At 72.7% G+C, this 56424-nt stretch carries 55 protein-coding genes (1 of these 55 only partly in view); 15 read left to right on the plus strand and 40 right to left on the minus strand.

All coding sequences use genetic code 11. The features are described from left to right. Positions 1–179: 179 nt before the first annotated feature. From AB0I32_RS19860 to AB0I32_RS19880, 5 genes are all read right to left on the minus strand, one after another. Positions 180–980, minus strand: coding sequence for an isoprenyl transferase (locus AB0I32_RS19860; RefSeq protein WP_357509110.1), 801 nt, complete (start codon positions 978–980; stop codon positions 180–182). Beyond that, complete coding sequence (gene recO / locus AB0I32_RS19865) at positions 980–1726, minus strand: DNA repair protein RecO (RefSeq protein ID WP_357509112.1); 747 nt, start codon at positions 1724–1726, stop codon at positions 980–982. The genes AB0I32_RS19860 and recO overlap by 1 nt, the downstream gene beginning before the upstream one ends. Before the next feature lie 69 nt (positions 1727–1795). Next, positions 1796–2425: a hypothetical protein gene (locus tag AB0I32_RS19870; protein ID WP_357509114.1), complete on the minus strand. Its 630-nt coding sequence runs from the start codon at positions 2423–2425 to the stop codon at positions 1796–1798. An 83-nt stretch (positions 2426–2508) separates the two neighbouring features. After that, entirely contained in the window at positions 2509–3264 is a 756-nt protein-coding gene (locus AB0I32_RS19875) for a cytochrome d ubiquinol oxidase subunit II (RefSeq protein ID WP_357509116.1), read from the minus strand. A gap of 106 nt (positions 3265–3370) precedes the next feature. Then, entirely contained in the window at positions 3371–4081 is a 711-nt protein-coding gene (locus tag AB0I32_RS19880) for a nucleotidyltransferase family protein (protein WP_357509118.1), read from the minus strand. A gap of 101 nt (positions 4082–4182) precedes the next feature. Between AB0I32_RS19880 and AB0I32_RS19885 the strand changes: the two genes are divergently transcribed. Then, positions 4183–5175 carry a type IV toxin-antitoxin system AbiEi family antitoxin domain-containing protein gene (locus tag AB0I32_RS19885; RefSeq protein ID WP_357509120.1) on the plus strand — a complete coding sequence of 331 codons (993 nt, stop codon included), beginning with the start codon at positions 4183–4185 and terminating at the stop codon, positions 5173–5175. A gap of 77 nt (positions 5176–5252) precedes the next feature. Here AB0I32_RS19885 and AB0I32_RS19890 read toward each other — a convergent pair whose 3' ends face one another. The 5 genes from AB0I32_RS19890 to AB0I32_RS19910 all read right to left on the minus strand — a co-directional run bounded on the left by AB0I32_RS19890 (position 5253) and on the right by AB0I32_RS19910 (position 9382). Next, entirely contained in the window at positions 5253–6053 is an 801-nt protein-coding gene (locus tag AB0I32_RS19890; RefSeq protein WP_357509122.1) for an ABC transporter permease subunit, read from the minus strand. Then, a complete protein-coding gene (locus AB0I32_RS19895; RefSeq protein ID WP_357509124.1) occupies positions 6050–6832 on the minus strand; it encodes an ABC transporter permease subunit in 783 nt (260 codons plus the stop codon). The genes AB0I32_RS19890 and AB0I32_RS19895 overlap by 4 nt, the downstream gene beginning before the upstream one ends. Beyond that, a complete protein-coding gene (locus AB0I32_RS19900; protein WP_357509260.1) occupies positions 6825–7586 on the minus strand; it encodes an ABC transporter ATP-binding protein in 762 nt (253 codons plus the stop codon). Before AB0I32_RS19900 ends, AB0I32_RS19895 begins: the two co-directional genes overlap by 8 nt. 86 nt (positions 7587–7672) lie before the next feature. Then, entirely contained in the window at positions 7673–8719 is a 1047-nt protein-coding gene (locus AB0I32_RS19905; protein ID WP_357509126.1) for an ABC transporter substrate-binding protein, read from the minus strand. Between the two features lie 150 nt (positions 8720–8869). Further along, positions 8870–9382, minus strand: coding sequence for a nucleoside deaminase (locus AB0I32_RS19910; protein ID WP_357509262.1), 513 nt, complete (start codon positions 9380–9382; stop codon positions 8870–8872). A gap of 170 nt (positions 9383–9552) precedes the next feature. Here AB0I32_RS19910 and AB0I32_RS19915 point away from each other — a divergent pair, with 170 nt between their 5' ends. Next, positions 9553–10533 carry a DUF2332 domain-containing protein gene (locus AB0I32_RS19915; protein WP_357509128.1) on the plus strand — a complete coding sequence of 327 codons (981 nt, stop codon included), beginning with the start codon at positions 9553–9555 and terminating at the stop codon, positions 10531–10533. On the opposite strand, the gene AB0I32_RS19920 is transcribed toward AB0I32_RS19915, so the two are convergent. From AB0I32_RS19920 to AB0I32_RS19995, 16 genes are all read right to left on the minus strand, one after another. Beyond that, the gene (locus AB0I32_RS19920; RefSeq protein WP_357509130.1) at positions 10487–13186 is read right to left on the minus strand and encodes a molybdopterin cofactor-binding domain-containing protein; all 2700 of its coding nucleotides are present in this window, start codon (positions 13184–13186) and stop codon (positions 10487–10489) included. The two genes, AB0I32_RS19915 and AB0I32_RS19920, sit on opposite strands and share 47 nt — an antisense overlap. A gap of 163 nt (positions 13187–13349) precedes the next feature. Continuing rightward, complete coding sequence (locus tag AB0I32_RS19925; RefSeq protein ID WP_357509132.1) at positions 13350–14195, minus strand: FAD binding domain-containing protein; 846 nt, start codon at positions 14193–14195, stop codon at positions 13350–13352. A gap of 11 nt (positions 14196–14206) precedes the next feature. Beyond that, positions 14207–15040: a MurR/RpiR family transcriptional regulator gene (locus tag AB0I32_RS19930; RefSeq protein ID WP_357509134.1), complete on the minus strand. Its 834-nt coding sequence runs from the start codon at positions 15038–15040 to the stop codon at positions 14207–14209. Further along, positions 15037–16308 carry an allantoate amidohydrolase gene (locus AB0I32_RS19935; protein WP_357509136.1) on the minus strand — a complete coding sequence of 424 codons (1272 nt, stop codon included), beginning with the start codon at positions 16306–16308 and terminating at the stop codon, positions 15037–15039. The genes AB0I32_RS19930 and AB0I32_RS19935 overlap by 4 nt, the downstream gene beginning before the upstream one ends. Then, on the minus strand, positions 16305–17600 hold the full coding sequence (locus tag AB0I32_RS19940; protein WP_357509138.1) for an alanine--glyoxylate aminotransferase family protein: 1296 nt from the start codon (positions 17598–17600) through the stop codon (positions 16305–16307). The genes AB0I32_RS19935 and AB0I32_RS19940 overlap by 4 nt, the downstream gene beginning before the upstream one ends. Continuing rightward, positions 17597–19015: an allantoinase AllB gene (gene allB, locus AB0I32_RS19945; RefSeq protein ID WP_357509140.1), complete on the minus strand. Its 1419-nt coding sequence runs from the start codon at positions 19013–19015 to the stop codon at positions 17597–17599. Before allB ends, AB0I32_RS19940 begins: the two co-directional genes overlap by 4 nt. Further along, complete coding sequence (pucL, locus tag AB0I32_RS19950; protein WP_357509142.1) at positions 19012–19962, minus strand: factor-independent urate hydroxylase; 951 nt, start codon at positions 19960–19962, stop codon at positions 19012–19014. The genes allB and pucL overlap by 4 nt, the downstream gene beginning before the upstream one ends. Next, positions 19963–20256, minus strand: coding sequence for a hydroxyisourate hydrolase (locus tag AB0I32_RS19955; RefSeq protein ID WP_357509144.1), 294 nt, complete (start codon positions 20254–20256; stop codon positions 19963–19965). After that, entirely contained in the window at positions 20253–20771 is a 519-nt protein-coding gene (gene uraD / locus AB0I32_RS19960; protein ID WP_357509146.1) for a 2-oxo-4-hydroxy-4-carboxy-5-ureidoimidazoline decarboxylase, read from the minus strand. The genes AB0I32_RS19955 and uraD overlap by 4 nt, the downstream gene beginning before the upstream one ends. A 77-nt stretch (positions 20772–20848) precedes the next feature. Then, positions 20849–21616: a metallophosphoesterase family protein gene (locus AB0I32_RS19965; RefSeq protein ID WP_357509148.1), complete on the minus strand. Its 768-nt coding sequence runs from the start codon at positions 21614–21616 to the stop codon at positions 20849–20851. Positions 21617–21686: 70 nt separating this feature from the next. After that, the gene (locus tag AB0I32_RS19970; RefSeq protein WP_357509150.1) at positions 21687–22151 is read right to left on the minus strand and encodes a DUF4383 domain-containing protein; all 465 of its coding nucleotides are present in this window, start codon (positions 22149–22151) and stop codon (positions 21687–21689) included. 19 nt (positions 22152–22170) lie between these two features. Then, on the minus strand, positions 22171–23358 hold the full coding sequence (locus AB0I32_RS19975; RefSeq protein WP_357509152.1) for an amidase family protein: 1188 nt from the start codon (positions 23356–23358) through the stop codon (positions 22171–22173). Between the two features lie 150 nt (positions 23359–23508). After that, complete coding sequence (locus AB0I32_RS19980; protein WP_357509154.1) at positions 23509–24633, minus strand: acetamidase/formamidase family protein; 1125 nt, start codon at positions 24631–24633, stop codon at positions 23509–23511. A gap of 20 nt (positions 24634–24653) precedes the next feature. Then, positions 24654–25277, minus strand: coding sequence for a TetR/AcrR family transcriptional regulator (locus AB0I32_RS19985; protein ID WP_357509156.1), 624 nt, complete (start codon positions 25275–25277; stop codon positions 24654–24656). Continuing rightward, positions 25274–26884, minus strand: coding sequence for an FAD-dependent monooxygenase (locus AB0I32_RS19990; protein ID WP_357509158.1), 1611 nt, complete (start codon positions 26882–26884; stop codon positions 25274–25276). Before AB0I32_RS19990 ends, AB0I32_RS19985 begins: the two co-directional genes overlap by 4 nt. A gap of 85 nt (positions 26885–26969) precedes the next feature. Beyond that, a complete protein-coding gene (locus tag AB0I32_RS19995; RefSeq protein WP_357509160.1) occupies positions 26970–27560 on the minus strand; it encodes a helix-turn-helix domain-containing protein in 591 nt (196 codons plus the stop codon). Between the two features lie 72 nt (positions 27561–27632). Between AB0I32_RS19995 and AB0I32_RS20000 the strand changes: the two genes are divergently transcribed. Genes AB0I32_RS20000 through AB0I32_RS20010 form a run of 3 tightly spaced genes read left to right on the plus strand, consistent with a single transcriptional unit; the run spans position 27633 to position 29500 of the window. Further along, positions 27633–28547 carry a DMT family transporter gene (locus AB0I32_RS20000; protein WP_357509162.1) on the plus strand — a complete coding sequence of 305 codons (915 nt, stop codon included), beginning with the start codon at positions 27633–27635 and terminating at the stop codon, positions 28545–28547. A gap of 27 nt (positions 28548–28574) precedes the next feature. Further along, positions 28575–28988 (plus strand): metalloregulator ArsR/SmtB family transcription factor, encoded by a 414-nt coding sequence (locus tag AB0I32_RS20005; RefSeq protein ID WP_357509165.1) that lies wholly within the window; start codon positions 28575–28577, stop codon positions 28986–28988. Continuing rightward, on the plus strand, positions 28985–29500 hold the full coding sequence (locus AB0I32_RS20010) for an SRPBCC family protein (RefSeq protein WP_357509167.1): 516 nt from the start codon (positions 28985–28987) through the stop codon (positions 29498–29500). The genes AB0I32_RS20005 and AB0I32_RS20010 overlap by 4 nt, the downstream gene beginning before the upstream one ends. On the opposite strand, the gene AB0I32_RS20015 is transcribed toward AB0I32_RS20010, so the two are convergent. Beyond that, a complete protein-coding gene (locus tag AB0I32_RS20015) occupies positions 29485–30279 on the minus strand; it encodes a DUF3626 domain-containing protein (RefSeq protein ID WP_357509169.1) in 795 nt (264 codons plus the stop codon). The genes AB0I32_RS20010 and AB0I32_RS20015 overlap by 16 nt on opposite strands. A 117-nt stretch (positions 30280–30396) precedes the next feature. On the opposite strand from AB0I32_RS20015, the gene AB0I32_RS20020 reads away from it, so the two are divergent. Next, entirely contained in the window at positions 30397–31050 is a 654-nt protein-coding gene (locus AB0I32_RS20020; protein WP_357509171.1) for a hypothetical protein, read from the plus strand. A gap of 63 nt (positions 31051–31113) precedes the next feature. Here the strand turns inward: AB0I32_RS20020 and leuA are convergent, their stop codons facing one another. Both leuA and AB0I32_RS20030 read right to left on the minus strand, forming a co-directional pair. Further along, entirely contained in the window at positions 31114–32832 is a 1719-nt protein-coding gene (gene leuA / locus AB0I32_RS20025) for a 2-isopropylmalate synthase (RefSeq protein ID WP_357509264.1), read from the minus strand. Between the two features lie 383 nt (positions 32833–33215). Further along, positions 33216–35384 (minus strand): hypothetical protein, encoded by a 2169-nt coding sequence (locus AB0I32_RS20030; RefSeq protein ID WP_357509173.1) that lies wholly within the window; start codon positions 35382–35384, stop codon positions 33216–33218. Positions 35385–35603: 219 nt separating this feature from the next. Between AB0I32_RS20030 and AB0I32_RS20035 the strand changes: the two genes are divergently transcribed. Beyond that, positions 35604–36383: a 4'-phosphopantetheinyl transferase superfamily protein gene (locus tag AB0I32_RS20035; RefSeq protein WP_357509175.1), complete on the plus strand. Its 780-nt coding sequence runs from the start codon at positions 35604–35606 to the stop codon at positions 36381–36383. Between the two features lie 16 nt (positions 36384–36399). Here the strand turns inward: AB0I32_RS20035 and AB0I32_RS20040 are convergent, their stop codons facing one another. Next, positions 36400–37959 (minus strand): alpha/beta hydrolase, encoded by a 1560-nt coding sequence (locus AB0I32_RS20040; RefSeq protein WP_357509176.1) that lies wholly within the window; start codon positions 37957–37959, stop codon positions 36400–36402. A gap of 53 nt (positions 37960–38012) precedes the next feature. Beyond that, the gene (locus AB0I32_RS20045) at positions 38013–38618 is read right to left on the minus strand and encodes a PadR family transcriptional regulator (RefSeq protein ID WP_357509178.1); all 606 of its coding nucleotides are present in this window, start codon (positions 38616–38618) and stop codon (positions 38013–38015) included. A gap of 81 nt (positions 38619–38699) precedes the next feature. On the opposite strand from AB0I32_RS20045, the gene AB0I32_RS20050 reads away from it, so the two are divergent. Continuing rightward, on the plus strand, positions 38700–39908 hold the full coding sequence (locus AB0I32_RS20050) for an FAD-dependent monooxygenase (protein WP_357509181.1): 1209 nt from the start codon (positions 38700–38702) through the stop codon (positions 39906–39908). Positions 39909–39915: 7 nt separating this feature from the next. Here the strand turns inward: AB0I32_RS20050 and AB0I32_RS20055 are convergent, their stop codons facing one another. Beyond that, entirely contained in the window at positions 39916–40257 is a 342-nt protein-coding gene (locus tag AB0I32_RS20055; protein ID WP_357509183.1) for a helix-turn-helix domain-containing protein, read from the minus strand. A 79-nt stretch (positions 40258–40336) separates the two neighbouring features. Here AB0I32_RS20055 and AB0I32_RS20060 point away from each other — a divergent pair, with 79 nt between their 5' ends. Further along, positions 40337–40984: an NAD(P)H-dependent oxidoreductase gene (locus AB0I32_RS20060; RefSeq protein WP_357509184.1), complete on the plus strand. Its 648-nt coding sequence runs from the start codon at positions 40337–40339 to the stop codon at positions 40982–40984. A 180-nt stretch (positions 40985–41164) separates the two neighbouring features. Here the strand turns inward: AB0I32_RS20060 and era are convergent, their stop codons facing one another. The 5 genes from era to AB0I32_RS20085 all read right to left on the minus strand — a co-directional run bounded on the left by era (position 41165) and on the right by AB0I32_RS20085 (position 45501). Continuing rightward, positions 41165–42133 carry a GTPase Era gene (gene era / locus AB0I32_RS20065; protein WP_357509186.1) on the minus strand — a complete coding sequence of 323 codons (969 nt, stop codon included), beginning with the start codon at positions 42131–42133 and terminating at the stop codon, positions 41165–41167. Further along, entirely contained in the window at positions 42130–43527 is a 1398-nt protein-coding gene (locus AB0I32_RS20070) for a hemolysin family protein (protein ID WP_357509188.1), read from the minus strand. The genes era and AB0I32_RS20070 overlap by 4 nt, the downstream gene beginning before the upstream one ends. Positions 43528–43532: 5 nt before the next feature. After that, positions 43533–43985, minus strand: coding sequence for an rRNA maturation RNase YbeY (gene ybeY, locus AB0I32_RS20075; protein ID WP_357509190.1), 453 nt, complete (start codon positions 43983–43985; stop codon positions 43533–43535). Further along, positions 43982–45046 carry a PhoH family protein gene (locus AB0I32_RS20080; RefSeq protein ID WP_357509192.1) on the minus strand — a complete coding sequence of 355 codons (1065 nt, stop codon included), beginning with the start codon at positions 45044–45046 and terminating at the stop codon, positions 43982–43984. The genes ybeY and AB0I32_RS20080 overlap by 4 nt, the downstream gene beginning before the upstream one ends. A gap of 104 nt (positions 45047–45150) precedes the next feature. Further along, positions 45151–45501, minus strand: coding sequence for a histidine triad nucleotide-binding protein (locus AB0I32_RS20085; RefSeq protein WP_357445759.1), 351 nt, complete (start codon positions 45499–45501; stop codon positions 45151–45153). A 250-nt stretch (positions 45502–45751) separates the two neighbouring features. Between AB0I32_RS20085 and AB0I32_RS20090 the strand changes: the two genes are divergently transcribed. Beyond that, entirely contained in the window at positions 45752–47512 is a 1761-nt protein-coding gene (locus AB0I32_RS20090; protein ID WP_357509195.1) for a helix-hairpin-helix domain-containing protein, read from the plus strand. Next, the gene (locus AB0I32_RS20095) at positions 47509–48357 is read left to right on the plus strand and encodes an OmpA family protein (protein ID WP_357509197.1); all 849 of its coding nucleotides are present in this window, start codon (positions 47509–47511) and stop codon (positions 48355–48357) included. The genes AB0I32_RS20090 and AB0I32_RS20095 overlap by 4 nt, the downstream gene beginning before the upstream one ends. A 55-nt stretch (positions 48358–48412) precedes the next feature. Here the strand turns inward: AB0I32_RS20095 and AB0I32_RS20100 are convergent, their stop codons facing one another. The 3 genes from AB0I32_RS20100 to hrcA are packed head-to-tail and all read right to left on the minus strand — an operon-like array spanning position 48413 to position 51383. Beyond that, a complete protein-coding gene (locus tag AB0I32_RS20100; RefSeq protein WP_357509199.1) occupies positions 48413–49180 on the minus strand; it encodes a 16S rRNA (uracil(1498)-N(3))-methyltransferase in 768 nt (255 codons plus the stop codon). Positions 49181–49190: 10 nt separating this feature from the next. Continuing rightward, positions 49191–50312, minus strand: a complete 1122-nt coding sequence (dnaJ, locus tag AB0I32_RS20105) for a molecular chaperone DnaJ (protein ID WP_357509201.1) — start codon at positions 50310–50312, stop codon at positions 49191–49193. Positions 50313–50363: 51 nt separating this feature from the next. Continuing rightward, on the minus strand, positions 50364–51383 hold the full coding sequence (gene hrcA, locus AB0I32_RS20110; RefSeq protein WP_357509203.1) for a heat-inducible transcriptional repressor HrcA: 1020 nt from the start codon (positions 51381–51383) through the stop codon (positions 50364–50366). 362 nt (positions 51384–51745) lie between these two features. Here hrcA and AB0I32_RS20115 point away from each other — a divergent pair, with 362 nt between their 5' ends. From AB0I32_RS20115 to AB0I32_RS20130, 4 genes are all read left to right on the plus strand, one after another. Further along, positions 51746–51955, plus strand: coding sequence for a hypothetical protein (locus tag AB0I32_RS20115; protein WP_357509205.1), 210 nt, complete (start codon positions 51746–51748; stop codon positions 51953–51955). An 87-nt stretch (positions 51956–52042) separates the two neighbouring features. Next, on the plus strand, positions 52043–54958 hold the full coding sequence (locus AB0I32_RS20120) for an AAA family ATPase (RefSeq protein WP_357509207.1): 2916 nt from the start codon (positions 52043–52045) through the stop codon (positions 54956–54958). Positions 54959–55052: 94 nt separating this feature from the next. Continuing rightward, on the plus strand, positions 55053–55919 hold the full coding sequence (locus AB0I32_RS20125) for a DUF3097 domain-containing protein (protein WP_357509209.1): 867 nt from the start codon (positions 55053–55055) through the stop codon (positions 55917–55919). A 36-nt stretch (positions 55920–55955) separates the two neighbouring features. Continuing rightward, on the plus strand, positions 55956–56424 hold the 5' portion of the coding sequence (locus AB0I32_RS20130) for a DUF4870 domain-containing protein (protein WP_357509211.1). It continues 86 nt past the right edge of the window; 469 of the gene's 555 nt are visible here — the first part of the coding sequence; the start codon lies at positions 55956–55958; its stop codon lies beyond the right edge, outside the window.

The raw sequence follows: 56424 nt of genomic DNA on the forward strand, positions 1-56424 counted from the left end.
CTCAAGAAGATCGGTGACGGCGACGAGACCCTGCTCAAGGGCGAGTCGGCCGATGCGATGCGCGGGCGGGCCGAGGAGAGCTCTGAGTAGACGATGTCTACTCAGAGCAACCGACCCCGAATTCGTACTGTCCTCCCGAGAGGGTCCCGCCCCCACTGGCCGAGCCTGTCGAGACCGCCCTACCGACCAGCCTGCGGGGTGTCGAGGGCGCCGCCGTAGCGCCGGTCGCGCCTCGCGTACTCCTCGACGGCGCGCCAGAGGTGCCGGCGATCGACGTCCGGCCACGGCTCGTCGAGGAACACCATCTCGGCGTACGCGGCCTGCCACAGCATGAAGTTGGACGTGCGCTGCTCGCCGGACGACCGCAGGAACAGGTCCACGTCGGGCAGGTCGGCCAGGTACAGGTACTTCTGCACCGTCTTCTCGCTGATCCGGTTCGGGTTCAGCCGGCCGGAGGCGACGTCGCGCGCCATGGCCGCCGCGGCGTCGGCCAGCTCGGCCCGGCCGCCGTAGTTGACGCACATCGTCAGGGTGCAGAGGTCGTTGTCCTTGGTGCGCTCCTCGGCCTCCTGGAGCACGTTGATCACCGACTTCCACAGCTTCGGACGGCGTCCGGCCCAGCGGATCCGCACGCCCCACGACGCCATGACGTCGCACTGCCGCCGCATCACGTCCTGCGTGAAGTTCATCAGGAAGCTCACCTCCTCGGGCGAGCGCTTCCAGTTCTCGGTGCTGAACGCATACGCCGAGACGTACTCGACGCCGACGTCGACGGCCCCGGCGACGACGTCGAGCAGCGACATCTCACCCGCTCGGTGGCCCTCGATGCGGGGCAGGCCACGGGCGTTCGCCCAGCGTCCGTTGCCGTCCATGACGATGGCGACATGGCGCGGCACGAACTCCTTCGGGATCCGCGGCGCCTGCGCGCCGGACGGGTGCGGGAAGGGCGCGACCAGCTCGCGGCTCGCGGTCCGGGCCATCAGCGCTCCACCATCTTCAACGATCGCAACGTTCTCTCCAGGTAGTACTGGCCATAGGCGGCGACGAGGCCGCTCGCCTCCTTGCGGTGCCGCGCGTCGGACGCGTCGGCGGTCTCCCAGTCGCCCGCGAGCAGCGAGGACAGCAGGGCGAAGGTCTCGGGCGCCGGCGCGGTGGAACCCGGCGGCCGGCAGCGCGGGCAGACGGCGCCGCCCTGCGCCACGTTGAACGAGTGGTGCGGCCCCGGCTCACCACAGCGCGCACAGTCCTCGAACGACGGCGCCCAGCCGGCCACCGCGAGCGCGCGCAGCAGGTACGAGTCGAGCACCAGGCCGGCGTCGTGGTGCCGCTCCGACAGCGCGCGCAGCCCTCCGGCGAGCAGCCAGTACTGCTGCACGGACGGCTCGTGCTCCTGCGCGACCAGCCGGTCGGCGGCCTCGAGCATCACGGTGCCCGTCGTGTACAGGTTGTAGTCCTGGCTGATGGCCCGGGCGTACGCCCCGATGGTCTCGACCTGCGTCACGGTGTCGAGCCCCATACCGGGACGCGGGCTGCGGCCGGTATGGAACTGCACGTCGACCGCCATGAACGGCTCGAGCCGCGCGCCGAACTTGGACGACGTCCGCCGCACGCCCTTGCCCACTCCGCGCACCTTGCCGTGCTCGCGCGTCAGGAACGTGACGATGCGGTCCGCCTCACCCAGCTTGTGGGTGCGCAGGACAATCGCGTCGTCTCGGTACAGGGGCACGAGAACATCATCCCAGGTGCGTCTGACACTCAGCGCAGCCCCCGCTGCGCTCTGCGTCAGCGCTCCGCGTCAGCGCTCGACGAACCGGGTGCCGTCCGTCGTCAGCTCCGGCTCCCACACGAACCGGTGGATCACGTGCTTCTCGAGCACGCCGCGGACGATGAGCGCTACCGTGCCCCAGATCGCGAAGAGCAGGACCGTCTGCAGGAAGTTGTTGCTGATCTTGTCGAACCCGGTGAGGGCCAGCGTGGGGATCAGGAACATCAGGCCGAGGAATGCGGGCAGCAGGTGCACGCCGATCCACTGCACCACCGAGAGCAGCTCGACGCGGCGCTCGGCGAGGACGCCGTGGAAGTCCATCACGGTGACCACGTGGTCCGCGCGCCACTTGGCGACGTGCCGGGCGACCGTCCACTGCGCGTCCCTGGCGTCAAGGGAGGAGCTTCCGGTCGGGAGCCAGATCCCGAGGATCTGGTGGATCTCGGCGGGCGTCAGGTAGCCCTTGTCGAGGATCGTCAGGCTGTGCACCGGCGGCTGGCGCGTGTTCGTCGGCAGCACGAGCGCGGCGAGGAACAGCAGGACACCACCGGACCCGAGGAGCGCCACCAGCGCGTCCGGGAGCCACGGCAGGAGCAGGGTCGCGGTGGCGAAAGCCAGCGCGCCGAGGAGCGCGCAGACTATGCGGTTCTTCATGGTCATGGTGAGCAGGACTTTACCGGCATCTCGCCCTGACCTGTAGCAAAGGTCCGGCAGCGATCAGAAGAACGGATCGGGACGACCCGTCAGAAGAACAGGGTGTCCCGCCTGCCCAGCGGGCGCGCGATGAGCCACCACGCGAGGACCTGGAGCGCGAGGATCACCGGCAGCACCGCGATCGCCACGAACCCGAGCGACGCCATGGCCTCCGGGGAGATCCCGCCCTCGATCAGACGTGGCCACGCGGCGACGGCGGTCCCGACGACGGGCGCCGCGATCATCACCGAGGTGACGATCACCGCCAGCGGTCCCGTACGGCGCAGGCGCCACGCGACGACGGCGTCGCCGTGCAGCCGCGTCACCACCACCGCCACGATGCCGAGGGCCAGGGCCGCGAGGCCGTTCCCCCACGCCACGCCCAGCAGCGCGCCCCAGCTCCCGGCGAGCGCGGTGCTTGCCGCCACGAGCACGACGTCCCACGCGTCCCGCCAGATCTTGCCGGGCCGCCTGCTGCGCAGCCAGATCCCGGCATCGCGCAGCACCCATGACCCGATCAGCACGATCGCCACCGGAGACGCTGCGTCCAGCAGGTCCGACGTGGCGCCCGGGAACACGCCGATCAGCACCCCGAGCGCGGCGACCAGCCATACCTCCCCGGGCACCAGCAGCGGCCCGACGGCGCCCAGCACCACGCGCCGCTCCGCCGGTTCGCGCCGCCGGTTCCCGCCGTCGTGGCCGCGCTCCTGCAGCAGGGTCGCGCCGGCGCCCTGGACGGCTCCGTCGAGCAGCACCCACCCCGCCACCAGGACGGCCAGGAGGACTGCCCAGGCCGCTGCGTTCATCGGACCACCTCCGGCTCAGGCCTCACGTCCGGTATTCCGGCACGCTCCAGAGACTACGTAGCCGGACCGGTCACTGCGACAGGATTCGGGTGGAACCGGGGAAAGCTCAGGGATCACCCCGATGACGTGGTCGGGCCGGCCCTACCCCTGGTCGGGAGACGTCGCGGGGACCTGCCCGGTCGACGTCGTCCCCGCCACCGAGGTCGGTGCAGTCGACGGCGACGGCGGCATGGGCGCGCAGGTACGGGCCGGCGCCCGTGTCGCCCCGCACCGCGTCGGCCAGCGCCCGCCAGTGCGCGCGGCCGACCAGCACGGGGTGGCCGGGCTCGCCGCCGTAGACCGCGCGGGCCAGCGCGTGGCGCGCGGCGTCCGGCTCGTCCGTCACGGCGGCGAGCACCCGCCGGACGGCGTCGGCCCGCAGGCCGGGCAGGTCCACGAGGGAGACGACGGCGACGTCGGCTCCGCTCGCCCCGTCGGCCGGCCGTCCGGACGCCGTCGCCCCGCCTGCTGGCACGTTCTCGGACGCCGCGAGGCCCGCCCGGAGCGACGCCGCTATCCCGGACGCCCAGTCGGCGGCGACCACTGCCGTTGCGGTGGCGGGCACCAGCTCCCGCGCCTCGTCGGCCCCCGCCCCGAGCACCACGACGACGTCCTGGCAGCCGCCGTCGAGCAGCGCACGACACGCGAGCGCGAGCCAGGGGGTGCCGTCGTCGGCCCGGGCGAGCGCCTTGGGCATCCCGAACCGGCTCCCGGCCCCGCCGGCCAGGACTATCCCGACGGCCGCGACGAGAACGGGCTTGTGTTCATTCGGACGCACCACAGGAACATAACCCCGTTCTCGACTGGCTTGTTGTCCACAGGAGGTGGTGGGCATGGGGGACACCATTGGTTATCTTCTGGTGTCATGTGATGGTGTCTGTGGCCAAACCGATCTCCGACGCCCTTCTCGACCTTGCACGTCAGCAAGCAGGGCTCGTCTCGTCCGTGCAGTGCGACGCCCACGGCGTGGGGAACGCTCAGCGTCGGCGGCTGGTCGCGGCAGGGCGTTGGCAGCGGCCGACGCGCGGGGTGTTCGACACCGGCGAGCCGGACGCCGGCCTCCATCCGAACGACCTGAGCCGGCTTCGCTCGGCCTGGCTGGCGCTGCTCGCCTATCCGGGCTCGGCCGCGGTCGGAGCCTGCGCGCTCGCGCTCCTCGGCGTTGCCGGACTACCCAAGGACATCACGCCCGAGGCCGCGTTCCCCGACGGGTCCGGTCGGGAGCCGCGCGACGGGATCGTGCTCCGGCAGTACCGGCGGTTCCCGCGCGTCGCGGCGGGTGGCCGGTTCGCCGCCGACGCCCCCCATGCGCTCGCTCAGGCACTACCGCGGTTGGACCGCGAGCACGCCGTGGCCGTCATGGACTCGCTCCTGAACAAGCGGATCCTCACTCCGTCCGGCTTGCGCAAGGCAGAGCGGCTCACCAAGAACCGGCGGGACTGCGTCAGGACCCACAGCTGGTGGGGTGAGGCAGACGGAAGGTCAGAGTCCCCGGTCGAGTCCTCCGCGCGGCTGCGCTGTGTCGACGCCGGAATCAGGCCCGATGATCTCCAACGGGACGTGGTCGACGCTACGGGCAAGTTCCTCGGCCGCGCGGATCTTGCCTGGTACCTCGGCGACGGGCGCTGGCTGCTCGTCGAGGTGGACAGCGACGAGTTCCACACCTCGGCGGATCAGGTGCGTCGGGACGCCGTTCGACAGAACAGACTGCTCAGGGAGGGCAAGCACGTGCTGCTTCGGTTCTTCACCAGGAACGTCCACGCAGGCGCCACGATGACCGACGCCATCCGCTCGGTCCTGACCCGCGAGGGCTGGCTCCCGAACCGCCCGATTCCTCCGGCGTCGCCGATCCCGTCCCGTCGCCGACGCTGACGGCCAGCCGGACGACAACGGGGTTATGTCCTCCCGGGGCGGGATTCAGGACACAACCCCGTTCTCGACGGGCTTGCCTACCAGCGGCCGTAGCGGGCCAGGACGAACGACTCCGCGATCTGCGCCAGGAGGTAGAGCGCCAGGGAGGCCAGCGTCACCACCAGGACGCACGCCCAGACCAGGTTGTTCTCGGACCGGCCGACGGCGTTGACCACCATGCTGCCGATCCCCCGGCCGGTGATCAGCCACTCGGCGAGCAGCGCGCCGGTGATCGCGCCAGGCACCGAGATCCGGACCGACGCGAACAGCGCGGGCAGCGCGGACGGGAACGCGACCTTGACCAGCAGGGCGAACGGTCCGCCGCCGTACACGTGCACGACGTCGGACATCTGCGTCGACACCGAGCGCAGCCCCTGGACGATGTTCACCAGGGCGGGGAACAGCACGACGATCCCGGACACCACCGCCACACGGACCAGCCCGTCCGAGAAGAGCAGCCGGATGATCGGCGTCAGCGCGATGAGCGGCACCGCGCGCAGGATCAGGGCGACCGGCATGACGGCGGTCTCGACCGGCCGGAACAGCACGATCAGGGCCGCCGCGATCGTCGCCGCGAGCATGCCCGCCACGAAGCCGATGGCGGCGTCGCCCAGCGTGACGCCGAGCGCCGTGGCGATCTCCGCGCGGGTCCGGGCGGCGTCGTCGTCGGCGAAGAGGAACTCGTAGACCTCGGCGGGGCCCTTGGCGACGAAGGTGTTGTCCACCAGCGCCACCGACACGACCCACACCACGGTGAGGATCGCGAGCATGAGCAGCGCCGTCCCGAGCGCCTTGCCGACGCCGGTCGCGAGGGCGCGCCCTGTGCTTCCCTTGTTCATCCTCGTCCCCCTCCGGTCGACCACGGCACCGCTACCCGGCCCAGCACGCCGAACACCGCGTACCCGAGCCCCGCGACGAGCGCGCAGGCGAACATGATTCCCCAGGCACGCTCGACCAGGAGGCCCTGCCCTGCGGCGATGAGCGCCGGTCCGACGCCGCGGTCCACACCGCCGATGTACTCCCCGAGGATCGCGCCGAGGAACGCGGCGGGCGCCGCGATCTTCAGCGCGCTGATGATCTCCGGCAGCGCGGACACGAGCTGCACCGTGACGAGCTGCTTCCAGCGGCCGCCGCCGTAGACCCGCACGACGTCGAGCGCCGCCCGGTCCGCGGACCGGAACCCGAGCACCGCCCCGACGACCGTGGTGAAGAAGACCGACAGCGCCGCCAGCACGACCGCCGTCGGCGAGGGTTCACCCGCGTCCGGCGGGCCGAGCACGATGTACAGGATCGGCAGGACCGCGATGGTCGGCACGCAGTAGCTGATGACCGCGATCTGCGAGATCACCGGCTCCAGCCGCGGCGTGAGCAGCACGAGGGCCGCCAGCACGAGTGCCAGGCCGTTGCCCCACGCGAACCCGATCAGGGCCTCGACGACGGTCCCGCCGAAGTTGTTCGCGTAGAAGGCCCAGCCGTCGACACCGTACTGCCGCAGCACGCCGGGCGGCGTCGGCATCGACGAGCCGTCGAAGACCGTGACCGCGAGCAGCCACCACAGCGCGACGAGGCCGGCCAGCCCGGCCCCGCCGCCCAGCCAGGCGCGGGCGCGGTCAGGCATCGGTGTCGTCCGCCGCGAACAGGAGCTCCGAAGCCCGGTCGTGCAGGGCGTGGAACTCCGGGCTGCGCATCATCTCGGGCAGGCGCGGGCGCGGCAGGTCCACCTCGATGATCTCCTTGATCCGGCCGGGACGCGGGCTCATGACCGCCACCTGGTCGGACAGGAAGATGGCCTCCGAGATGCCGTGCGTGACCATGAGCGTGGTGGCCGGCTTCTCGGTCCAGATCCGCAGCAGCTCCAGGTTGAGGCGCTGGCGGGTCATGTCGTCGAGCGCCCCGAAGGGCTCGTCGAGCAGCAGCACCGACGGCTTGACCACCAGGGCGCGCGCGATGGACACGCGCTGCCGCATGCCGCCCGAGAGCTGGCCCGGCTTGGCCTTCTCGAAGCCGGTCAGGCCCACGAGCCGGATGAGCTCGGCGATCAGCTCGCGGTCGACGGGCTCGCCCGAGACCTCGAACGGCAGCCGCAGGTTGGACTCGACGGAACGCCAGGGCAGCAGAGCGGCGTCCTGGAACGCGATCCCGAGCTCGTGGCCCGCGCGCAGCTGCTGCGCGTCCTTGCCGTCCACCTTGGCGGTGCCCGACGTCGGCGCCTCCAGCCCCGCGAGGATCCGCAGGATCGTGGACTTGCCGCAGCCGCTCGGGCCCAGCAGGGACAGGAAGCTGCCCTGGTCGGTGTGCAGGGTGACGTCGTCGAGCGCGGTCACCGTCTTGCGGCCCGAACCGAACGTCTTCGACAGGTTGGCGATGTGCAGGCCGGTGCCGGCCCCACCCTCGAGGGCGGGGCCGACGCCGGGCGCGACAGCTGTACCGGACTGAGTGACGGACTGGTCGGTCACGATCAGCCCTTGAGCTCTGGCTTCTCTGCCAGCAGCTCCTGAAGGAGCGACAGGTCGAAGACGTCCTCCTGCGCGGCGTCGATCCCGGCAGCCTCGAACGTCGCCATGTTCTGGGCCAGGAGCTCGTCGCTGATCGTGAAGAGGCCGTTCTCCGCGGTCTCGTCGGAGCTGATCAGCTCCTCGCACTGGACGGTGTTCTGCTCGATCTCCTTGTCCAGGTCGAGGTCCAGATCGGTGCCGTACTCGTCGACGGCAAGCTTCGCGCTGCCCTCCAGGTCGGCACAGGCGTCGGTCCAGCCCTTGATCTCTGCCTCGAGGAACGCCTTGACGACCTCGGGGCGCTCGGCGATGGTCTCGTCGGTCGCGATGACGGACTCGGCGACGAACGGCAGCCCGTTGTCGGCGAACAGGAGGTTGGTGACCTCCTCGCCCTGCGCCTCGACGGTGATCGCCTCGTTGGTCACGTACGCGAGGAAGCCGTCGACCTCACCGTTGACCAGCGGCTGCGGGTCGTACTGCACGGGCACGATCTCGACGTCGTCCTCGGTGAGGCCGTTGGCCGCGAGGAGGGCCGAGAACAGCAGGCCGTTGCCGCCGTCCTGCACGCCGATCTTCTTGCCCTTGAGGTCCTCGATCGTCGCGATGTCCGCGCCGTCCTTGAGGGACAGGATCGTGAACGGGTTCTTCTGGAACGTGGTGCCGACGATCTTGATGGGCGCGTCCTCGTTGGCCACGACCTGGCCCACCGTGACGGCGTTCGTGAGGCCGAAGTCGGCCTTGCCGGAGGCCACCAGGTTCTCGGTGGCGCCGGGGCCGGCGTTGAACGTGACCTCGCCGAAGCCGGCGTCCGCGTAGTAGCCCTTGCTGTCGGCCATGAACTCGCCGGCGAACTCCGCGTTCTTGATCCAGGAGAGCTGGACCGTGAGGTCGCCGAGGCCCTCCCCCTCAGCAGGGGCGTCGTCGCCGGAGGCGCACGCCGCGAGGGCGAGCGAGGCAGCGGCCGCGACGGCCGTCAGGCGCGCAGCGCGCCCAGGACGGGAAAGCATCATGAGTGGTTCTCCTGTTGTGCTGTGGGGGGGTGAGCCGAAACCCGTGTTTCCATCTCGCCGGACGCTATGGACCCGTGGTTTCGCGCCCGGCGTCCACGGGTTACGCCGCCGTAAAACGTGGGGCGCGCGACCGGATCGTTATCCGGGCGGTCAGTACGGGGTGCGTGCGGTGTACGCACGCCAGGCCTCGAAGGGCTCTCCCGCGCGCGTGATCCGGTGCTCGACGACCGGGTTGGGCCACGTCGACCGGTCCCGCGCGAGGAGCTCGTAGAACTCGCGGTCGTCGAAGCCGGCCCGCTCCGCGTCGTGCCGGTCCGCGGCGAAGACGACGCGGTCCACGCGGGCCCACAGCGCGGCGGACAGGCACAGCGGGCAGGGCTCGCACGAGGCGTAGAGCGTCGCCCCGGCCAGCGAGAACGTCTTGAGGGCCTGGCACGCGGCCCGGATCGCCACCACCTCGGCGTGCGCCGTGGGGTCGAGGTCGCGCGTCACCCGGTTCCCGGCCGCCGCCACCTCGACACCGTCGCGCACGACGACGGCCCCGAAGGGGCCACCGCCGTCGGCCACGTTCTGGGTGGCGACCTCGACGGCGCGGGCGAGCCAGGTCTCGTCGTCCGGGCTCACGGAGGCCAGGGACGTGCCGGACTTCTCGATGTGGCTGATCACCCTTCGATGCTCGCACCGCGGCGTTTCAACCACATTCCCAGCAGGTCACCCCCACGAAACACCTGTTTCGCACCGGCGCAGAACGTAGGCCTGGACGCTCCAAGGGCGCCCACGGGGCGACCGCTCCTGCGTTCAGCACCCGCGGTCGGGTCGGTAGCGTGACAGGTGTGGATACCGCCGCCGTCTACAGCCAGTTCGCCGGGAGCCAGGCGCTCAACGGTGGATCGCCCACCTACCAGGACTGGGCACGCGGTGTCGCCGTCGACCCGGAGCTGTGCGCCCTGCTGGACACGCTGCCCGAGCCCAAGCGGCAGCCCAACCTGCTGTTCGCGGCGGCGCGGCTGGCCGGGGCGCCGGCCGGCGGCTGGGCCGAGGTGCGGCCCTGGCTGCACGCCGGCTGGCCCGACGTCGAGCAGGTGATGCGCACCCACACCACCCAGACCAACGAGCCACGGCGCTGCGCCACGCTCCTGCCGGCCCTCGCGGCGATCGAGGGGCCGATCGCGCTGATCGAGGTGGGCGCGTCGGCGGGGCTGTGCCTCTGTCCGGACCGGTACTCGTACCTGTACACGTCGCCCGACGGCGGCCGCACCCGCCTCGATCCGGCCGACGGCCCGGCCGACGTGGTGCTGCCCTGCGACATCGAGGGCCCCGTCCCCACGCGGATGCCCGACGTCGTCTGGCGCGCCGGCATCGACCTCAACCCTCTGGACGTGCGCGACCCGGCCGACCTCGCGTGGCTGGAGGCGCTGGTCTGGCCCGAGCACGCGGACCGGACAGTGACGCTCCGCGCCGCCGCGCGCGTGGTGGCTCAAGACCCGCCGCGCCTGGTCACCGGCAACCTGCTCGACGGTCTGCCGGACCTGGTGGCCTCGGCACCCGCCGAGGCCACCGTCGTCGTGCAGAACTCCGCGGCGCTCTACTACCTCACGCCCGCCGAGCTGGTGAGGTTCGAAGCCATGATGGCCGGCCTGCAGCGGACGCGCGGCGCCGTCTGGCTGAGCAACGAGGGCTGGACCGTCCTGCCCGACGTCGCGGCCAGGCTCCCCGCGGGCCTCTCACCCCAGTTCATCCTGGCCCGCGACGGCGCGCCGGTGGCGCTCACCGACCCGCACGGCCGGTCGGTGCAGATGCTGCAGGCCGTGTGATCGGTGCGCGCAGCAGCTCCCACAGCCAGTCCCGCTGTATCGGCAGGTCACGCGGGCGGACTCCCGTGGCGTCGGCTATCGCGTTCGCCAGCGCCGGGGCCACCGGGTTGTACGGGGCCTCGCTCATGGACTTCGCGCCGCGGGGCCCGAGGCGGTCGACCGTGTCGGCGAACAGCACCTCCGTGACCGGGACGTCGGACAGCTGCGGCACCCGGTAGTGCCGCAGGGTGCGCGTCACGACGACGCCGTCGCGCACCACCATCCGCTCCGTCGTCGCCGAGCCGAGCGCCTGCCCCACACCGCCGTCGATCTGCCCGCGCAGCTGCTCCGGGTTGATCACGACCCCGGCGTCGGCGGCGTGCACCGACTGCAGGATCCGCACCTCGCCGGTTCCCCGGTGCACGGCCACCCGGAACCCGTGCACGTTGAAGGCGACAGACCGAGGCGACCCGTCATGCGTGGCCTCGGCCGAGACGCCAACCAGCTGCGTGCCGGCGCTCAGCTGGTCCAGCGTGGTCCTGAGGGCCGACGCCGCTCGTTGGACCGCCAGACCAGCCACGACCGAGCCCGCCGAGCCGAAGGCCCCCGTGTCGTAGCCGGCCGTCGCCGTGTCCGACGGACGCACACGCACCCGGTCGACCGGCACCCCGAGCTCCGTGGCCGCGAGCTGCGCGTGCACCGTGGTGGTGCCGTTGCCGAACTCGGCGGTCCCGACGTCGACCACGAAGTCGCCGTCGGCGTCGACCGAGACCTTGGCGTGCGTGAAGTGGCCGCGCGGCGGGATGGTCGCGATCATCGCGAGGGCTATGCCGCGGCCCTCGGCCCAGCCGTCAGGGACGGAGTCGCCCCGCCCCGAGGCGAGCGCGTCCTCGACCAGGTCGAGGCACTGGTCCAGGCCGTAGGACCCGTACTCCAGGTCCCCGTCCACGGGCCCCCCGACGACGAACGCGTCGCCCGGCCGGATCACGTTCCGACGGCGCATCTCGACCGGATCGAGGCCGAGCCGGGCGGCCAGCTCGTCGATCGCGCCCTCGATGGCGAACTGCACCTGCCCCAGCCCGTACCCGCGGAACGCCCCGGACGGCACGTTGTTCGTGTAGACGGACTCGGCGTCGACACGCTTGTTCGGTGCCCGGTAGACAGCCATCGACTCGTGCACACCGTGGAACATGACGCCCGGCGCATGGTTGCCGTAGGCGCCGGTGTCCGCCAGGACGTCGATGGCGAGCGCCGTCAGCTGCCCGTCCGCGTCGGCGCCCGCGCGGACGCCGATCCGCATCGGGTGCCGGCACGGCACGGTGGTGAACTGCTCCTCGCGGCTGAGCTCCCACTGCACGGGCCGACCGGTGCGCAGGGTCGCGAGCGCCACGACGTCCTCCACGAGAAGTTCCTGCTTGCCCCCGAACCCGCCGCCCACGCGGCCCGCCACCACCCGCACCCGCTCCTGCGGGAGGTCAAGGAGCCGGGCCAGCTCGTCGCGCACGAGGAACGGCACCTGCGTGGAGGTGCGGACGTGCAGGACGGGCTGCTCCGTGCCCGTCGACGGACCGGGCGTGAGCCAGGCGCGCGCGCCGTGCGTCTCCAGGGCCACGTGGTTCACGCGGTCGGTGGTCCAGGTGCCCTCCACGGTGGCGGCCGATGCCGCGAGTGCCGCGGTGACGCCGTCGTGCCCCGGCTCGGCGTACTCCTCGTGCAGCTGCGCGACGACGTTCCGGCTCGCCTCCGCGACGCGGTGCTCGCCGGGTGTCTTGCCGGGGTGGACCAGGGGCGCGCCGGGCCGCCTGGCCGCCTCCGGGTCGAAGACGGCGGGCAGCGTCTCGTACTCGACGTCCACGAGGGCGAGCGCCGCGCGGGCCTGCCGGGGCGTCTCCGCGACCGCGACGGCGACGCGCTGGCCCACGAACCGGAGCACGGGGTCGAGGATGCGGGTGTCGTCGGGGTCGTCGAGCCGGTTCTCGTGGCGGGCGGTCGAGTAGAGGGTGCCGGGGACGTCGTGATGGGTGAGCACGAGGTGCACACCGGACGCGCCGCGGGCCGCCGTCGCGTCGATGCGGGTGATCCGGGCGTGCGGGTGCGGGCTGCCGAGGACCGCGACGTGCAGCAGTCCGGGCGGGGCGGGCTCGTCCAGGGTGTAGGTCTCGCGGCCGCTCACGATCCGGGCAGCGGCGGGCGCGGCGACGGCGCGGCCGAACGCCTCGCCGGGCTCCGCCACCTCGGTGTTCACACGACCGGCGAGGGCGTCCCGGATCGACCGGTACCCGGTGCACCGGCAGAGGTTGCCCTTGAGCCCGTCCCCGGCCTTGCTGCCCGCGATCGTGCACACCATGCCCGCCGTGCAGAACCCGCACTGGAACCCGGCCGCCTCGACGAACGCCTGCTGCACGGGGTGGAGGTGGTCGGCGTCCGCGGAGGGGTCGCCGCCCGGCCCGAACCGACCCAGCCCCGCCGCCGTCACCACCTCGGAGTCGACCGCCCGGTGCACGGGGACCAGGCACGACTGCACCGGGGCGCCGTCGAGCAGCACCGTGCAGGCACCACAGTCGCCCGCGTCGCAGCCCTTCTTCACTGCTGTGGCGCCCTGCTCCCGCAGATAGGTACGCAGGCACTGGCCGGGGCGTGGTTCTGCCGCAGCCTCGATGCCGTCGATCTTCATGCGTCGCCCCTCGAGTGCGTCGGGCAGAGACCACACGATCGGGGTGTGTTGCTGCGAGTAGACATTGTCGACTCACAGCAACACACCCCGCGGGGTACCTGTTTCCCCCGGAGGCTCGGGCGTCCGCCCACGCGACCCGGTGTGCGTACGGCTCCGTTGGTCCTCATGCGCCCACCAGCTCGTCGAAGGCCTCGTGGGCGAGCCGTCGTGTCATCGCGGCGCGCCACTCGCGGCTGCCGTGCACGTCCTCGAACCACGCGCCGGTGCTGTCCATCCGGTCGATCCACCGGTCGACCGCCGCGTGGTCGCGGGCGTGCAGGCTGAGCGCCGCCGCCACGGACGCGGTCACGGTGATCGTCGGACCCTGGTCGCCCGCCCGTCCCGTCACCATGGCCGCCGTGCGGCCGGTCGAGGTCAAAGACGCCCGGCGGAGCACCGTCCGCTGCGCGAGCACCGCAGAAGGCACCCGCACCTCGCGCAGCACCTCCCCCGGCGCCAGGTCCACGACCCCCGCGCCGGTGACGAGCTCCGCCACGGCAACCTCCCGCGCCCCGCTCCCGTCGGTCGAGCCTGTCGGGACCCCCGACGTCCAGATCACTGCCACCGCGTCGAGCGCCACGAACAGTCCGACCATGGACCCGGCCGGTAGCCCCAGCGCAAGGTTCCCGCCCACCGTCGCACTCCTGCCCACCTTGGACGAGAGCGTCAGCGCCGACACGCACGGCGCCACGAGCCCGAGCGCACGGTAGGGCCCGCCCGTGTGCGCGCCCAGCGCACCCGGCCCGGACACCAGCTGCTCCAGCGTGCACGTGCCCGCGACCCGCAGCCCCGCGCCGTCCACGGACCACGGCTCCCAGCCCATCCCGGTCAGGTCCACCAGGCCGCTCACCCCGGCGGGGACCGGCTCGGAGTACAGGTACGTGCCTCCGCCCAGGAAGACCTCGCCGGGCCGCAGCACGCAGTCCGCGCGCGTCCGCGCCACCCGCACGGTGTCGATGTCGAGATCCATGACGGCGCCGGTCAGCTCTCGTCGATCTCGCGCAGCAGGGCGTACCTGGCGTCTATCGCCTCGACGCGGTCGGCCGCTCCGTCGAGCGCACCGTGCACCCGGTCCGACAGGACCGCCACCACGCTCACGGGCGCGACCATCGAGTCGAAGGCGCCCTCCGTGGTGATCGGGCACTCGATCCACCAGGTCACGGCGCTCGCGAGGTGCCGGAGGCTGGCGTCCGCGAGCAGGAGCACCCGGACGCCGTCGGCCAGCAGGGCCTCGACCATCGCCGCCACCTTGAACGCGTGCCGGCGGATCGAGACCACGACCACCACGTCCTCGGGCCCGAGCCCGACGAGGTCGTCGGCGAGCGACTGGCCGGGTCCCGGCGCGAGGTGCACCCGACCGCGCACCTGGATCAGGTTCCGCCGCAGCTGGGTGGCCGGCCCGAGCGAGCCGCGCCGTCCGACGACCACCACGTCGCGCGCGGTGGCGAGCGCGTCGGCGACGTCGTCGAGCATCGTGTCGTCGAGCGTCGAGTAGACCTTCTCGAGGTTCTTGACCTCCTGTTCCAGCCGCTCGCGCAGGCCAGGCGACGGGTCGACGGCGATCGGCAGCCCGCGCCGGCGCTGGACTCGGAGGTGCTCGCGCAGCCCCTCGAAGTCCTCGTAGCCGAGCTTGCGGAACAGCCTGCTCATCGTCGCCTTCGAGACGCCGGCGAGCGCGGCGAGCTCCGTGGCCCGGTACGTCCCGAGATCGCCGAGGTGGTCCAGCAGGGCGTCGGCGGCCCGCCGTTCCTGCGGCGACAGGTCGCGGTAGCCGGCGGCTATCCGGTCCTCGAGCGGTGTGGCCCCGGCCTTCATCGCGCCTCCTCGTGGTCGCGAGCCAGCGCGAGCACCGCCTCGGTGAACGCGTCGAGCGCGATGGCGACGTCCTCGGCCTCCACGTGCTCGTCCGGGTGGTGGCTGATCCCGTCGCGGCAGCGCAGGAACAGCATGCCGACGTCGGTCACCGCGTCCATCGCCATACCGTCGTGCCCTGCGGGGCTCCAGAGCCCGAGCACAGAGCCCAATGACGCCCCGGTCGCCTCCGCGATCCCCGTCGCCACCGCGGCCTGCATCCGTGCGGCGCAGGCGGTCGACGGCGCCCGGTGGGTCTCGACCACCTCGAGCTTCACACCCCGCTCCAGCGCGATGTCGTGGCCGGCCGCCGAGATCTGCTCCCACAGCGCGTCGCGTCCGTTGTCCGTCCGGCCGCGCAGGTCGAGCGTGAGCTCCGCCAGGCCGGGGATCACGTTCACGGCGCCGGGCTCCACGCGGATGTCGCCGACGGTGGCGAGGCAGTCGGTCGCCTTGGCCAGCTCCTCGATCCGGGTGACGAGGTGCGCGGCGGCGACCAGCGCGTCCCGCCGTCGGCTGAAGGGGGTGCCGCCCGCGTGCCGGGCCTCGCCGGTGATCGTGAGCACGAACCGCCGCGCCCCCGCGATGGACGTGACGTACCCGAGCGGCAGGCCCGCGGACTCCAGCACCGGTCCCTGCTCGATGTGCGCCTCCAGGTAGCCGACGAGGTCCTCGGGGCGGCGGGCGGCGTCACCCACGCGGTCGGGGGCCAGGCCGAACTGCAGGAACGCCTCGCGCAGGGTCACGCCGTCGGCGTCCGCCTGGTCCCACCAGGCGGGGTCCCACTGGCCCGACGCCGCGCAGCTGCCCAGCAGCGCCTTGCCGAACCGGGTGCCCTCCTCGTCGGAGAACCCGACGACCTCCAGCGCGAACGGGAGCGGGACGTCCCGCAGCCGGTGCGCGACGGCGATCGCGAGGACGACGCCGAGCATGCCGTCGTACCGTCCGGCGTCGGGCACGGTGTCGAGGTGTGACCCCAGCACGAGCGCCGGCTCGCCGGCGGTGCCCGGCCGCTGGGGCGTGCCGTCGGCGGCGCGACGGCCCCAGAGGTTGCCCGCGGCGTCGGTCTCGGTGTCGAGGCCCGCGTCGAGCATCCAGGCCCGGACCGCCATGTTGGCGGCGGAGTGCTCGGGCGACAGGTAGACACGTTCGAGCGCGTCGGGGCGCGACGAGTGGCGCGTCAGGTCGTCGCACCGCTCCATGACCCACTCGGCCGTTCCGATCGGGCTCACGATCCCCCCTCCAGCTGATCGGCGAGAACGGGGTTGTGTTCGGTTCTGGCGCCCACCGGGACATAACCCCGTTCTCGCTCGGTCTCGTACGACGTGAGGGCGGCGGCGACGCCGCCGCCCGGCGGGGTGGCGAAGCCCGCGCGGCGCAGCTCGTGCTCCAGGGCCGCGAGGGTGGTGAGGACGGCGTCCCGGCGAGCGTTGAAGCCCATGGTCCCGATCCGCCAGACGACGCCGTGCAGCGGCCCGAACGACGTGCCGATCTCGATCCCGAAGTTGTCGAGGAGCCCGCCGCGGACGGCGTCCCCGTCCACGGCGTCGGGGATGCGCACGGCGACCACGTTGTGCATCTTGTGGCCGACGTCGCCGAAGACCTCCAGTCTTAGGCCGAGCACCCCGGCCAGCATCGCGCCGCCGTGCCGTGCGTGCCGGTCCACCGCCGCCGCCATGCCCTCGTCCTTGAGCAGCCGCGCGCACTCGCGGGCCGCGTACAGCATCGAGGTGGCCTCGGTGTGGTGGTTGAGGCGACGCGGGCCCCAGTACTCCATGATCTGGGCGAGGTCGAGGTAGTTGGACACGATCGGGGCGCCGTGCGGGGCGACGTCGTCCGACGTGCGGATGCCCGCCTCGACGTGCTTGCGCCGGTCGATCGCCGCGGCCGCCGCGGGCGAGAGCGTCACGGGCGCGCTGCCCGACGGCCCGCCCAGGCACTTCTGCAGCCCGGCAGTCGCCGCGTCGATGCCCCACTCGTCGGTGTGGAACGGGTTGCCGCCGAGCGTGGCGGTGGCGTCGACGTACAGCAGGGCGTCGTGCTCGTGGGCGATCCGGCCCAGCTCGGCGAGCGGCTGCGCCATGGTCGTGGAGGTGTCGCCGTGCACGACGGCGAGCAGGCGCGGCCGCACGCGGCGGACGGCGTCCTCGATCTGCCCCGGGTCGAAGACCGTTCCCCACTCCGTCTCGATGGTGTGCACCTCGGCCCCTGCACGCGCGCAGATCTCCGCGAGCAGGTGCCCGAACCTGCCGAACACCGGGACCAGCACGCGGTCCCCCGGCTCCAGCAGGGACACCAGTGCCGCCTCGATGCCGGCGCGCGAGGTGCCGTCCACGAGGAACGTCTGCTCGTTGGCGGTGTCCCAGACGGTGCGCCACAGCGCCATGGCCTCGGTCATCGTGTCGGTCATGAACGGGTCGAACTGGCCCACGAGCGGCGCGGCCATGGCGCGCAGCACGCGCGGGTCGGCGTCGACGGGCCCTGGTCCCATCAACAGCCGGGCGGGCGGGTGGATCTGCCTCATGCGGACCTCCTCAAGAGCACCCCGGACGCCGATGAGTGCTCGACGACGGCGCCGGTGACGGTCAGGCCGTCGTACGCGCTGATCTTGTTCTTGTGTGCCAGGTCGGCCGCGCGGAAGGTTGTCGTCGCGTCAGGGTCGTAGACGATCAGGTCGGCGGCGGCGCCCTCTGCGATCACGCCCTTCGGACGCGGGCCCCGGTCCAGGCCCACCAGTGCGGCGGTGTTGGCCGAGGTCCAGCGGGAGACGTCGGCGAGGGAGACGCCGCGACGTCGGGCGGCGTCCGCCAGGGCGAGGAACCCGGCCTGCAGGCCCGAGATGCCGCCCCACGCCTGCTGCAGGTCGACCTCGCCGGGCGCCGCGCCCCGGTACTTCTCCTCGGCGGTGGCGGGCGAGTGGTCGCTGACCACGCAGTCGAGGATCCCGGCGCGCAGGCCCTCCCAGAGCGCGTCCTGGTTGCCGCGGTCCCGGATGGGCGGGCAGCACTTGAACGCCGCGTCGCCGTCGGGGATGTGCTCGGCGTCGAGGACCAGGTAGTGGTGGCAGGTCTCGGCCGTGACCGGCAGGCCCTCGGCCTTGGCCTCGGCGATCAGGTCGAGCGCCCGCGCCGACGACAGGTGCAGCACGTGGGTGCGCGTACCCGTCTCGCGGACGGCGTCCAGCAGCCCGGCGATCGCCGTCGTCTCCGCCTCGTCCGGGCGTGAGAGCAGGAAGTCCGCGTACGCGGGGCTACCCCCGTGCGGGGCGGCCGCGAGGGCCGCCGGATCCTCGGCGTGCACGATGAGCAGTCCGCCGAACCGCGCGATCCGGTCCGCCGCGTCCAGGAGCTCGTCCGGTGCGAGCGGCGGGAACTCGGGCACACCCGAGTCGGCGAGGAAGCACTTGAAGCCGAAGACCCCAGCGTCCCAGAGCGGCTCGAGGTCGTCTGCGTTGCCGGGGACGGCGCCGCCCCAGAAGCCGACGTCGCAGTGCAGCTCGCCGCGGGCGCGGACGGCCTCGGCCGCGGCGCGCTTCGTCTCCAGGGCCTGCACGGTGGTGGTCGGCGGGAGCGAGTTGAGCGGCATGTCGACGATCGTCGTGATCCCGCCGAGCGCCGCGGCCCGGGTCGCCGAGGCGAACCCCTCCCATGCGGTGCGGCCGGGCTCGTTGACGTGCACGTGGGTGTCGACGACGCCGGGCAGCACCACCTTGTCGCCGAGCTCGACGACCTGCGGCGGGGGTGCGGGGACGGCGCCGAGCACCTCGCCGAACAGGTCGTCGGCCGGCTTGAGGACGGCGGCCGGGTCGGACGTGCCCCACCAGACCTGGTCGATCCGGTCGCCCTCGATCCGCAGGACCGCGGGCCGGAGCTCGTCCTCCACCAGGACCCGCTCGGACGCGACGACCAGGCTCCTGCTGCCCTGCGGGTCGCCGCTCATACGAATCCTCCGATCGTGGACCAGACGGGATGCTCGGCTGTCGATACGCCGGAGCCGGCCGCGGCGTCTTCCGACCGCTGGACGGCCGCCTCGATCAGCCCGTAGGGCCGGTCGGCGGCGAAGAACACCTCGCCGGGGTTGTCCAGGCCGAACGGGTCCAGGTCGACGAGGAAGTGGTGGTTGTTCGGGCACGAGAGCCGGATCTCGGCGATGTCGGGAAACGCCTCCAGCACCGCCCTGCCCATCGCGTACACGGTCTGCTGCAGGGCCAGGGAGTGCAGCTCGGCGAAGGTCGCCAGCAGGATCGAGCGGACCGCCACGAACCGCTCGTCGTACTCCTCGGGGCCTGCGGTATCGACGAACGACTGCTCGTACCGCCACCAGCCGCTGACGTCGGTCGCGAGGATCCGGTCCTCCGTCTCGGGCAGCGTCGTGTACCGGTCGCGCGGGAACCCCGCGAACTCCGAGCCCGTCGACTTCAGCACCGTGACGTCGCGCAGCCCCGCGAGCACGGTCAGGCCGGCGGAGTCGGCGTGGACCAGCGCCGTCCTCCGCTCGGCACCGCCCCGCACGAACGCGTGGTCGTGGCCGACGACGCCGCCCGGACCCGGCTGCGGTCCCGCCGCGATGCGCTCCCAGCCGTACTGCTCCGCGAGCCAGCGTCCGCCGCTGATCTGCGGCTCCTGGAGGAAGTGCCGGGCGAGCCGCAGCAGGAACGTCTCCGGCGATCCGACGCCGTCCCGCGCGAACGCGTACACGGTGTTCTTCTGCGTGTCCGTCGCGACGACGCCGGTGTTGTCCCCGGACTCGTGCGTGGCGCGGAAGTCGCCGCGGAGCTGGGAGGTGACGCTGAGGTCGGTGATGCGGTGCCGTGCGGTGTCACGGTCGACCCGCACGAGCCGCACCTCTGCCTTGCCGTACTGGTTGGGTCCCAGGACTATCGACATTCAGCTCCCCCGGTAGGTGGTGTAGGCGAACGGGCTCAGCAGGAGGGCGACGTGCGTGTGGTCCGGCCCGAGCACGACGTCGAGCACGACCTGGCCGAAGAACGTCTCCCGGTCCTGCGCCGCGAACCAGTCGCCGGCGGCGAAGGTCAGGACGTGCCGCCCGGGCGTGACCTCGCCCCAGCTGATCCGGCCGTCGTCGTCGGTCACGGCCTGGCGGCCGTCGAGCGTGACCGCCAGCCCACCGGCCGGGAGGCCGCGGGCGGCGTCGAGCACGTGCGTGGAAGCGGTGCTCACGACGCCGCCTCCGCAGGTTCCGCCGCCGGCTCCTCGATGAGCGTCTCCAGGCGCAGCAGCGCGATCTGGCGCAGCTGCTCGGCGGTCACCAGGGCCTCGGCGGCCGGGTCGTTGCCGAGGCGTTCGGTCAGGTTGGCGAGGATGTCGTCCGCCGTGCGCCCCGCGGCCCGGACCAGGTAGATCCGGCCGAACTTCGCCTCGTACGCGGCGTTGCCCGCGGCGATCCGGGCGGCTGTCGCCTCGGCCGCCGTCGGCTGCTCGGTGCGGGACAGCCGTGCCTCGGTGCTGTCGCCCGACGCACGTTCGCCGATGCGGGGGTGATGCGCGAGCGCCGCGTCGACGTCGGCGGCCGTCCACTCGGCGGCGGCCCGCATCGCGCGCAGCAGGAGCGAGTCCCGGCACCGGTAGGGGCGGCCGGCCACCACGTCGTCGACCCAGGAGCCGATGTCGGCGCACGGGCGGACCGTCGCAGCGGCGTCGGCGGCGGGCAGGGCGTTGAAGGTCGTGAGGTCCACGAGGACAAACTTAGTTTCAAACTGTCCCCCGCGGTGAGACGCGCGTTTCAGCCGGGTAAAACTTTACCGGTTCTGGGTCAGGCGAGCCGGCCCGTCCGCAGCATGTGGGCGAGCTCCGGCTGGCCCAGCCGGTCCGCCGACGCCGCCGCGGCCTCGTGGTCGTACGGGACGGCGAGCAGCTGGGCCGCCCACCCGTCCGCCGCGTCGGACAGGATCGCGTACCGGGCCTCCGGCGCGCCGACCTCGACCCGGTGCGGGAGCGGGGCGTCGTCCGAGTAGGCGGGCCACCCCACGCTGCCGGGGTTGACCAGCAGCGACCCGTCCGGCAGCGGTCGGGTGCGGGCCTGGTGCGTGTGCCCGCACAGGTAGAGGTCGTGCGTGCCGTAGGCGGCCCCGAGGCGTTCGACCAGCTCGTCGTCGGTCGCCTCGCGCACACCGCTCGGGTACTCCGCCGTCGGCCCGACGACGGTCTGGGTCAGGTAGGTGGCGTCGTCGTCCGGCACCGCATGGAAGGCCAGCACCCCGGGGACCGGCTCGACGGTGAGCGGGAGCGAGCCGAGCCACGTGCGGTCGGCGTCGGCCAGGATGCCCGAGGCGATGCGGTCGACGGTGCCCATCTCGTCGTACGGCAGCGTCAGCACCTGGCGTTCGTGGTTGCCGCGGACGGTCACGATGTCGGGCCGCGTGGCGAGCAGGTCCAGTGTCCCGCGCGGGTCGACGGCGCCGGAGATGATGTCGCCGAGGTTCAGCACGAGGTCCACCCCCGCGGCGTCGATGGCGGCGAGGACCGCCGCGAGCGCCGGGGTGTTGCCGTGGACATCGGAGAGGACAGCGATACGGGTCATCCGCGCAGGCTAGCGGTCGGGTATGCGCCGGAGGAGGCCACCGGCGCACGCCCGACCGGGTGTCGCGCGATCACCTCACGTCGCGCGGCAGGGACTCCGAGGTTCCGGGCTGCTCCACCACGTGCCTGCGGTACGGCCAGACCGCGATCAGCAGACCGAGCACGGCGCTGCCGAGGTGGAGCCAGTTGTCGGCCTCGTTGATGTTGAGGTAGTTGATCTCCGGGTCGTCGACGGCGAACAGGCCGTAGACGAATGCCGCGCCGTAGCCGAGCAGCAGGAGCCAGCCGAAGAGGCGGGCGCTGCCGGACCAGGCCCAGAGGCTGATGCCCAGGATCCCGATGACCACGTGCACGACGTTGTGCAGCGGGTTGATGGCGAAGCCCAGGAGCGTCCGGCTGTCGTCGTGCTCCATGAATCCGCTGAGGCCGGTCACCGCGAAGCCGGCCGCACCGACCAGCAGGTAGACGATGCCGACGATGAGGGCGAGCCACTGATGGGGGCCCCGGGCGATCCGAGCTGCTGTGGGGTAGGCCATGATCCTTCTCCCGTCCGACTCATGCCGTGTTTTCCACGGTCACGCCGTCCGGGACCACTCGCACTCCGGTGCGGCCCGCCAGCTTCAGCAGCGACCGGTCCGACCCGGCCGGTCCTACGAGGCACGCGCCCGCCGGCAGTCCTGACGCAGTCGTGACCGGCACCGAGACGGCGGGCAGCCCGCCGATCCCCGCGATGCAGGTCAGCAGCATCGTCGCTTCGCGCGCCGCCTCGGCCTCCTCAGGCCGGGGTGCCACGGTCGCCGTCGACGGCAGCACGAGCACCCGCTCCCCGAGCCGCTCCCGGATCTGCGCCCTTGCCTGTCCGACGGCGGTCCGCGCCGCGTCCGCGTCCGCGTCCGCCGCGCCGATGGCACGCGCCCGCTCGAACCGCCCGCGCACCGCCGGCCCGAGCGTGTCCATCCGGCCTTCGAGCCAGCCGCCGTGGACGGCCCACGCCTCTGCCGCCTGGAGGGTCTGGAACGCGGTGAGCCAGGCAGGCTCGGGCGCCCAGTCGATGGCCCGCGCCCCGGCAGCTCGCGCGAGCTGCCCGACGGCTTCGCGCACCTCCGGCGCGGCCAGGGCGAGCAGGGCGTCGCTCAGCACGAGGGGGGCCGGGTCCGGCAGGGCCGCCGTGTCGTCGGGGAGCAGCACGTCGCCCACCCGGGCCAACGTGGCGGCGTCGCGCGTGAGCCAGCCGACCGTGTCGAACGACGGCGCGAGCGGCAGCAGCCCGCCGTCGGGCACCGCGCCGTGCGTCGGGCGGATCCCCCACAGCCCCTGGTAGGCGGCGGGTACCCGGACGGACCCGCCGGTGTCGGTCCCGAGCGCGATGCTCGCCTGGCCCGAGGCCACGGCGGTGGCGGGGCCCGACGTCGAGCCGCCGCTGATGCGCCCAGGTGCCCGCGGGTTGGGCGGCGTGCCGTAGTGGGCGTTCGCGCCGGTCAGGGAGTAGGCGAACTCCTCGGTCTGCGCTATCCCGGTGAGCGCCGCCCCGGCGTCGAGCAGCCGCGCGACCGCGACCGCGTGCCCCTCCGCGACGGGTGCCGCCGCGAGCCAGGCCGGGTTCCCGGCGCCGACCCGCTGCCCGGCGACGGCGAACAGGTCCTTGACGGCCGCGGTCTCGCCGTCGAGCACGCCGGAGCCGGTCGGTGCCGTCAGCGGGCCGGGCTCGGGCCGGACACGCCACACGCTGGGATCGAGAGCCATGCGCACATGCTGCCAGCCGGACGCTGCAAGACAGAGCCGGGATGGAACAGAACAGGGGTGGAGGTCCGCTTCGACCAAGGCGTTGTGCATGCTCTCGAGCCGAGAACCACGCCCAGACGCTTGGTGGAAGCGGACCTCCACCACGCCCGCTCATCGCGGCAGGAAGTCCGCCTTGCGGATCTTCGCGTGCACGCCCTTGACGACGTCGACGACCTGCGAGATGTCGAAGTCCGTCGCCGCCGACAGATACGCGTAGGCGTGCGCGGGCGACATCCCGTACCGGACCTCCAGCAGCGCGATCGCGGCCCGTACGCAGTTCTGCACGGCGACGTCGAGGTCGCGGTCCAGACCCGTCGGGACCAGGAACTCGGCGGTCTCGGCGAGCGGTCCGGCCAGCTCCCCGAACGTCGCGACGGCGTCCGACGCCGGGATCAGGTCGAAGCCCAGCCGCACCCGCAGCGACGCCTCGAAGGCGGTGAGCGCCACCTCGCCGTCCCCCTGCGCGAAGTGCGGGTCGCCCACGTAGGCGAGCGCCCCCGCCGCCTGGACCGGCAGATAGAGCGTGGACCCGGCGCCCAGGAGGTTGATGTCGATGTTGCCGCCGAACGGGCCGGGCGGCACCGAGTGCGGCCGTTCGTCCCCCGCGGCGGCGACGCCCATGATGCCGAGGAACGGGTGCAGGTCGAAGCCCACCGCCCGGTCGGACCCCTCGAAGAGCGGGAGGCTCCCGCGCCCCGCGCCGTCGGACCAGGAGTCCACCTCGGCGAAGACACTGACGCTGTCCGCGCCTCCGGCCGGGTACTCGTCCGGCAGGGCCCCGCGGCCGTGCCGGTTGGAGATCACCCCGTACGGGACGCGGGGTTCGGTGGCCAGCACGCGGATCGCGAGCAGGTCGCCGGGCCGGGCGCCGCGGACCTCTATCGGCCCGGTCACGACGTGGCCGCCGTGCGCGCCGGGCACCCCCGGCAGCCCGGGCACCCGGTCGCCCAGGAGGGAGCGGCGGGCGCCCGCCAGCTCGACGGCGTCGGCCAGGACCGTGTTCTCGGCGACGCCACGCTCCGCGAAGTACGCGAGCGGGTCGCCACCCTGGTCCTCGAGGATGCCCTCGTGGGAGAGGGTGTCGACGACCACCTCCTGCCCGGGGTCCACCGACAGGACCGCGCGGTCCGCCGCGCAGGGCAGGCGGCCCCAGTAGGCGGTCTCGACAGAGGTGGGCAGGTAGGTGGCCCCGTCAGGGACGTGGCTGCCGGGCTGGAGGATGGTCTGCTGGTGCACGGGGTGACTGTATCCACCGGTCACTGCCGCGGGATCATCCCCGCCTGTCCGTAGACGGCGCGCAGGTACTGCAGCAGCTCGTCGGCGTCGGGCGGGTCGGAGCGCAGGAGACGGTAGAGGACGGCCCCGACCGTCATGTCGATGAGCGCCTCGATGTCCGTCTCCGGCGGCAGCACCCCCTCCTCGACGGCGCGCGACAGCGCGAGGTGCGCGGTGCGGCGTCTGGGCAGGATGTGGTTCTGCCAGAAGGCCGCCATGAGCCCCGGGTGCGTGACGCTGGAGCCGAAGACCTGGGCGAGCATCGCGCGGTAGCCGGGCTCGGTGAGGGTCCGCGCACTGACCGGCAGCGCGTCGACGATCACCTGGGAGATCTCGGCGTACGACATGCCGTCGAGGTCGTCCGTGCCGGGGTTCGGTATTTCGCCCCGGGCCGACTCCACGGCCGCCGCGATGAGCTCGTCCTTGCTCCCCCAGCGCCGGTACACGGTGAGCTTGCCGACGCCGGCCCGCCGCGCGATCGCCTCGATGCTGGTCCCCGCGTGGCCGTGCTCGGTGAACAGCTCCAGCGCCGCGCGCAGGATCGCCTCGTCGGTGCGGGGGTCCCGCGGCCGCCCCCGGCCGCGCGACACCTCGGCGGCGCTCACCGGGTCCGCCCGGTGCGCAGCAGGTCGGCGAGCCATGGCGTGGCCGACGCCGGGTCGGCCCCGCGCCAGGCCAGGTGCCCGTCCGGCCGCACGAGCCAGGCCTCGGCGACGCCGTCCGTCCGGGTGAGCCGCGTCGGCTGGTCGCCGGGCTCGGCACTCGGCTCGGCCTTCGCAGTGCCCGACGGCGGCACGAACAGCGCCCAGCGCCCGCCGAGCTCCGCGTAGAGCCGGGTGGGTGTCCCGTCGCGCCGGGTGCAGTCGAGGTTCGGCACCCGGTCACCGACACAGATCCGCCGACCGAGCCGGGCCGCCACCCGCTCGGCCCGGCCGACGCCCAGGGGCCCGGACCGGTAGCTCACCCAGAGCTGGGAGGTCGTGAACGTGACCCAGCGCTGGACCCACGGCTGGTTGAAGAGCCGGATCAGCACGTGGTCCCGCATGAACCGCCCGACGGGGCTGCGCGCCACGTTGACCCGGGTCACGTTGGCGGTGCCGCGCAGCACGTCGGTGGCCAACGGACGCCGTTCCGCCTCGTAGGTGTCGAGCAGCGTGGCGGAGGCCCGGCCGCGCGCGACGAGAGCCAGCTTCCACGCCAGGTTCTCGGCGTCGCCGAGGCCGGTCAGCATGCCCTGCCCGCCGAACGGCGCGTGCGCGTGCGCGGCGTCGCCCGCGATGAGGACGCGGCCGCGCCGGTACCGGTCGGCCAGCCGGCGATGGATGGTGAACTCGGACAGCCACTCGCTGTCCAGGACTCGCACGTCGCGGCCGGTGCGCTCGGGCAGGATCGCGCGGAGCCGGTCCAGGATCTGCTCCTCGGTCAGGCGGCTGCGCCGGCCGTAGGCGTCGGCGGCCCGCGGCGCGCCCGTCGTTCCGGCCACCGACGTATCCGCCGTCTGCTCCAGCTCCGCGCTCGCAGGGTCGTACGCGATCAGCCGCCAGAGGTCACCCCGGCCCTCGTCGTCGGGCATCGGCATGGCACCGAGCATCCCCGTCGGGTGCACCCAGCCGGAGGTCCCTGTCCGGTCCATGTCCCAGTCCAGATGCAGGTCCGCGAGCAGGAACCGCTCGCTCAGGCGCACACCCGGGGCGTTGATGCCGACTGCCTTCCGCACCGCACTGGCCGTGCCGTCGCAGCCGACGAGCCACCGCGTGCGCACGGTCCGCCCGTCGTCGAGCTCCGCCGCGACGGTGTCGTCGTCCTGCGTGAGAGCCGTGAGGGACACGCCCCACTCGGGGGTCACGCCGAGCTCCGCCAGACGCCGCCGCAGCTCGCCCTCCACGAGCGCCTGCGAGACGACCATCGGCGGCGCGGCGGTCCGCAGGCCGGGGTCACCGAACCGGATGCGCATCATCGGCCTGTCGCCGAGGTAGGTGGTGATCCGCATCGCCCGCACGGACCGCTGCGGCAGGTCGCCGAGCGCGCCCAGCCGGGCGAGCACCTCCGACCCACGTACGTGCACGAAGTTGGCCCTCGACGTCGTCGCCGGAGCGGGCAGGCGATCGATGACGCGCACGCCGACCCCCTGCAGCCGGAGCCCGCACGCCAGGGCGAGCCCGGTGGGCCCGGCTCCGACCACGAGCACATCGGTGACGTCGTCGACTGCCATCGCTACTCCTTTTATTAACGGACCGGTACCGTTAACAAAATAGCGCGAAACGGTCCCGGCCGGAAGCCCCCGCCGGGTGACCGCTTCAGCCGGCGGGCGCGAGCAGTGCCCGCGCCGCGGCCCGGGCGGCGGCGAACGCGTTCGGCTGCGCCCGTGTCGTGTACGCGACCATCGCGCCCTCGTAGAGCAGGTGGACCTGCGCGCCGACCTCCTCCGCGTCGGGGCGTCCGGCGTCGCGCAGCAGGTCGGTGAACACGCCGAGCATGTACAGCTTGTCCGCGAGGATCACCGCGTTGCCGGGATGCTCGGACCCGCCGATCTCACCGTGGGCGTTGACGAACGCGCAGCCTCGCTCGTTCTCCCGCGCCCACTCCTCCGCGAGCTCCAGCGCGGCCACCACCTGCTCGACACCCCGTGCGGACCCGGCCGCGCGACGCGCCGCGAGCCGTTCGCCGAACCACGTCACCCAGCGCTCGTGCCGGCGCGTCAGATAGGCGGCCACCAGGGCGTCCTTGGAGCCGAACCGGTCGTAGAGCGTCTTCTTGGTGACCCCCGCCTGGTCGGCGATCAGGTCGACGCCGACGCCGCGGATCCCCCGGTGGTAGAAGAGGTCGGCCGCCGTGGTGAGGATCCTCTCGCCGGCCGGCGTGTGCGGGTTGGGGCTGCGTCGCGGCATGCGGGTCGCTCCGTCCGGGCTGCGGTCTGGGTGCACTGCGAGTATACCGACCTGTATGGTTACCTGGGGATCATGCGAAAGAGTCTCCTGGGACACCTCGCCCCCGCCCTGCTCGTCGTGCTGTGGAGCTCCGGCTTCGTCGGCGCCACCTTCGCGGCGCCCGTCGCCCCTGCCACGACCACGCTCCTGTGGCGCTACGTCGTCGCAGCACCCCTGATGCTCGTCGCGGTACTGGCACTCCGCCGCCGCTACGGGCTCAGCTACCTCCGGCGCGAGGCGGTTCTCGGCACCCTCGGCCAGGCCGGCTACCTCTACGGCGTGTTCCGCGCGGTCGAGGCAGGGCTGCCGGCCGGGACGGCCGCCCTGCTCGCCTCGCTGCAGCCCGCCCTGGTCGCCGTCGTCCTGTCCCGGTTCGGCAAGAAGGGCGGACGCCGCCAGGCCGTGGGCCTCGCGATCGGCTTCGCGGGGGTCGCACTCGCCGTCGGCCCGGATGCCGTCGCCGGGACGGGCACGGAAGGGGCCCTCTGGGCGCTGGCGGGCATGCTCTCGCTCTCGGCCGCCGCGGTGCTCGGCGACCTGTGGCCGGCGCCCGACGAGAAGCACGACGTGCTGGACTCCCTTGCCGTGCAGGGAGTCGTGGCGCTCGCGTTCTTCGCGGTGGTGGCGTTCGCGAGCGGCCAGGCAGCGCCACCGGCGGACCCGTCGTTCTGGCTGGCGATCGCCTGGCTGGTGGGCCTGGCGTTCCTCGGCGGCTACGGCATGTACCTGTACGTGCAGCGCACGCGCGGGCCGGTCGCGGTGAGCACGTGGCTCTACCTCACCCCGGCGGTCTCCGCGGCCTGGGCCTGGGCCATGTTCGGCGAGCGTCTGCCGCTGCTCACGGTGGTGGGGTTCGCGATCAGCCTCGCGGGCGTGCTCGTCGTCCGACCCGCACCTGAGCGCGAGCGGACCCGCCAGGATCGCCCGCTGGCAGCCGCCCGCCCTTGACAGATTGGTAACCCCAGGGTTACCAATATGACCATGGATGCCTTCGCCGCCCTCGCGGACCCCGTCCGTCGCGAGCTGCTGCGCCAGCTCGCGGCCGGGCCGGCGAGGGTGGTCGACATGGCGTCGGCCCACCCGATCAGCCGCCCGGCCATCAGCAAGCACCTGCGGGCCCTGGGCTCGGCAGGGCTCGTGACCGCCGACGACGTCGGCCGGGAGCGGCACTACCGGCTCGACCGGGCTGGGCTCGCACCCGTGTCCGCACTCCTCGCCGAGCTCGCGCCCGCGCCGCCGGCCCCTGCCCCGCCGATCGCCGAGCAGGCGTTCGACGGTCTGGAGCTCGAGGTGCGGCGCGTCGGCCGGGACCGCCGGGCGACCCCGGACGCAGCGAGCACCACCACCGAGCACACGAACATCGGGCACATCGACGAGGAGACAGCATGAGCACCGACATCACCGCCACCGGCCGCACGGAGCAGCGCCCCGACGGCCGCTACATCGTGCTCACCCGCACGTTCCGCGCCCCGATCGACGACGTGTGGGCGGCGGTCACCGAACCGGACCGCCTGGCCCGCTGGATCGGTCGCTGGACCGGCGATCCGGCGACGGGAAAGGTGGCTGTCGAGATGCTCTACGAGGGCGACGACGTCGAACCCGAGGAGTACACGATCGACACGTGCGACGCTCCCCGTCAGCTCGAGCTCACCTCGCAGGGCACGTACGGCGAGGACGTACCCGTGACCTGGCACCTGAAGCTCGACCTGGCCGAGGAGGACGGTGTCACCACGCTCACCTTCGCGCAGTCGATGGACGACCCAGCGATGGCCGAGAACGTGGGGCCCGGATGGGAGTACTACCTGGACCGGCTCGTCGCCGCCGAGACCGGCGGCGACCCTGCCGCCATCGACTTCGTCGACTACTACCCGGCGATGTCGGAGCACTACCGCGCGCTGTAGTCCCCCCAGCGGGCCACGTGGTGCCAGACCTTCTTGAGGTCCTGCGGGTCGTGGTCGCCGGTGAGCACCGCCTCCCCGATCACCCGCGCGTCCAGCCACCCGTCGCGCGTGTGCCCGACGGCGACCGCACGCGCCACGTCCACGATCACCGGTCCGCGGAACTCCGGCCGCGTCGCCAGCTCGTCCACGTGCAGGCGGAACCCGTGGTGCCACTCGACGTCGACGCCGAGCCCGCGGGCGGCGTCGGCCACCGGCGTATCGCGGTAGCAGGGGTCCAGCACGAGCGCGGCGACGTCGCCGGGCAGAGCGATCGCACCGTGCACCTGGGCCTCGACGTAGTCGTCGAGGAGGTCGTGGGCACCGGCCGCCGTGTCGGCGTCGGCCAGTGCGATGAGCGGCTCCGGGTCGACGGCGGCGAAGCGCTCGGGCTCCATGACGGAATCGGGGTAGCAGAAGGTGGTGCGGGCCAGTACGTGCGGGCGGAGCCGCAGGTGGGCGGAGCCGAACCGGACGGCGCCGCCCGCTGCCCTGCCCCGGTGGTTCAGCGCCCCGTAGCGCGGACGCTCGTGCGGCGGACCGTCGTCGTACCGGCCCTCGAACATGCGCCGCTCCCAGCGCCACCGGTCGCCGCCGTCGTACGCCGTGAGGCCGCCGTTGCTGGTGCCGGTCTCGAACTGGGAACGCCACACGCGGTCGTGCGCGAGACGTTCGATCAGGGTCTCGCTCCCGTCGGCGACGAGTCGGTCCGGATGGAAGTTGATGGTGACCGGCCACTCCATGCCCGGAGGCTACCCGGTCGGTTGCCTCCGTCGTGGTTCGAGTTCGGTCGGTTGCTTCGAGATCGGTCCATTGAACGACCGATCTCGAAGCAACCGACCGAAGTCATCTCAAGCAGTGTGCAACTGACCGATCTCTCGGCACCCGGTGACCCGGCCAGGTCAGCCCTGGACCTCGAGAATCCTGCGCCGAGCGCGGATCAGCGCGGCTCCCGCGGCCGTGAGCGCGAGTCCTGCGCCGACCGCTGCGCCGACCTGGCCACCGGTCTGCGCGAGCGCGCCCGGCAGCTCCCCGATCGGCCCGACAGGAAGGAGCCCACCGAGATCGAAGCCGCCGCCCGGGTTGACCACCGGGATCGTGCCGCCGTCGGAGCCGTCGGAGCCGTCGCCCGAGCCGCCACCACCCGAGCCAACACCGCCCGAGCCACCGTCAAGTTCGCCGGCTTCGAGGGCCGCGTCACGGAGTTCAGCGCCGACGGGACCCAGCTGGTCGACTACGACGACGCCGAGCCCATCCGCGCCGGGTCCTCCGTCGGGGAGATCACCCAGACCTGGCGCGGCACGGCGTCGTACATCGTCTCGACCAGCGACGACGGCGTGCTGACGACCGAGGGCTCCGACTTCAGGGATATCTCGGTCACCATCGAGGTCGGCGAGGAGAGCGGCCCCTACCACCCCAACGGCCGGACCCAGCCGCTGCGGTACACCTGCGACGAGACGACCTACACGGAGCAGGCCGACGGCTTCGAGGCCACCTACACCAAGCTCCGTTGAGTGCTGGGTATCTCCGCTTCCTGGGCCGGAAACACCGCAGACACCCAGCACTCAACGGGTTGGTCAGGCCGTTCGTTCCGCCCGGTTGACCGCCGAGACGATCGCCTTCAGGGACGAGAGCGTGATCGACGGGTCGATCCCGACGCCCCACAGGACGTCATCGCCCACCGCGCACTCGACGTAGGCGGCGGCGCTGGCGTCGCCGCCCTCGGACAGCGCGTGCTCGACGTAGTCCAGCACCCGTACCTTGACGCCGACCTGCGCGATCGCGTTCACGAACGCGTCGATGGGCCCGTTGCCGGTGCCGGTCAGGGTCAGCTCCTGCCCGCGGTCCAGCACGTCGACCTCGAGCGTGTCCTGCTCACCCTCCACCGACACGGCACGCGTGCCGCGCAGCTCGAGCCGGCCCCAGTGCTGCAGGCCCGCCGGGTTGCCTTCCTCGACCGGCAGGTACTCGTCCGTGAAGATGCGCCAGATGTCCGCGCCGGTCACCTCGGTGCCCTGCGCGTCGGTCACCTTCTGCACCGCGTGGGAGAACTCGATCTGCAGGCGTCGCGGCAGGTCCAGCTTGTGCTCGCTCTTGAGCAGGTAGGACACACCGCCCTTGCCGGACTGCGAGTTGACCCGGATCACCGCCTCGTACGAGCGGCCGACGTCGCGCGGGTCGATCGGCAGGTACGGCACGCCCCAGTGCAGCTCGTCGACCGTGACCCCCGCGGCCTCCGCGCGGCCGGCCATGTGCTCGAAGCCCTTCTTGATGGCGTCCTGGTGCGAGCCGGAGAACGCCGTGAACACCAGGTCGCCCACGTACGGGTGCCGCTCGTGGACGGGCATCTGGTTGCAGTGCTCCACGGTCCGACGGATCTCGTCGATGTCGTGGAAGTCGATCTGCGGGTCGATGCCCTGGGAGAACAGGTTCAGGCCCAGGGTCACCAGGTCGACGTTGCCGGTGCGCTCGCCGTTGCCGAACAGGCAGCCCTCGATGCGGTCGGCACCGGCCAGGTAGCCCAGCTCGGCCGCGGCGACGGCGGTGCCGCGGTCGTTGTGCGGGTGCAGCGACAGGATGACGTTCTCGCGGTGGTTCAGGTGCCTGCTCATCCACTCGATCGAGTCGGCGTAGACGTTGGGCGTGGCCATCTCGACGGTCGCGGGCAGGTTGATGATGACCTTGCGCTCCGGCGTCGGCTCGAAGACCTCGATGACCTCGTTGCAGATGCGCACGGCGAACTCGAGCTCCGTGCCCGTGTACGACTCGGGCGAGTACTCGTAGTAGATCCGCGTGTCCGGGACGGTCTCCTCGAGCTTGCGGCACAGCTTGGCGCCGTCCAGCGCGATGCTCACGATGCCGTCCTGGTCGGACCGGAACACGACCTCGCGCTGCAGCACGGACGTCGAGTTGTACAGGTGCACGATCGCCTGCTTCGCGCCGGTGATCGCCTCGTACGTGCGCTCGATCAGGTGGGCGCGCGCCTGCGTCAGGACCTGGATCACGACGTCGTCGGGAATCCGGTTCTCGTCGATCAGCTTGCGGACGAAGTCGTAGTCGGTCTGGCTCGCCGAGGGGAACCCGACCTCGATCTCCTTGTAGCCCATGGAGACCAGCAGCTCGAACATGCGGAGCTTGCGCTCCGGGTTCATCGGCTCGATGAGGGCCTGGTTGCCGTCACGCAGGTCGACCGCGCACCAGCGCGGAGCCTTCTCGATGCGCTTGGTGGGCCAGGTGCGGTCGGGGATGTCCACGGTGATCTGCTCGTGGAACGGGAGGTACTTCTGGATCGGCATGCCAGAGGTCTGCTGCGGGTTGTCTTCGATGATTCCGCCCGCTGCGCCGTGCACTGCTATGTCGTGAACTCCGCCGGGGGTGGTGGCGGTGATGCTGTTCTCCATCATGTGTCCTTCGCTCGGTGAGGTTGGCCGGCACACCAAGCCTCCGCGACGAGGGACCGACCTGTCTAGGCCTCGTCGCGGCAGCGAAGGAGGAGGATCACCGTCATGCGCACGCGGTCACTGTACCCCCGGAGGTGACTTCGGCCACCCAGCACGCCCACGATCCGGACGTCTTCGGCGAAGTAGAGCGCCTGTCCGGACGCACGCTCTACTTCGCCGATCGGTGGTCGGCGAAGTAGAGGATGCGTCCGGACAGGCGCTCTACTTCGGCTGACAGGTCAGCGGCGGTTGCGCAGCGCCGCGTCGACCTGCGGGTCGCCGAGGGCGCCCAGCCAGTCCAGCAGCGCGGGATAGGTGGACGGGTTGGCGGCGACCTGCGGACGCAGGTGCGGCGCCTCCTGCACGATCTTCGCCAGGTCGGCCAGCGGGGTGGCCGGGTCGAGCGCCACTGCCGGCGTCCACCTGCCGCCCACCGGGGGCAGCACTGCCGTGTGACCCGACTCGGACCCGTAGTCCGCGGCCACGGGGCGCTGGCTCTGCTCCTGCCCGACGACGACGCGGCGCGTGACCTGCTCCTGGCCCGCGTCACCGGCAGCCGCACCGGCGTCGGCCTGGACCGCCTGCTGGCCGGTCACGGGCCGGATACGCGCCGTCGGCTGAGCGGAGGCCGCCCGCTGGACGGGCGCCACCGGCTGCGCGGCGGACACCGGCTGCGCGGACGCCACCGGCGTCGCGCCGGACCGGACCGGGGGCATGGCCGCCGTCTCGCTCGTCGACGAGCCGGCGGGCGCGCCCGCTGCCCGGATCTCCTCGACGGTGCGCATCGCGCTGATCGGGACCTCGCTCGACTCCGGCTTCGCGGACTGCACGGGAATCACCCCGTGCTGGACCGCGGCGGCACCCGCGACGGTGCGCACCGCGCCGGTCGAGGTGACCCGGCGTGGCTCGGCCGGCCGGCGCAGCTCGGGCGCCGACCGCGCGGGCTGCTCCGGGAGCGACACGGGCGGCGCCTTGTCGCCCTTGGGGCGGGGCGGGGCCCACAGGTAGGCCTGGCTGCGGTCGACGTCGGTGTCCCCACCGATACCGACGGTCTGGAAGTGGTCACGCACCGCCTTGGGGATCATCAGCGCGGACGCCGCGACGACCGGCAGGCCGAGCGCCATCAGGAGGTCGCCGAGGTTCACGCCGAGGCTCGCGCCGGACGTCGCGATGACGACGACGAGCCCCAGCACGCCGGCCACGCACGCCGCACCGACGGCGGGCACGTGCCCCGTGCTGGGGTCGCGCTGCAGCGAGCGCCGCGCGAACCAGGCGATACCGCCGACGACGACGCCGAGCACGAGCCGCACCACCAGCGTCACGCCGGCGCCGGACCCGATGAAGCCGGGGTCGATGAGCTGCACGAGCGCGGCCAGCGCGCTGCACGCCGCGAGCAGCACGATGACGTCGAACGCGCGCATGGCGACCCGCACCCACACGCCTGCGGCCTGCTCGGTGCTGACGTCCTCCTCCGCAGCGGGGTCGCGGCGTACAGCGGGCGCTCCGGCGACGGCAGCGGCGAGCGGCAGGAGCACCAGGCCGAACCGGCTCGGGTCCGTGACGCCGGGGCGCATGGACTCCAGGCCGGTCAGCGAGTCGCCGGAGGTGAAGATGAAGAGCAGCGCCAGCACGATGCCCGCGGCGATGAGCACGAGCCGCGAGGGCCGGTCGTGCCGGACGGTGCCGCCCACCAGGAGCCACGCCAGGCCGACGACCAGCGCGAGCCACACGGGCGCGAGCAGGCGGTCGCCGAGCGTCGCGTCCTCGGCAAGCTCTGCGAGCAGCGTGGAGGTGATGGCGCCCACGGCGATCAGGATGCCGACGCCTGCGAGGCCGAGGCGCCAGCCGCGCACGACGGCGCCGTCCTCGTCGATGGGTCCGAGCTCGCTGTCGCGCGGGGTGGCGGCGAGCGCCGCACCAGCGAGCGCGAGGCCGAGGCCGGTGCCGACGCCCGCGCCGCTGCGGACGTCGAAGATGAGGTGCAGCAGGCCGATCACGGCGAGCGGCAGCCCGGCGAGCAGGCGTGCCCGACGCGTGGAGTGCACGGTCCACGTGGCCGGCAGCACGCCGAAGCGCGCGAAGTAGGGCAGGGCCAGGGAGGCGAGGGACAGCGCGACGGCAAGGACCACCTCGACGCGGTCGGCTCCCCGGTCGGCGAGATTCCATGGCAGCGCGAGCGACACGAGCAGGGCGAGTGCGGCGATGGCGTCGCGCACGTAGTCGGCCACCGCGATGTTCGCGAAGGGTCTGGCGTCGTCGGTGCCGTCGGGCGTGTGCCCGGGCTCGGCCTCTGCCGAGATCGTTGCGACGTGCTCGTGGCCGAGACGTTCGGTCGGCGCGCCGTTCGCGTCCTGCGCGCCGTCTGCCGAATCTCTCTCGTCACGCTCGGAAGCGTGCTGGTCCATCATCCGTTCACTCCTCGATAACGCCGCTGGTCGAGACTGGGGAAGTGTGGCTGGTGGCGTTGGGTCCCCGACGTTACTACCCGCCGGGGACGGAGCCTGTCAGGCCGAACCACGGCGAGTCCGGTCACACCTGTATTTCTGCGCACGTCCATCACATTCGACGTGGGTGGAACACCGCCGTCGGCCGCAGCCGACAGCTCGCCGAGGTCACAGGAGAACGCAGTGGACCTAGCTGCCGCACCGGCACCCCGCACCTGCGACGTCTGGCTCGTTCCGGTCCGACGTCGGAAAGCCTGGACGCGCCTGCTGACCGTACCGGATCGCGAGCACCTCGTGGGTCTGGACTCCGTCGCCACCGCGGTACACCTGACGTCGCGTGCCGCCCAGCGCCTGATCCTGTCGCGCTACCTCGGCGCGTTCCCCGACGAGATCGTCGTGGACCGGTCGTGCGAGCACTGCGGCGACCCGCAGCACGGGCGGCCGCACGTGCCGGGTGCGGCCCTCGACTACTCGGTGTCGCACACACGGGGTTGGGTCCTGGTCGCGGTGGTCGGTGAGGGCAGGGTCGGTGCGGACCTCGACGCGCGCCCGGCGGACGCCGACCTGGAGGACCTGGCGGCCGCCGCGCTCACGCCCGCCGAGCGGCGTGCCTGGCGACGCCTGCCGGCCCGCGACCGGGCGGACGCGCTGCTCGCGTACTGGACCCGCAAGGAGGCGACCGCCAAGCTGACCGGGCACGGGCTGACGATCCCGCTGCGCGATCTCGACGTCAGCGGCCCGCGGCCGACGCTCCTGGGGCGGGACCCGTCGGTCCGGCTCCCCTACCCCCGCCCGTACCTGACGCACGTGCCCGCGCCGGCGGACCACAGCGCCGCGCTGGCGACGACCACGCACGTGGACCAGGTGCGGCACCTGCGCCTCCCGGACACGGTGCCCGACGTCGTCGTACCCCTGCCGGAGCCCCGTACCTCCCGGACCCCTGCCCTGCTGACCCCGAGGTAGAACCCCGGTAGGTCGGTCAGATGCCCAGCTGGTAGGCGCCCCAGTAGGCCAGGGTGACGAGCAGCGCCGTCGCGCCGAGCAGCGTCGCCCAGAAACCCGTCCGGACGACGACGCCCGCGGCGCCGGCCCGTGACGTGTCGGTCCGCGGCGTCTCGACAGGCTCGACCAGCGACATCCGCAGGTCGCGGAGCCGGTTGAGCAGCAGCGCCGCCGCCACGACCGTCGCGATGCCGAGCAGCCGGACGCCGATCCAGCCGCCCTGCACCACCAGCGCGTTCTTCTCGTAGTCCAGGGCGAGGCGCGCGACCGCCGCCAGGTAGACGGCGAGCCCGACGGTGGTCACGACCGCGCCGATCGCCAGACCCGCCAGGGGCGCGCGCAGGCCCTGGGCGAGGCGCGTACCCGGGTGACCGGAACGACGTCGGGCGAGGCGGCCCGCCAGCGCCGTACCGCCGATCAGCAGCGGACCCACGAGCAGCAGCCCGGCCGCGGTGACCACCACCGCCACCAGCCAGTCGCCGTCGCCGTACCACTGCGGCTGCGGCACGGGTGCGGCGAGATAGTCCTGCCGGGGCTGGGCACCGGCGAGCCGGGGCGGGGCGGACGCCGTGTCAGGGAGGCCGAGCACCCAGTCGGCGACGTCGGTCGCGAAGTCGGGGTGCAGTACCAGCCCCTCGGGCGTCTCGACGTTGATGCCGTGGTTCGCGTGGTCGTAGAACCGGACGGTCACGTCACCGGCGGTGTCCAGGAGTTCCCGCGTGCCCTGCTCGAGCGGCATCGACGCGTCGTTCGTGCCGTACACGGCGAGGATCGGGTCGTCCTGCTGCTCGAGCCAGGGCCGCACCTCGAAGTCGGCGTACTCGAACCCGCCGCCGGGCAGCTTCATACCCACCGCACGCGGGATGGCGCGGAAGACCCCGGCCGGCACGTCGGTGTTCCGCAGGTAGTTGTCGACGGCGTAGGCGGCCTGCTGCCGGGGCGGGACCACCGGCGCGGAGACCAGGATCTGGAACGCGAGCCGTGGGTCGTCCACCATCATCACGGGCGACACCCACGCGCCCTCCGACTCCGCGTACAGCCCTATCTCGTCCGGGTCGACGCCCGGGACGTCGCGCAGGTAGCTCACCGAGTGGGCGTAGTCGCGCGCCATGGCCTCGTAGTCCCGGTGCCGCGTCGAGTAGTTGTCCAGCCGCTTGTCCGGCACCAGCGTGGTGATCCCGGCGCTCGCCAGCGCCGTTGCGGCAAGGGTGAACGCGTCGACCGCCTTGCCGGTGCCCGCGCCGTGCACGAACACGATCCCCGGGCGGTCCGAGCCGGAGCCCGCGCCGATCGGCTCGCGGAGCAGCCCGCCGACCTCCAGCCCGTCGGCGAGCGGGATGGTCACCTCTGTCTCGCGCACCTCGTGGTCGCCGGGCTCACCGCCGCCGGGCAGGGCGCCACCGATGGCCGTCGACGCGGAGCCGAGGTGCAGGTGCGAGGTCACGGGCGCGGGCTCCCAGACGGGACCGGCGACGGCGCCGGTCAGCGCCAGGGCGACAAGGACTGCGGCGGATGTGGCGACCGTCCGAAAGAACACCATCGGATGCTACGCCCGCAGGCCCGGACACTGCCCCTGGCGGGCGCGGCGAGTCATTCGGGCGGGCGGGTCGCCAGCATCTCCTCCGTGTCCCAGGTCAGCGCCCCCGACCGGAGGTCGGCGACCACCTGGCGCACCCAGTCCAGCTCGGCGCGCGTGACGGCAACGAGGTGCTCGTGCTCCAGCATGAGCACCCTGGCCAGGCCCCATTCCTGGGCGGCAGCGGACTCTCGTTCGGCCTCGGCGAGCACCGCCTCCAGCGCCCGCACCCGCTCCTCGAGCCGGGTCCGCACGAGGTCCGGCCCGGTGATCGCGAGCACGGCCAGCACCGCCCGGAACTCGGGGAACTCGCGCGCGGGGGTGGCGAGGGCTGCGTCCATCCAGCGGCCGAGGGCGTCCCGGCCGTCGTTCGTCAGGGCGTAGACGATGCGGGCCGGCCCGGTCTCTGCCGCCAGCTTCTGGTGGACCTCGATGAGACCGTCGCGGAGCAGGCGCTCGATCGACTGGTAGACGCTGTTGCTGCGCGCCACGTTGACGACGTCGTCCTTGCGCCGGCTCTTGATCAGCCGCTGCATGCGGTAGGCGTGCATGGGCTCCTCGGCGAGCAGCGCCAGCAGCACCATCGCGAGCGGCGAGCGCGGCCGGGAGTCCTGGGTCACGGGACCCAGCGTAGATCGCCCCGCGTGGATCCCCTGTTCCCCCTCTTGCCATTTTATGGCTACCCATCTTATGGTCATGGCATGAGAGCGATCATCATCGGAGCGGGCATCACCGGACCCGTGACCGCCATGGCCCTGCAGAAGGCGGGCATCGACGCTTCAGTTCACGAGGCGTACGAGCGCACCGCTGACGGCGTCGGCGCCTACCTCAACCTCGCCCCGAACGGCCTGGCCGCCCTCCAGGCGCTGGGGATCGACCAACGCGGGCTCGGCGGGTTCGACACGCACACCCTCGCGCTGCGGTCGGCGTCCGGCAGGCCGCTGGCCCACCTCCCGATGGGCCGCGACGACGCCGCGGGGACGGTCAGCCAGACCGTCCGGCGTTCCGACCTCTACGTCCGACTCCGCGACGAGGCGGCACGCCGCGGCATCCCCGTCGAGTACGGCAAGCGCCTCGTCGACGCCACGACACTGCCGGACGGCGGCGGCGTGGTGGCCTCGTTCGCGGACGGGAGCACGGCCGAGGGCGACCTGCTCATCGGCGCCGACGGCCTGCACTCCCGCGTGCGGGCGATCCTCGACCCGGCCTGCCCGCCGCCGCGCTACACCGGCCTGCTCAACACCGGCGGCTACGCCACCGGCCTCTCCGTCGACGCGCCAGAAGGCACGTTCACCATGACGTTCGGCAGGCGTGCCTTCTTCGCCTACGCGAACAGGGCGCCGGGCGACGTCTGGTGGTTCGCCAACGTCCCGCAGGCACGGGCGGCGAGCGACGACGAGCTCGCGGCGTGGACCCCTGACCGCTGGCGGGCCGAGCTGACCAGCCTCTTCGCCGACGACGACGGGCCAGCGCTCGACCTGGTCGCCGCGACCCCGGAGATCATCGCGCCGTGGAACACGCTCGATCTGCCGACCGTGCCCGTGTGGCACCGCGGCCCGATCGGGCTGATCGGGGACGCGGCCCACGCCATCTCACCGACCTCGGGCCAGGGCGCCTCGCTCGCGATCGAGGACGGGGTGCTGCTCGCGCGATTCCTGCGTGACCACGGCGACCCGGCCACCGCGTTCGCGGCGTTCGAGGCGTTCCGGCGCACCCGGGTGGAGAAGCTGATCGCCCAGGCGAAGCGCACGTCCAACCAGAAGATCCCGAACCCGCTGACCCGGGTGCTGCGCGACCGCGTGATCCTGCCGCTCGTGGGCCGGGCCGCAGCCCGGACGACGCGCGACTGGATCACCGACTACCGGATCGACTGGGACGCGCCGACGAACCAGGCTCCGTCGCGGGCGTGATCGCTGATCAGCGGTGGGCGACGCCGGCCATGTTCTCCAGGGCCCAGCGGCCGAGCTCCTGCAGCACCGGCTGCAGCTCCTCACCCGAGGCCGTGAGCGCGTAGGCCACAGCGACGGGCGGTCCAGGATCGACACTCCGGGTGACGAGGCCGGCATCGGCGAGCTCCGAGAGCCGGTCCGACAGCACCGCGTCGCTGATGCCGGTGACGGCCCGTCGCAGGGCCACGAACGACAGCGGTCCGGAACCGAGGACAGCCACGATCATGCCGTTCCAGCGCTTGCCGAGGATCGAGAAGGCGAGCGTGATCGCCGCATCACACTGGTGCACCTGCAGGTCGTCCGCTGCCATCGCGCCAGTTTACCCGTGCTACCGTCTCACTAGTCGCTCTGTTTTTCTTAGCGACTCTGAAAACAAGAACGGAGCTGTCGTGACCCTCTTCCGCCTGGACGCAAGCATCCTCCCCGCCTCCTCCGCCAGCCGCTCCCTCGGCGACCTCGTCGAAGCGGAGTGGACCGCTGCCCACCCCACGTCGACCGTGGTGCGCCGCGACCTCGCCGCCGACCCGGTGCCGACCACCGCATGGCAGGACGCCGTGCAGGGCGGGTTCACACCGGACGAGGAGCGGACCGAAGCGCAGCGCGAGGCGATCGCCCTGGCCCACACCTTCGCCGACGAGCTCATCGACGCCGACGCCCTTCTCTTCACCGTGCCGCTGTACAACTACGGCGTCTCGCAGCACTTCAAGACGTGGTTCGACCTCGCCTACACCGAACCGCGCATCGACCCGCAGGGCACCGCACTGCGCGGCAAGCCCGCCACGCTGGTCACGGTGCTCGGCGGCAACTATGCCGAGGGCTCGCCCAAGGAGGGCTGGGACCACTCCACCGCGTGGCTGCGTCGCGTGCTGGAGGACGTCTGGGGCCTCGACCTGCGCATCGTGCACCGCGCGTTCACGCTCGTCGGCGTGAACCCGGCGCTGGACGCCTTCGCCGAACCGGCCGCCGAGCTCAAGCGCGACGCCGAGTCCGCCGCCGTCCGCTACGGGCGCGAGCTGGCGGAGTCGCGCAGCGCCTAGGTGAGGCGAAAACGCTCGCGAGTTCGGTCGGTTGCCTTCGCCGTCGTTCGAGTTCGGTCGGTTGCTTCGAGTTCGGTCAATCAACGGACCGAACTCGAAGCGACCGACCGAACTCACGTCAAGCCACGTGCAGCTGACCGATCTCGGGGCAGCACAACCTGCACGGCGAGACGCAGGAGACTAGAACCCCAGGCGGCGCAGCTGCTTCGGGTCGCGCTGCCAGTCCTTCGCGACCTTGACGTGCAGGTCGAGATAGATCCGCTGGCCGAGCAGCTTCTCGATGCCCTGGCGCGCCTCGGTGCCGACGGCCCGCAGCCGGGACCCGCCGCGCCCGATGATGATCGCCTTCTGGGAGTCGCGCTCCACGAACAGGTTGACCCGCACGTCGAGGAGCGGCGGCCTGCCCTTCTCGGGGTCGCCCGTGCCCTCGCGCGGGACCATCTCGTCCACGACCACCGCGAGGGAGTGCGGCAGCTCGTCGCGCACGCCCTCCAGGGCGGCCTCGCGCACGAGCTCGGCGACCATGACAGCCTCCGGCTCGTCCGTGAGCTCGCCGTCCGGGTACAGGTCGGGGCCAACGGGCAGGTGCGAGATGAGCACCGCCTCCAGCTCCTCGACCTGGTAGCCGTCCTTCGCGGAGACGGGCACGATGTCGGCCCACTCGCGGTCCACGGCCCTGGCGAGCTGGTCCACGGAGAGGAGGTGCTGCATGAGCGTCTCGCGCGGGACGAGGTCCGCCTTCGTCACGACGGCGACGACGGGCACCCGCCGGCGGCCGGTCATCAGCTCGGCGAGCTGCGCGGCGATGTAGCGGTCACCGGGGCCGACCTTCTGGTCGGCGGGCATGCAGAACGCTATGACGTCCACCTCGGACAGCGTGTCCCGCACCAGGTCGTTGAGCCGCTCGCCCAGCAGGGTCCGCGGCCGGTGCAGGCCCGGTGTGTCCACCAGCACGAGCTGGGCGTCCGGACGGTGCACGACACCGCGGATCGTGTGCCGCGTGGTCTGCGGCCGGGCCGACATGATGGCGACCTTCTGCCCCACCAGCGCGTTCGTCAGGGTGGACTTGCCGGCATTGGGGCGGCCCACCAGGCAGGCGAAGCCGCTCCGGTGCTCGGCGGTCTGATGCACTGCGGGCTGGTCGCTCACGAGGTCACTTCCTTCTGGTCACGCTTCTGATCACGGTGGTCGTGCTGATCCAGGCCACCGTTGCTGTCGTCCGGCTCGGCGGCCGGCTCCGTACGATGTACGAGTATCGTCGAGATCTGCTTGCGGCGGCCCTCCACGCGCTCCGCCTCCAGGTGCACGCCGCCCACCTCGACGGACGAGCCCGCGAGCGGCACCTTGCCCAGCACCTTGGCGAGCAGGCCTCCCGCGGTGTCGACGTCGTCGTCGTCCAGGCGCAGGTCGAACAGGTCGCCGAGCTCGTCGACGGGCAGCCGGGCGGGCACGCGGAGCACGCCGTCCCCGAGGTCCTCGACCTCCTGGACGGGCACCGTGTCGTGCTCGTCGGTGAGTTCGCCCACAACCTCCTCGAGGAGGTCCTCGATGGTCACCAGCCCGGCCACGCCGCCGTACTCGTCCACGACGAGGGCCATGTGGCTGGCCGAGGCCTGCATCTCGCGCAGCAGGTCGTCGATCGGCTTGGACTCGGGCACGAAGACGGCGTCGCGCGCGACGTCGGCGGCGGGACGCTCGGAGGGCCCGCGCCCGCCCCGCCCGCCGTCGTCCACCGGCCAGTGCACCGCGGCGACGACGTCCTTGAGGTAGGCGACGCCGACGACGTCGTCCACCGACTCGCCGACCACCGGCACGCGCGAGAAACCCGACCGCAGGAACAGCCGGAGCACCCGGTCGAGGGAGGTGTCGGCGGTGACGGTCACCATGTCGGTGCGGGGCACCATCACCTCGCGGGTGATGGTGCCGCCCAGCTCGATCACCGAGCGGATGAGCTCCCGGTCGGACTCCTCGAACGCGCTGCTCTCCGAGAGGCTCTCGCCCACCCGGTCGGCGATGTCGCGCAGCTCGGCCTCCGTGGGCGGCGACGGGTCGTAGCGCGGCACCGAGAACCTGGTGAGCCATGCGACGGCGCGCGACACCCCGGTCAGCGGACCCACGAGCGCGAGCAGCACCGCCACCGGGTTGCGGAAGCCGAGCGCGCGCGGCGAGACCCGCACGAAGATGACGCCGATGACGACCCCGACGACCAGTGCCACGAGCATCACGGGCAGCTCGTCGGGAACGCCCTCGCCGGGCATGGTCTGCTGCACCAGCAGGGTCCCGGCTGCGATGGCGACCACCTCCGACATCACGCGCACGAGCGCGAAGGAGGCGACGATCGCCGTCGGGTCGACGACGAGCGCCTGGGCCCGCCGGATGCGTGCGGCGCGGTCCGGGTCGGGCGACCGCCCCAGCTCCGCCTCCGCGAGCGCCTCCGTGAGGGACGCTCGGGTGACCCGCAGAAGCGCGGCCTCGCCGGCAGAGAGCATGCCCGCCAGCGAGAGGCCGACCAGCATGACGAGCGTGAGGAGCAGAGCGATCACGCCGGTCACCGAGTCGCGAGGAAGGTCAGGAGAAGTTTCCGCTGCAGCGCGAACATCTCCTTCTCCTCCTCCGGCTCAGCGTGGTCGTAGCCGAGCAGGTGCAGGATCCCGTGCGTCGTCAGGAGCAGGAGCTCCTCGGTGGTGGAGTGGCCGGCGGCCTTGGCCTGGGTGACCGCGACCTCCGGGCACAGCACGATGTCGCCGAGCGTCCCGGCCGCGGTGACGTCGCCGTCGCGTCCGGGGCGCAGCTCGTCCATCGGGAAGGAGAGGACGTCGGTGGGGCCCGGCTCGTCCATCCACTGCACGTGCAGGTCGGTCATGACGGTGGTGTCGACGAAGATGATCGACAGCTCCGACTGCGGGTGCACCCGCATGGCGTCCAGCACGAACCGGCCGAGCGCGGCGAACTCCGCCTCGTCGACCTCGAACCCCGACTCGTTGTTGACCTCGATGCTCACCGGCGCTGCCTCTTGCTCCCCTGGTTCCCGCCCTGACGGTAGTCCTGCGGCTGACGGCCCGGACGGCGGTCGTCGGTGAGGACGTCCCACCGCGCGTACGCGTCGATGATGTCGCTGACCAGCCGGTGCCGCACGACGTCAGACGACGTGAGGCGGCAGAACTCGACGTCGTCGACGCCCAGCAGGATGTCCTCGACCACGCGCAGGCCGGAGGTGGTGCCGCCCGGCAGGTCGATCTGCGTGGCGTCGCCCGTGATGACCATCTTGGAGCCGAAGCCCAGGCGGGTGAGGAACATCTTCATCTGCTCGGTCGAGGTGTTCTGCGCCTCGTCCAGGACGATGAAGGAGTCGTTCAGCGACCGGCCACGCATGTAGGCCAGCGGAGCGACCTCGATGGTGCCTGCCTCGATCAGCTTGGGCACCTGCTCGGGGTCGACCATGTCGTGCAGCGCGTCGTACAGCGGACGCAGGTACGGGTCGATCTTCTCGGACAGCGTGCCGGGCAGGAAGCCGAGGCGCTCCCCCGCCTCGACGGCGGGGCGCGTGAGGATGATCCGGTTGACCTGCTTGGCCTGCAGCGCCTGGACGGCCTTGGCCATGGCGAGGTAGGTCTTGCCGGTACCGGCCGGGCCGATGCCGAACGTGATCGTGTTGGTGTCGATCGCGTCCACGTACGCCTTCTGCCCGACCGTCTTGGGCCGGATGGTGCGGCCGCGGCTGGACAGGATGTTGAACGTGAGGACCTCGGCCGGGCGCGACGCGGACGCGGCGCTCAGCATCGCGACCGAACGCTTCACGACCTCGGGGGTGAGCTGGGTGCCCGCCTCGACGACCTCGATCAGCTCGTCGAGCAGCTGGGTGACCAGGGCGACGTCGCCCGCCGGTCCGTTCACGGCGATCTCGTTGCCACGGGCGTGGACATCGACGCCGGGGAAGCCCTCTTCGACGGCCCGCAGCACCGAGTCCCGGCTCCCGAGGAGCGCGACCGTCGGGATGTGGGCCGGAACGACGATCTTGTGCTCGATCCGGGTCTGCGACTGTGTGCTGGGCGTTGTTGTCATGAGCCGGCCCGCGGGGCCGATCCGCTCCTTTGTGCGGTAGGGATGACTATGGTCCACATCCTATCGACCAGGAGGGGCGGCGCCACGGTGTTTCTGTCGGCCCCTCAGGCGAAGCCGGGTAGCTCGCCGCCCGCGAGCAGGTGGGCGTGCACGTGGAAGACGGTCTGCCCGGCCTTGGGCCCGGTGTTGAAGACGAGGCGGTACTGGCCGTCGGCCAGCTCGCTCGCGACGCCGTCGGCGAGCCCGATGACGCTCGCCAGGCCCGCGGCGTCCGTCGCGGCGAAGGCCGGCACGTCCGGGTAGTGCTCCTTCGGGACCACGAGGACGTGCACGGGCGCCTTGGGCGCGATGTCCCGGAACGCGATCGCCGTGTCCGACGACGCCACGACGTCCGCGGGGATCTCCCCCGCCACGATCTTGCAGAAGAGGCAGTCAGGGCTGTCGGTGCTCGTCATGCTCTGCAGGCTACCGGCGGGGGTCGCGACCGACCCCCGGAGGCGGCCCGGACGCCCGGCCTGGCGGGCCCCGAGGGCACATTTTTCCGTACCGTTACATAGTACGTAATGCCCGGGTGAAAGGGATGTGGGAGAGTTTGCGGCATTCGATGGAGATTGGCGCGCTGCGACACCATTTCGTCGCCATCCGTCCCGCGGGTCCCGTCGTCACCCTCACACCACACACCGCAGTAGTCACCTGGAGGTACGCGTGGGTTGGTTCATCGCCCAATCGCTCGCATTCATCATCGTCGCGGCCCTGATCGGCCTTGCGACAGGCATCTGGATCGGCTGGCTCGTCTGGGGCCGCCGGGCCAAGGGCACGCACGTGACGGAGAAGGCGGAGGCAGCCGCGCGCACGGCCGCTGCCGCCGCGCCCGCGTCCGCCGCCGAGGCGGAGTCCGCTGCCGGTTCGGAGGCGGACGCCGAGGCGGAGACCGCCGAGCCCGCTCCAGCCCTCGCGGTCGCCTCCACCGGCACCGGGGCGGAGGCCGGCGTCGAGACGTCGGAGACCGAGCCCGCAGCCGGTACCGGCACGGTCCTGCTGGCCGCGGACGGCGTGACGGGGTCTGGCGACGAGTCCGGCACAGCCGGTGCGGGCACCGGTGCGGCAGAGGTCGAGGCCGCCGGGTCCGACGTCGTCGCCGAGGCCGAGGCCGTCGCGCGCAAGGCCGCCGAGGCGGAGGCAGCGGCCAAGGCCGCCGCCAAGGCCGCCGCCGTCGCCCCCGCTGGCTCCCCCGCCGACTCCCCCGCTGGCGAGGCCGCGCCTGCCACGAAGCCCGACGACCTGCAGCGCATCGAGGGCATCGGCCCGAAGATCGCCTCCGCGCTGGTCGCCGCCGGCTACCCGACGTACGCGTCGATCGCCGCGTCGAACGAGGAAGAGCTGCGCCAGGCCGTCGCGGGCCAGGGCATCAAGTTCGCGCCCGCCGCCGCCAGCTGGGCCGACCAGGCCCAGTACCTGGTGGACAGCGACACCAAGGGCCTCGACGAGTACCAGGACTACCTCGTCGGCGGGCAGGAGCGGCGCGCCAAGTTCAGCGAGAAGGTCGACTACGCCGACGTCGACGAGATCGCCGGCGCCGAGGCGAAGGCCGCCGCCATCGCGCAGGACGAGGCGGAGGCCGCCGCCGTCGCCGCCGCTGAGCCCGAGCCGGAGCCGGAGCCGGAGCCGGAGCCGCAGGATCTGCAGCGCATCGAGGGCATCGGCCCGAAGATCGAGGCCGCGCTCAAGACGGCCGGGTACACGACGTACGCCAAGGTCGCGGGCGCGTCCGAGGCCGAGCTGCGCGAGGCGCTCACGACGGCAGGCATCAAGTTCGCGCCCGCCGCCGCGAACTGGGCCGACCAGGCCCAGTACCTGGTCGACGGCGACGAGGACGGCCTGCGCGAGTTCCAGGACTACCTCGTAGGCGGGCAGGAGCGGCGCGCCAAGTTCAGCGAGAAGGTCGACTACGCCGACGTCGACGAGATCACCGACGCCGACGCCAGGGCCGAGGCGATCGCCGAGGACGAGGCGGAGACCGCCGCCGCCGAGCCCGAAGCCGCCGCCGAGCCGGAGCCCGAGCCCGAGCCGCAGGACCTCCGCCGCATCGAGGGCATCGGCCCCAAGATCGAGGCAGCGCTCCAGGCGGCCGGTTACACGACGTACGCCAAGGTGGCCGCCGCGTCCGAGGCCGAGCTGCGCGAGGCGCTCACGACGGCAGGCATCAAGTTCGCACCCGCCGCCGCGAACTGGGCGCACCAGGCGCAGTACCTCGCGGACGGTGACGAGGCGGGCCTCCAGGAGTTCCAGGACTACCTGATCGGCGGGCAGGACCGCGCCGCGAAGTTCAAGAAGGACGTCGACTACGCCGACGTCGACGAGATCGCCGACCCCGACGCCAAGGCGGAGGCGATCGCCGAGGACGAGGCCGAGGCAGCGGCAGCCGGCGGCGACACCGAGTCGGCGGGCTCCGGGGCCAAGGCATGAGCCTGCGGTCGGTTCTGCTTCCGGTCATCGTCGCGGTCCTCGGGCTGGGCGCGCTGTCGGCCGTCCAGGACACGGGGTTCCGCGAGGGGATCGAGGCCGACCTGACCGAGCGTGCGGAGAGCGCGCTCGCCGCGGCCGACCTCCGCGGTGTGGACGTCGAGATCACCGGCCGGGACGCCGACGTGACCGCCTCGTCCGACTACGACGCGATCACGGCCGCCGAGGTGGTGAACGACGTCGAGGGCGTCCGGACCGCTGTGGCGTACGGGCCGGACGGTCCGGCGTCGGCGGGCACCGTGACGACCGACGCCTACCTGACCGGAAGCGATCCCGAGCCCACGGCGGCCGAGGACACGACGTCCCAGGACACGACGATCGACGTCTCCGCGGAGGCGACGCCCTCGCCCGAGGTGACCGACCCGTCGTCCGACGGCGCATCGGCCGAACCGGAGGAGGACGAGCCGGAGCGCAAGCCGACGCGCGAGGAGCGCGAGCAGGCCCAGGAGGACCTGGTCGAGATCCCGAACATCACGTTCGTCACGGACAGCGCTGAGCTGACCGAGGACGGCCGGCGGGTGGTGCGGAACGCCGCCGAGGTGCTCGAGGAACACCCGGAGGTCGAGGTCCGCATCGAGGGGCACACGGACTCGCGCGGGACCCGGGTGGACAACTGGCGGCTCAGCGAGCGCAGGGCCGACGAGGTGCTCGACCGGCTGGTGGCGCTCGGCGTCGACGAGGACCGGCTGACCGCGAAGGGTTACGGCGAGTCGGACCCGCTGGTCGTGCCGAAGACCTTCGCCGACCTGGAGACGAACCGCCGCGTGGAGTTCATCGTGGTGGACTGACGAGTACCGCGAGGTAGAGCGTGTGTCCGGACAGGCGCTCTACCTCGCGGGCCGGTCAGGCCCAGCGGCCCAGGCGGTCGCTCAGGAGGGCTATCGCCACCGGGCCCGCGGTCGACGTGCGCAGCACGTGCGGCCCGAGCCGCGCGGTGACCGCGCCCGCCTCGGTCAGCAGGGCGACCTCGGCCTCCGAGATCCCACCCTCGGGGCCGACGACGAGGAGCACCTCGCCGGCGTCGGGCAGCGCTACCGTCGCCAGGCCCGCCTTCGCCTCCTCGTGCAGCACGGCCACGGTCCCGCCCGCCGCGACGACGTCGCGGGTCCTGGCGGCGAGCTGCTTGGTGCTCAGCGGCAGCTCGACGTCGGGGATGCGGCAGCGGCGGGCCTGCTTGGTCGCGGCCCGCACGGTGCTCACCCAGCGTGCCCGCGACTTCGCGGCCCGGTCCCCGCGCCAGACGACGACCGACCGCTCGGCCTGCCACGGGATGATCGCGTCCACGCCGACCTCGGTGGCGGCCTCGATGGCCATCTCGTCGCGGTCGCCCTTGGCGAGGGCCTGGACGAGCGTCACGACGACGGCGGGCGCCGGCTCGACGTCCACCTCCTCGACCCGGAGGTGCACCTCGGCGCCGACCACCGACTCGACGATGGTCCGCAGGCGCACTCCCGCGCCGTCGACGACGTCGATCCGCTCCCCCGGCCCGCGCCGCTGGACGACGCCGGCGTGCCGGCCCTCCGCGCCGTCGAGCACGTAGACCGAGCCCGCGGCGTACTCGGAGAGCGGATGGGCGGTGGACGCCTCCGCGAGAAAGACTGGCGCGCTCATGGGTGGGCGGTCAGCGCCCGCTGAGCTTGTCGCGCAGGCGCGAGAACACGCCGCCGTGCACGGACGCGAGACGCGACTCGGGCCGCTCCTCGCCGCGCAGGACCGCGAGCTGCTGCAGGAGCGCAGTCTGCTCCTCGTCCAGGGCGGTCGGCACCTGGACCTCGATGTGCACGTTGAGGTCGCCGCGCCCGGTCGAGTGCAGGTGCCCCACGCCGAGGCCCTTGAGGGTCATGACCTGGCCGGGCTGCGTGCCAGGGCGCAGGTCGATCTCCTGGAGCCCGTCCAGGGTGTCAAGCTCGAGGACGGTGCCGAGCGCCGCCGCCGTCATCGGCACCTGGAGGGTGCAGTGCAGCTCGTCGCCGCGCCGCACGAACGTGTCGTGCGCGCGCTCCCGGATCTCGACGTACAGGTCGCCGGCGGGGCCGCCACCGGGGCCTACCTCGCCCTGCGCGGAGAGCTTGATGCGCGTACCGGTGTCGACGCCGGCGGGGACGTTCACGGAGACGGTGCGGCGCGAGCGCACGCGGCCCTCGCCGGAGCAGTCGGTGCAGGGCTCGGGGATGACCGTGCCGAAGCCGCCGCAGGCGGAGCAGGGCTGGTTGGTCATGACCTGGCCGAGGAACGAGCGCGCCACGCGCTGCACGGAACCGCGCCCGTGGCAGACGTCGCAGGTGCGTGCCGAGGTGCCGGGCCGCGCGCCGTCGCCGGCACAGGTGTTGCACACCACCGCGGTGTCGACCTGGATCTCGCGCTTGGCGCCGAACACCGCCTCGGCGAGCTCGAGGTCGAGCCGCACCAGCGCGTCGTTACCGCGCCGGGCGCGCGGGACCGGCCCGGCGGGCTGCCCGCCGCCGAAGAAGGTCTCGAAGATGTCCTGGAAGCCGAACCCGGCACCGAACCCGCCGCCAGCGCCACCACCTGGTGCGGTGGGGTCGACGCCCATGTCGTACTGCTGGCGCTTGTCCGGGTTGGACAGCACCTCGTAGGCACGCGCGACGTCCTTGAACCGGTCCTCGCCCACATTGCCTGCCACGTCGGGGTGCAGCTCGCGGGCCAGCTTGCGGTAGGCCTTCTTGATCTGCTCGGGCGAGGCGTCGCGCGGAACACCGAGAATCTCGTAGTAGTCGGTCACAGGTCTCTCTCTTGAGCAACGTGGGTGAGGAGGTTCGTGGACAAGGGGATGTCAGCTGGGCAGCACACGCGACAGGTAGCGCGCGACGGCGCGCACCGCGGCGATGGTGCCCGGGTAGTCCATACGGGTGGGGCCGATCGAGCTCAGGATCGCGACGGAGTCGCCGTCGGACGAGCCGTAGCCGGACGTGACGACCGAGGTCTCGGACAGGCCGGCCAGGCGGTTCTCGTGGCCGATGCTCACGGCAACCCCCGCGTCGTCGGTCATGTCGGTGAGGAGGCCGAGCAGGACCACCTGCTCCTCGAGGGCCTCGAGCACGGGACGCAGGCCCTGTTCGAACCGCATGCTGGAGCGCGCCAGGTTGGCCTGGCCCGTCAGCACTATGCGCTCCTCGCTCTCCTCCGCGAGCGCGGCGGTCACCACCTCGGCGACGGCCGTACCCAGCGCGCGATGCTCGTCGGGCATCGCCTCGGTGACCCGCGCGAAGGCGGTGCCGATCTCGGTGAGCCGGTGGCCGGCGGCCGCGGCGTTGAAGCGCGCGCGCAGCTCGCCGAGCGTCGCGTCGTCCATCCCGAGGGGCACGTCGAGGTACCGCTGCTCCACCCGTCCCGTGTCCGTGATGACGACGACGAGGAGCCGCCCCTCGGCGGAGGGCACGAGCTCCAGGTGCCGCAGCCCGGAACGGCGCAGCGACGGGTACTGCACGACGGCGACCTGGCCGGTCAGCTGCGCGATGAGGCGTCCGGCGCGGGCCACCACGTCGTCCAGGTCGACCGCCTCGGACAGGAACGTCTCGATGGCGCGCTTCTGGGGCACGGTCAGCGGCCGCACCTCTGCCAGCTGGTCCACGAACAGGCGGTAGCCCTTGTCCGTGGGGATGCGACCGGCCGAGGTATGCGGCTGGGCGATGAGCCCGGCCTCCTCCAGCGCCGCCATGTCGTTGCGCACGGTCGCCGGGGACACACCGAGCTTGTGCCGCTCGGTGAGTATGCGGGAGCCCACGGGCTCCCGTGTCCGGACATAGTCCTCCACGATCGCTCGCAAGACATCGAGCCTGCGTTCTTCGCTCACCGCGCTCACCTCCGTCCCAGGTAGAACGTCCGGGACCTGCACCCGGGTTCCGGCCGGCGCTCCAGCACTCTCGCCAGCCGAGTGCCAATCCTACGCGGCACACGCCACAGGCCAAGTCCCCGACCCGCGACCCGTTCCGGCCGGCCGGACCCGGACCGGGCAGACCTGCAGGTCAGGCGCCCAACCCTAGTGTCATCCCCGTTCGCGAGGGGCCGACTAGGGCAATGCCTTAGGTACCGCCGAACGCCTGCGCAGGCCCGGCCCGAAAGATGCGGCGACCGCCCGATCCGCCGGCGGTACCTCACGGACGAACCTTGAGTCATCGCCGGCGACGGGCCGGCGACGACCAGGAGGCACACACCATGTTCGGTTTTACCGACTTCGCCGAGTACCGCAGGAACGAGCAGGAGACCGACCGCCGGACCGAGCAGTCGCGGATGGCCCGCGAGCGCAAGGAGACTGCCCGCCGCCAGGCGACCGAGCAGCGCGCCGCCGAGCGCGCCGCCGAGCGCGCCGCCGAGCACACCCGGCAGGCCAAGGCCGCCCGCACGGCCAGGCCCCGCGTCGCCTGACGCCCGGCGTCAGCACCTGCCAAACAGCCATGACCAGCAACGATGACCAGCGGACCGACCACAGGACCGGCATGGGACGATGAGCCCATGCCGGTTCCCCGCGCCCGCCTGGTGGGTCGAGCCCGAGAGCTCGGCGAGCTCACGGCCGCCCTCGACGCCGTCCGCTCGGGTGGTAACCGCACGATAGTGATCGCAGGCGAGGCAGGGATCGGCAAGACCCGCCTCCTCGACGAGCTCACCTCGCAGGCCGACGGCGTCACCGTCCTCACCGGGCAGTGCGCCGACGAGGGCTCCGGCCCCCTCCCCTACGCGGCCCTCGCCGGACTGCTGCGCGGGATCGTCCGGACGGTGGGCCCCGAGGCAGTGGTCGACGCGGCCGGGCCCGCGGCCGGCGCCCTGTCCGTCGTCGCTCCCCAGCTCGTCGCCCCGGCGTCCGACGCCGGAGCGGACCGCCTTCCCGAGGTCCTCGCGAACCTGCTCACCGGGCTCGCCGCCGAGCGCCCCGTCATCGTGATCATGGAGGACCTGCACTGGTCCGACGACGTCACCCGCGCCGTCGCCCTCCGCCTCGCGCGCACCGCACCCGACGGCCTGCTCCTGCTGCTCACCTACCGCAGCGACGACGTCGGCCGCGCGCACCCCCTGCGCACCGTCATGGCCGAGCTCGACCGGGCCCGGCTCACGACCCGCCTCGACCTGGCCCGCCTGGGCGTCGCAGAGGTCCGGGAGATGGCGCACGACCTGCTCGGCGGCTCCCCCGGCCGCCAGGACGGGCCGGCACGCGGCCTCGACGCGCGTCTGCACGCCGGCCTCTCCGCCGAGCCGTTCACCGACCTGGCCGACCGCAGCGAGGGCGTCCCCTTCTACGTCGAGGAGCTGGTCGGCTTCCTGGACACCGACCTGCCCGACTCCCTGCGCGACATCCTCCTGCTGCGCTACTGGAACCTGAGCCGCGAGGCCCAGGCCCTCTGCCGCGTCGTCGCGGCCGCCGGCCCGCGCGTCTGGCACGACGTGCTCGACGACGTCCTGGCCGACGTCACCACCGGCGTCGGACCCGAGCCGGAGGAGGGACTGCGCGAGGCGGTCGACGCGCAGGTGCTCGTGACCACCGACATCGGCTACGCGTTCCGGCACGCGCTGGCCCAGGAGGCCGTGTACGCCGAGCTGCTGCCCGGCGAGCGCCGCCGCCTGCACGCCGCGTACGCGCGGGCGCTGGAGGGCGCCCTCGTCCGGCGCGCCCGGTCGGTCGCCAAGCTGTCGCGGATAGCGGACCACTGGTGGCGGGCCGGCGTCCTGGACAAGGCGCTCGCGGCGGCCGTCGTCGGGCACCGGGTAGCAGCGGACGGCGCGGCGTCGTCCACCGCTGTCACGCTCGGGGAGCGCGCCCTGGAGCTCTGGGAACAGGTGCCAGACGCCGAGACCGTGGCCGGCCTGCCGCACCACGAGCTGCTCCGTACCGTCGCCGAGTCGCTGCGCGGGTCCACCCGGACCACCCGCGCCCTGGCCGTGGCCCACGAGGCGATCGCCGAGTGGCCCGACGACGATCCCGCAGGCCTCGCAGGCATGCTCTCCGACACGGCGCTCATCGCGGGTCACGCCGGCTCGGGCGAGGGGCCCGAGCTCATCGAGCGGGCCCTCGCGCTCGTGGAACCCGGCCGGGACGACGCGGTACGCGCCCACCTGCTGATGCTGCGGGCGCGCCACGCCATGCTCGACGGCCGGACCGAGGAAGGGATAGTGGCAGCGACAGCGGCCTACGAGGCCGGGATCGCGATCGGCAGCCCCGAGGTCGCGTCGGTGGCCCTGAACCTGCGCGGCGTGAGCCGGGTCCAGCGCGGCGACGCCGGCGGCTTCGCCGAGATCGACGCCGCACGCGACGCGGCAGAGGGAGCCTGGCGAGGACTGAGCCGGTACTACACCAACGGGTCGGACTCCCGGATCCTCGTCGGCGAGTGGGACCGGGCGGTCGAGATCGCCCAGGAGGGGGTCACCGAGGCACGCAGGCACGGCGCGTCCGAGGGCTCGCGGATCATGATCGAGGGGAACGTCGTCGAGGCCTGGATCGGGCGCGGCGACTGGGCCGAGGCGGCCGCCTGGTACGAGCGCACGGTGCCCCTGATCCACGACAGCGTGTACACCGCCTACCTGACCGAGCGCCGCGCCTGGCTCCTGATGTGGCGCGGCGACGTCGAGCGGGCGCAGGCCGAGGCCCGCCACAGGGCAGCCACCTGGGAACGGTTCGGCCGCCTGGAGGAGCAGATCCGGTCGCGCAGCAGGGGCACCCAGGCGGAGCTCGAGCTGCTGCGCGGCGAGCCGGCGGCGGCGCTGGAGCGCCTGTCGGTGGTCGTCGCGCCGGACCACCCGCGCAGCCCGGCCTACGACCTCACGTCTCTCGCCCTGTCGGCCCGGGCGATCGCCGAGCTCCGGGCGACCGGCCAGGACATCGACGACGCCCCGTACCGCGCGGCGCTCGCCGAGTGCGCCCACTGGCCGACGTTCCCCGTGTGGTCCGCGCTGTTCGAGGCGGAGCTCGGCACCGGCCCGTGGACGGCTGTCGCCGAACAGTCCGGCCCCCGGCCCGCCCACCTGCGCCCGTACGCGCTGTACCGCGAGGGCGCGCGGCTGCTGGAGGCCGGCGACCGGCCCGGGGCACGAGCGACCCTGGGGTCGGCGATCACCGAGGCGGAGAAGATCGACGCGGGGCTGATCGTCCAGCGGGCGCAGGGCCTCATCGACCGGGCCGGCCTGACGGGCCGTGGCGGGCCCGCCGAGGCGCCCGCGCCGACGGCGGCGTCGTCTTCGTCAGCGGCGGGCGGCGTGCCGGACACGCTCACCCCGCGGGAGCAGCAGGTGCTCGCGCTCGTCGCGGAGGGCCTGACCAACGGGCAGATCGCGGAGCGGCTGTACATCTCGGCCAAGACCGCCTCGGTGCACGTCTCGGCGATCCTGCGCAAGCTCGGCGTGTCGACCCGCACGGAAGCGGCCCTCCGTGTTCCTCGCTGAGTGCTGACCATCTGCGCGTTCCGTCTGCGCGTTCAGACACTCCGAGAGCACAGATATCCAGCACTCAGCGGGGCGGCGGAACTAGGGTCACCTCGTGGTTGACGACCGGTATGGACCCGACGTGCTGTCCCCCGCGTTTCCTGGCGCGCAGCGGGGGCGGAGCCGGCCGACGTCGCAGCCGATGCCCGCCGATACCGGGCTCGTGGTCGAAGAGGTCGAGACCGGCTGGGTGGGCGCCGTCGTACGCGTCGAGAAGTCGGGCGGGATGCACGTGGTGGTCCTCGAGGACCGTCGCGGCCGTACCCGGACCTTCCCGCTCGGCCCGGGCTTCTGGGTGGAGGGCAAGCCGGTGGTGCTCACCGCGCCCGTCCTGAACCGTGCGCCGGCTCAGCCCACGCGCACCGCCTCCGGATCGGTTGCGGTGCACGGCGCCAGGGCCCGTGTGGCTCGGGGCAGCCGCATCTGGGTGGAGGGCAAGCACGACGCCGAGCTGGTGGAGAAGGTCTGGGGCGACGACCTGCGCGTCGAGGGTGTGGTGGTCGAGATGCTCGACGGCGTGGACCACCTCGCCGAACGCCTCGCCGAGTTCGGGCCCGACGCCGACCGCCGCGTCGGCGTGCTGGTCGACCACCTGGTCCCCGGGTCCAAGGAGCAGCGTCTGACGGACGAAGCGCTGCGCCACGTCCCGCAGGGCACCGTGCTGGTGCTCGGCCACCCCTATGTCGACGTGTGGCAGGCGGTGCGCGCCGAGCGGCTCGGTCTGGACCGCTGGCCCGTCATCGACCGGAGTACCGAGTGGAAGCTCGGCATCCTGCGTTCGCTGGGCTGGCCTGCCGAGACGCAGGCCGACGTCGCCCGCGGCTGGCAGCGGATCCTCGGCACGGTGCGCGACTTCCGGGACCTCGACCCGGCGCTGCTGGGACGAGTCGAAGAACTTATCGATTTCGTGACCACGTCGTAAGCCATCTCGTACCCCACAGCCTCTACGGTTATGGCCATGTCCGAGAACCCGCAGCAGCCGCAGTCGCCTCAGCCGCCTGACCAGCCGCAGCAGCCCGAGCAGGCCCCCGCCTACGGCTCGCCCCAGCCCGGCCAGCCCCCGCTCCAGGACCAGCCGGCCCAGCCGTACCCGAACCAGCCCGCGCCCGGTCAGCCGGTCCAGCCGCAGCCGGGTACCGGGTACGGCCCGCCCTACGGCTCCGGTGCGCCGTACCAGCCCCAGCCGCTCACGCCGTCCGACGAGCGCACGTGGTCGGTCATCGCCCAGGTCGGCCCGTTCATACTGGGCTTCATCGCGCCCCTGATCATCTGGCTGTTGTTCAAGGACCGCAGCCGGTTCGTGGACCAGGAGGCGAAGGAGTCGCTGAACTTCCAGATCACCATCGTCCTCGCGCTGATCGCCGCGGCGATCATCACCGCTGTCACACTCGGGTTCGGTGCTTTCGTCTACCTCGCGTTCATCGCCG

Origin of the sequence: Promicromonospora sp. NPDC050249 (assembly GCF_040656015.1) — a bacterium.
Taxonomy (GTDB): Bacteria; Actinomycetota; Actinomycetes; order Actinomycetales; family Cellulomonadaceae; genus Promicromonospora.

Bases quoted from the DNA above. Each gene is read 5' to 3' on its own strand.
- AB0I32_RS19860 (WP_357509110.1), bottom strand. From the start codon at position 980: ATGGCCCGGACCGCGAGCCGCGAGCTGGTCGCGCCCTTCCCGCACCCG.
- AB0I32_RS19870 (WP_357509114.1), bottom strand. From the start codon at position 2,425: ATGACCATGAAGAACCGCATAGTCTGCGCGCTCCTCGGCGCGCTGGCT.
- AB0I32_RS19875 (WP_357509116.1), bottom strand. From the start codon at position 3,264: ATGAACGCAGCGGCCTGGGCAGTCCTCCTGGCCGTCCTGGTGGCGGGG.
- AB0I32_RS19890 (WP_357509122.1), bottom strand. From the start codon at position 6,053: ATGAACAAGGGAAGCACAGGGCGCGCCCTCGCGACCGGCGTCGGCAAG.
- AB0I32_RS19895 (WP_357509124.1), bottom strand. From the start codon at position 6,832: ATGCCTGACCGCGCCCGCGCCTGGCTGGGCGGCGGGGCCGGGCTGGCC.
- AB0I32_RS19905 (WP_357509126.1), bottom strand. From the start codon at position 8,719: ATGATGCTTTCCCGTCCTGGGCGCGCTGCGCGCCTGACGGCCGTCGCG.
- AB0I32_RS19920 (WP_357509130.1), bottom strand. From the start codon at position 13,186: ATGAAGATCGACGGCATCGAGGCTGCGGCAGAACCACGCCCCGGCCAG.
- AB0I32_RS19925 (WP_357509132.1), bottom strand. From the start codon at position 14,195: ATGGATCTCGACATCGACACCGTGCGGGTGGCGCGGACGCGCGCGGAC.
- AB0I32_RS19930 (WP_357509134.1), bottom strand. From the start codon at position 15,040: ATGAAGGCCGGGGCCACACCGCTCGAGGACCGGATAGCCGCCGGCTAC.
- AB0I32_RS19940 (WP_357509138.1), bottom strand. From the start codon at position 17,600: ATGAGGCAGATCCACCCGCCCGCCCGGCTGTTGATGGGACCAGGGCCC.
- allB (WP_357509140.1), bottom strand. From the start codon at position 19,015: ATGAGCGGCGACCCGCAGGGCAGCAGGAGCCTGGTCGTCGCGTCCGAG.
- pucL (WP_357509142.1), bottom strand. From the start codon at position 19,962: ATGTCGATAGTCCTGGGACCCAACCAGTACGGCAAGGCAGAGGTGCGG.
- AB0I32_RS19965 (WP_357509148.1), bottom strand. From the start codon at position 21,616: ATGACCCGTATCGCTGTCCTCTCCGATGTCCACGGCAACACCCCGGCG.
- AB0I32_RS19970 (WP_357509150.1), bottom strand. From the start codon at position 22,151: ATGGCCTACCCCACAGCAGCTCGGATCGCCCGGGGCCCCCATCAGTGG.
- AB0I32_RS19975 (WP_357509152.1), bottom strand. From the start codon at position 23,358: ATGGCTCTCGATCCCAGCGTGTGGCGTGTCCGGCCCGAGCCCGGCCCG.
- AB0I32_RS19990 (WP_357509158.1), bottom strand. From the start codon at position 26,884: ATGGCAGTCGACGACGTCACCGATGTGCTCGTGGTCGGAGCCGGGCCC.
- AB0I32_RS19995 (WP_357509160.1), bottom strand. From the start codon at position 27,560: ATGCCGCGACGCAGCCCCAACCCGCACACGCCGGCCGGCGAGAGGATC.
- AB0I32_RS20000 (WP_357509162.1), top strand. From the start codon at position 27,633: ATGCGAAAGAGTCTCCTGGGACACCTCGCCCCCGCCCTGCTCGTCGTG.
- AB0I32_RS20005 (WP_357509165.1), top strand. From the start codon at position 28,575: ATGACCATGGATGCCTTCGCCGCCCTCGCGGACCCCGTCCGTCGCGAG.
- AB0I32_RS20010 (WP_357509167.1), top strand. From the start codon at position 28,985: ATGAGCACCGACATCACCGCCACCGGCCGCACGGAGCAGCGCCCCGAC.
- AB0I32_RS20015 (WP_357509169.1), bottom strand. From the start codon at position 30,279: ATGGAGTGGCCGGTCACCATCAACTTCCATCCGGACCGACTCGTCGCC.
- leuA (WP_357509264.1), bottom strand. From the start codon at position 32,832: ATGCCGATCCAGAAGTACCTCCCGTTCCACGAGCAGATCACCGTGGAC.
- AB0I32_RS20030 (WP_357509173.1), bottom strand. From the start codon at position 35,384: ATGATGGACCAGCACGCTTCCGAGCGTGACGAGAGAGATTCGGCAGAC.
- AB0I32_RS20050 (WP_357509181.1), top strand. From the start codon at position 38,700: ATGAGAGCGATCATCATCGGAGCGGGCATCACCGGACCCGTGACCGCC.
- AB0I32_RS20055 (WP_357509183.1), bottom strand. From the start codon at position 40,257: ATGGCAGCGGACGACCTGCAGGTGCACCAGTGTGATGCGGCGATCACG.
- AB0I32_RS20080 (WP_357509192.1), bottom strand. From the start codon at position 45,046: ATGACAACAACGCCCAGCACACAGTCGCAGACCCGGATCGAGCACAAG.
- AB0I32_RS20085 (WP_357445759.1), bottom strand. From the start codon at position 45,501: ATGACGAGCACCGACAGCCCTGACTGCCTCTTCTGCAAGATCGTGGCG.
- AB0I32_RS20095 (WP_357509197.1), top strand. From the start codon at position 47,509: ATGAGCCTGCGGTCGGTTCTGCTTCCGGTCATCGTCGCGGTCCTCGGG.
- AB0I32_RS20100 (WP_357509199.1), bottom strand. From the start codon at position 49,180: ATGAGCGCGCCAGTCTTTCTCGCGGAGGCGTCCACCGCCCATCCGCTC.
- AB0I32_RS20115 (WP_357509205.1), top strand. From the start codon at position 51,746: ATGTTCGGTTTTACCGACTTCGCCGAGTACCGCAGGAACGAGCAGGAG.
- AB0I32_RS20120 (WP_357509207.1), top strand. From the start codon at position 52,043: ATGCCGGTTCCCCGCGCCCGCCTGGTGGGTCGAGCCCGAGAGCTCGGC.